The organism is Bacteroides rodentium JCM 16496 (assembly GCF_000614125.1).
Lineage (GTDB): Bacteria > Bacteroidota > Bacteroidia > Bacteroidales > Bacteroidaceae > Bacteroides > Bacteroides rodentium.
This window is the reverse complement of record NZ_BAKJ01000035.1, coordinates 1-51970: the sequence shown is the minus strand read 5'-3', so window position 1 is coordinate 51970 and position 51970 is coordinate 1. Positions and strand designations below refer to the sequence as shown.

Annotated in this window: 31 protein-coding genes, 2 tRNA genes and 6 pseudogenes; 5 read left to right on the top strand and 34 right to left on the bottom strand. The window is 48.3% G+C overall.

Annotation, left to right across the window (positions count from 1 at the left end; translation table 11 throughout):
• Nucleotides 1–123: 123 nt before the first annotated feature.
• The 12 genes and pseudogenes from JCM16496_RS14910 to JCM16496_RS14860 form a co-directional block, all read right to left on the bottom strand.
• Complete coding sequence (locus JCM16496_RS14910; protein ID WP_025835282.1) at nucleotides 124–2430, bottom strand: GH92 family glycosyl hydrolase; 2307 nt, start codon at nucleotides 2428–2430, stop codon at nucleotides 124–126.
• Nucleotides 2431–2447: 17 nt separating this feature from the next.
• A pseudogene (locus JCM16496_RS24995) lies at nucleotides 2448–4942 on the bottom strand (glutaminase domain-containing protein).
• Nucleotides 4943–5003: 61 nt separating this feature from the next.
• A pseudogene (locus JCM16496_RS14900) lies at nucleotides 5004–7182 on the bottom strand (hypothetical protein).
• A gap of 121 nt (nucleotides 7183–7303) precedes the next feature.
• A complete protein-coding gene (locus JCM16496_RS14895) occupies nucleotides 7304–8119 on the bottom strand; it encodes a DUF3823 domain-containing protein (protein WP_025835280.1) in 816 nt (271 codons plus the stop codon).
• 28 nt (nucleotides 8120–8147) lie between these two features.
• Nucleotides 8148–10230, bottom strand: a pseudogene (locus JCM16496_RS14890) (RagB/SusD family nutrient uptake outer membrane protein).
• A gap of 34 nt (nucleotides 10231–10264) precedes the next feature.
• The gene (locus tag JCM16496_RS14885) at nucleotides 10265–13435 is read right to left on the bottom strand and encodes a SusC/RagA family TonB-linked outer membrane protein (RefSeq protein WP_025835278.1); all 3171 of its coding nucleotides are present in this window, start codon (nucleotides 13433–13435) and stop codon (nucleotides 10265–10267) included.
• An 18-nt stretch (nucleotides 13436–13453) separates the two neighbouring features.
• Nucleotides 13454–14902 (bottom strand): glycoside hydrolase family 76 protein, encoded by a 1449-nt coding sequence (locus tag JCM16496_RS14880; protein ID WP_025835276.1) that lies wholly within the window; start codon nucleotides 14900–14902, stop codon nucleotides 13454–13456.
• Nucleotides 14903–14923: 21 nt separating this feature from the next.
• Nucleotides 14924–16764, bottom strand: a pseudogene (locus JCM16496_RS14875) (MSCRAMM family protein).
• 424 nt (nucleotides 16765–17188) lie between these two features.
• Nucleotides 17189–18907 (bottom strand): Kelch repeat-containing protein, encoded by a 1719-nt coding sequence (locus JCM16496_RS14870; protein ID WP_244440402.1) that lies wholly within the window; start codon nucleotides 18905–18907, stop codon nucleotides 17189–17191.
• Nucleotides 18904–19725: a hypothetical protein gene (locus JCM16496_RS24000; RefSeq protein ID WP_244440401.1), complete on the bottom strand. Its 822-nt coding sequence runs from the start codon at nucleotides 19723–19725 to the stop codon at nucleotides 18904–18906. Before JCM16496_RS24000 ends, JCM16496_RS14870 begins: the two co-directional genes overlap by 4 nt.
• 396 nt (nucleotides 19726–20121) lie before the next feature.
• Nucleotides 20122–20244, bottom strand: coding sequence for a hypothetical protein (locus JCM16496_RS24660; RefSeq protein ID WP_262482773.1), 123 nt, complete (start codon nucleotides 20242–20244; stop codon nucleotides 20122–20124).
• A gap of 355 nt (nucleotides 20245–20599) precedes the next feature.
• The gene (locus JCM16496_RS14860; RefSeq protein ID WP_244440400.1) at nucleotides 20600–22879 is read right to left on the bottom strand and encodes a beta propeller repeat protein; all 2280 of its coding nucleotides are present in this window, start codon (nucleotides 22877–22879) and stop codon (nucleotides 20600–20602) included.
• A 301-nt stretch (nucleotides 22880–23180) separates the two neighbouring features.
• Here JCM16496_RS14860 and JCM16496_RS14855 point away from each other — a divergent pair, with 301 nt between their 5' ends.
• Together JCM16496_RS14855 and JCM16496_RS14850 are read left to right on the top strand one after the other, a co-directional pair.
• Complete coding sequence (locus tag JCM16496_RS14855) at nucleotides 23181–24221, top strand: porin (protein ID WP_439644534.1); 1041 nt, start codon at nucleotides 23181–23183, stop codon at nucleotides 24219–24221.
• A 67-nt stretch (nucleotides 24222–24288) separates the two neighbouring features.
• The gene (locus tag JCM16496_RS14850) at nucleotides 24289–25149 is read left to right on the top strand and encodes an exodeoxyribonuclease X C-terminal domain-containing protein (protein ID WP_025835269.1); all 861 of its coding nucleotides are present in this window, start codon (nucleotides 24289–24291) and stop codon (nucleotides 25147–25149) included.
• Nucleotides 25150–25160: 11 nt separating this feature from the next.
• On the opposite strand, the gene JCM16496_RS14845 is transcribed toward JCM16496_RS14850, so the two are convergent.
• The 5 genes from JCM16496_RS14845 to JCM16496_RS14825 all read right to left on the bottom strand — a co-directional run bounded on the left by JCM16496_RS14845 (nucleotide 25161) and on the right by JCM16496_RS14825 (nucleotide 29121).
• Entirely contained in the window at nucleotides 25161–26216 is a 1056-nt protein-coding gene (locus JCM16496_RS14845) for a Gfo/Idh/MocA family oxidoreductase (RefSeq protein ID WP_025835267.1), read from the bottom strand.
• Between the two features lie 22 nt (nucleotides 26217–26238).
• Nucleotides 26239–27255 (bottom strand): metallophosphoesterase family protein, encoded by a 1017-nt coding sequence (locus JCM16496_RS14840; protein ID WP_025835266.1) that lies wholly within the window; start codon nucleotides 27253–27255, stop codon nucleotides 26239–26241.
• Nucleotides 27256–27293: 38 nt separating this feature from the next.
• Nucleotides 27294–27773, bottom strand: coding sequence for a 2-C-methyl-D-erythritol 2,4-cyclodiphosphate synthase (ispF, locus tag JCM16496_RS14835; RefSeq protein WP_025835264.1), 480 nt, complete (start codon nucleotides 27771–27773; stop codon nucleotides 27294–27296).
• 74 nt (nucleotides 27774–27847) lie between these two features.
• Nucleotides 27848–28465 carry a fumarylacetoacetate hydrolase family protein gene (locus tag JCM16496_RS14830; protein ID WP_025835262.1) on the bottom strand — a complete coding sequence of 206 codons (618 nt, stop codon included), beginning with the start codon at nucleotides 28463–28465 and terminating at the stop codon, nucleotides 27848–27850.
• Complete coding sequence (locus JCM16496_RS14825) at nucleotides 28465–29121, bottom strand: redox-sensing transcriptional repressor Rex (protein WP_005829607.1); 657 nt, start codon at nucleotides 29119–29121, stop codon at nucleotides 28465–28467. The genes JCM16496_RS14830 and JCM16496_RS14825 overlap by 1 nt, the downstream gene beginning before the upstream one ends.
• 213 nt (nucleotides 29122–29334) lie before the next feature.
• Here JCM16496_RS14825 and JCM16496_RS14820 point away from each other — a divergent pair, with 213 nt between their 5' ends.
• The 3 genes from JCM16496_RS14820 to JCM16496_RS14805 all read left to right on the top strand — a co-directional run bounded on the left by JCM16496_RS14820 (nucleotide 29335) and on the right by JCM16496_RS14805 (nucleotide 32743).
• Nucleotides 29335–29673, top strand: a complete 339-nt coding sequence (locus tag JCM16496_RS14820) for a translation initiation factor (RefSeq protein ID WP_025835259.1) — start codon at nucleotides 29335–29337, stop codon at nucleotides 29671–29673.
• Nucleotides 29674–29709: 36 nt separating this feature from the next.
• Nucleotides 29710–32136 carry an AsmA family protein gene (locus JCM16496_RS14815; protein WP_025835257.1) on the top strand — a complete coding sequence of 809 codons (2427 nt, stop codon included), beginning with the start codon at nucleotides 29710–29712 and terminating at the stop codon, nucleotides 32134–32136.
• 148 nt (nucleotides 32137–32284) lie between these two features.
• On the top strand, nucleotides 32285–32743 hold the full coding sequence (locus JCM16496_RS14805) for a hypothetical protein (protein WP_025835255.1): 459 nt from the start codon (nucleotides 32285–32287) through the stop codon (nucleotides 32741–32743).
• 245 nt (nucleotides 32744–32988) lie between these two features.
• Here the strand turns inward: JCM16496_RS14805 and JCM16496_RS14795 are convergent, their stop codons facing one another.
• From JCM16496_RS14795 to carB, 17 genes and pseudogenes are all read right to left on the bottom strand, one after another.
• Nucleotides 32989–34368 carry a tetratricopeptide repeat protein gene (locus tag JCM16496_RS14795; protein WP_128809635.1) on the bottom strand — a complete coding sequence of 460 codons (1380 nt, stop codon included), beginning with the start codon at nucleotides 34366–34368 and terminating at the stop codon, nucleotides 32989–32991.
• Nucleotides 34369–34379: 11 nt separating this feature from the next.
• Nucleotides 34380–35366 carry a hypothetical protein gene (locus JCM16496_RS14790; RefSeq protein WP_025835250.1) on the bottom strand — a complete coding sequence of 329 codons (987 nt, stop codon included), beginning with the start codon at nucleotides 35364–35366 and terminating at the stop codon, nucleotides 34380–34382.
• Nucleotides 35363–36493: a hypothetical protein gene (locus tag JCM16496_RS14785; protein ID WP_128809634.1), complete on the bottom strand. Its 1131-nt coding sequence runs from the start codon at nucleotides 36491–36493 to the stop codon at nucleotides 35363–35365. Before JCM16496_RS14785 ends, JCM16496_RS14790 begins: the two co-directional genes overlap by 4 nt.
• A gap of 8 nt (nucleotides 36494–36501) precedes the next feature.
• A complete protein-coding gene (locus tag JCM16496_RS14780) occupies nucleotides 36502–36738 on the bottom strand; it encodes a tetratricopeptide repeat protein (protein ID WP_025835246.1) in 237 nt (78 codons plus the stop codon).
• The gene (locus JCM16496_RS14775) at nucleotides 36699–38345 is read right to left on the bottom strand and encodes a tetratricopeptide repeat protein (protein WP_159102462.1); all 1647 of its coding nucleotides are present in this window, start codon (nucleotides 38343–38345) and stop codon (nucleotides 36699–36701) included. The genes JCM16496_RS14780 and JCM16496_RS14775 overlap by 40 nt, the downstream gene beginning before the upstream one ends.
• A gap of 305 nt (nucleotides 38346–38650) precedes the next feature.
• Nucleotides 38651–39642, bottom strand: a pseudogene (gene tsf, locus JCM16496_RS14770) (translation elongation factor Ts).
• A 154-nt stretch (nucleotides 39643–39796) separates the two neighbouring features.
• On the bottom strand, nucleotides 39797–40633 hold the full coding sequence (gene rpsB, locus JCM16496_RS14765; RefSeq protein WP_025835242.1) for a 30S ribosomal protein S2: 837 nt from the start codon (nucleotides 40631–40633) through the stop codon (nucleotides 39797–39799).
• A gap of 172 nt (nucleotides 40634–40805) precedes the next feature.
• Complete coding sequence (gene rpsI / locus JCM16496_RS14760) at nucleotides 40806–41192, bottom strand: 30S ribosomal protein S9 (protein ID WP_005829603.1); 387 nt, start codon at nucleotides 41190–41192, stop codon at nucleotides 40806–40808.
• Nucleotides 41193–41198: 6 nt separating this feature from the next.
• Complete coding sequence (gene rplM, locus JCM16496_RS14755) at nucleotides 41199–41660, bottom strand: 50S ribosomal protein L13 (protein ID WP_025835241.1); 462 nt, start codon at nucleotides 41658–41660, stop codon at nucleotides 41199–41201.
• Nucleotides 41661–41997: 337 nt separating this feature from the next.
• Nucleotides 41998–42489: a DUF4488 domain-containing protein gene (locus JCM16496_RS14750; protein ID WP_005829599.1), complete on the bottom strand. Its 492-nt coding sequence runs from the start codon at nucleotides 42487–42489 to the stop codon at nucleotides 41998–42000.
• A gap of 153 nt (nucleotides 42490–42642) precedes the next feature.
• A complete protein-coding gene (gene asnS / locus JCM16496_RS14745) occupies nucleotides 42643–44046 on the bottom strand; it encodes an asparagine--tRNA ligase (protein WP_005829597.1) in 1404 nt (467 codons plus the stop codon).
• A gap of 29 nt (nucleotides 44047–44075) precedes the next feature.
• Nucleotides 44076–45559: pseudogene (locus JCM16496_RS14740) on the bottom strand (pseudouridine synthase).
• Nucleotides 45560–45695: 136 nt separating this feature from the next.
• Nucleotides 45696–47042 (bottom strand): adenylosuccinate lyase, encoded by a 1347-nt coding sequence (purB, locus tag JCM16496_RS14735; protein WP_025835237.1) that lies wholly within the window; start codon nucleotides 47040–47042, stop codon nucleotides 45696–45698.
• A 158-nt stretch (nucleotides 47043–47200) separates the two neighbouring features.
• Nucleotides 47201–47275, bottom strand: a tRNA-Val gene (locus JCM16496_RS14730).
• A gap of 31 nt (nucleotides 47276–47306) precedes the next feature.
• Nucleotides 47307–47381, bottom strand: a tRNA-Val gene (locus tag JCM16496_RS14725).
• Between the two features lie 130 nt (nucleotides 47382–47511).
• Complete coding sequence (locus tag JCM16496_RS14720; protein WP_025835235.1) at nucleotides 47512–48072, bottom strand: sugar O-acetyltransferase; 561 nt, start codon at nucleotides 48070–48072, stop codon at nucleotides 47512–47514.
• A 358-nt stretch (nucleotides 48073–48430) separates the two neighbouring features.
• Nucleotides 48431–51658 carry a carbamoyl-phosphate synthase (glutamine-hydrolyzing) large subunit gene (gene carB / locus JCM16496_RS14715; protein WP_025835232.1) on the bottom strand — a complete coding sequence of 1076 codons (3228 nt, stop codon included), beginning with the start codon at nucleotides 51656–51658 and terminating at the stop codon, nucleotides 48431–48433.
• Between the last annotated feature and the right edge of the window lie 312 nt (nucleotides 51659–51970).

Below are 51970 nucleotides of genomic sequence, written 5' to 3'. Positions count from 1 at the left end.
TAGGGTTTTCAAACAGTGATTTATCTTAAGAGAGAAAGGGTGTGTCAAAACGTTTTTCAGCTATCACTCCGTCAGACATTCGGCACACCCTCATCATTAATTGCTATGGTTTTGGCTTTGGGTTCACTTTTTCTTTTTAAGTGTTTTCGAGAAGGAGTAAGGAGCATCCTCCTCTCCTGCCCCGCGCTGTTTGTTGGGCACATCGTCCATAGTGAAGCGCAGTGAGGAGCCGTTCATCAGTTGCCCATGTGTCAGATAGTTGCGTGTATAGTCAACGCCGTCCACTGTGAGTTTCTGCACGTAGCGGTTGGCACGACTATTCTCAGGAGCTTCAATCGTCACAGTCTTGCCATTTTCCAAATGCAGACGCACAGAACGGAAGAGAGGAGCACCCAGCACATACTGGTCTGTACCCGGACAGACGGGATAGAATCCCAGAGCTGAGAACACGTACCAGGCAGATGTCTGGCCGTTGTCCTCATCACCGCAATAACCGTCGGGATTGGCATTGTACATGCGCTCCATAACCTCACGCAGCCAGTACTGTGCCTTCCACGGCTGGGAGGAATAGTTATAGAGGTAAATCATGTGCTGTATGGGCTGGTTGCCGTGAGCGTAGTTGCCCATATTCATGATCTGCATCTCCCGGATTTCGTGGATGACACTGCCATAATAGCTTTCGTCGAACACTGGCGGCAACACAAACACGGAATCCATCATTTGGTTGAAGGAGTCCTTGCCCCCCATCAGGTCAATGAGTCCTTGCGGATCATGGAAAACCGACCACGAATAGTGCCAACTGTTTCCTTCGGTAAAGGCGTCACCCCACTTCAAGGGGTTGAAAGGCGATTGGAATGTTCCGTCCTCATTCTTGCCACGCATCAGCTTGTGGGCAGGGTCAAAAAGATTCCGGTAGTTCAGCGCACGTTTGGCAAAAGGAGCCAGTTCTTTCTTCGACTTGCCGAGCGAAAGTCCCAGCTGGTAGATACACCAATCGTCATAGGCATACTCCAGCGTACGGGCTGCATTCTCGTTGATGCCTACATTATAAGGTACATAACCCAGCTTGTTGTAATACTCATGTCCCAGGCGTCCGGTAGAGGAAACCTCGGGATGCACTTTCTCCGTACCACTCTTCACAGCTTCCCATAAAGTCTCGATGTCGTAGCCACGCAACCCTTTCAACCAAGCATCTGCCACCACAGAGGCGGAATTATTACCCACCATGCAACCACGGTGGCCCGGGCTGGCCCATTCGGGCAGGAAACCGCTCTCCTTGTATGTATTTGCCAGTCCTTCCTGCATCTTGGCATTCATGGACGGGTACATCAGATTGAGGAAGGGGAAAAGACAACGGAAAGTGTCCCAGAAACCGGTATCGGTAAACATATATCCGGGCAGCACCTCGCCATTGTAGGGACTATAGTGCATCACCTGACCCTGCGCATCTATCTCATAGAAACTGCGCGGGAACAAAACCGAACGGTATAAGCAAGAGTAGAAGGTACGCAGACGGTCGAGGTCGTTGTCCTGCACCTCGATGCGGCCCAGCACACGGTTCCATTCGTCACGCCCGGCTTTCGCCACCTCTTCAAGTGTCCGGTCACCCAGTTCCTTCAGGTTCAGTTCAGCCTGTTCTGGGCTGATGAATGAAGAAGCCACGCGCACATTCACCTGCTCACCGCGACGGGTGCTGAAACCGATGATACCACCGGCATGATTAGCACCAGCCTCTGTGACACGAGGGTCAATCTTTCCGTCCTTCACGGCAGCAGTATAAGTAAAAGGCTTATCGAACTGCAATACAAAGTAGTTCTTGAAATTTTCAGGCACACCACCACTGTTCTTGGTGGTGTAGCCTATGATTTTCTTTTCAGCCGGAATAATCTTCACAAAAGAGCCATTGTCCATGGCATCGACCACCACATAGGCCGCCTCCGTTTCAGGGTAAGTGAAACGGAAGGCAGCGGCACGCTCGGTAGGGGCAAACTCTGCCGTCACATCATGGTCGGCAAGATAGACCTTATAATAATAAGGAGTGGCAGTCTCGGCTTTGTGAGAAAACCAACTGGCACGCTCGTCCTGGTCGAAAGCCACCTTTCCGGTGACAGGCATAATGGCAAACTGTCCGTAGTCGTTAATCCACGGACTGGGCTGATGTGTCTGCTTGAAGCCGCGCATCTTGTCGGCATCATAGGTATAGGCCCATCCATCCCCCATGGTACCGGTCTGCGGTGTCCAGAAGTTCATACCCCAAGGCATTGCCACGGCAGGATAAGTGTTGCCCGTAGAAAGAGCATGCTTAGATTGCGTGCCAACCAAAGTGCTGACGTAATCCACCGGTGTAACCGACTCGTCAACCGGCAGCGAAGCCGCCTGCATACCGCCTGCAAAAAGGAGGGCGGTTCCCCATGCAAAGAGTCTTTTCATGCGTTTAATCGATTTTGTCATTGTTTATTCTGCATCAGCTTGCTTTCAAGCATTTTCATGTAATATCCGCCTATTACCGAGCGGGCCTTGAAACCACGCCAGTTGGGCTTGTCGGTAAATACCCAGTCGGACATCGGCACGCGGTCTATCGTTTCGTTCATGAACTTATGCACCGGGACGATGAATTCACGGAAAGTAGCCCGGTCAGGAGCCATTGTGGCAGTCCACATAATCCAGTCGGTCTTGGTATAAGTCTCACGATTGTCGAGTGGCAGACCATAGATATTCTGCTTGGTCAGGTAATAAGGTATCTCCATTTCCGCAATTTTGCTATCGAAGATGTTCAATCCGAGCAGTTTGTCCCAAACCAGGTTGTACTTCTGGCTCCATGTACCCGGCTTGTCGAATGTCAGGCGGTAATGGTCGCCGTCGTTGGCCATGCGCTCCCATTCTGCTGCCATCTTGCGGGCTTTCATGGTATAGGCTTCGGCCACATCCTTCTTGCCGAGCATTTCAGCCAACCGGCCATAAGAGGCTACTCCTAAAATTGCTTTGATGGAGAGATTGGTGTTATGGGCAAAGTGTCCGGCGAAGTCATCGGTACAGAGTTGGTTTTCAGGGTCAAGTCCTTTTTCCACCAGATAGTCTGTCCAAGTGGTGAGCACTTCCCAATGTTTGGCTGCATAGTCGGCATTGCCTTCTATGGCAGCAATGGCAGCTGTAAGAATCAACATATTTCCACTCTCTTCCACCGGCATATCGCTCCGTACACCTGTCCGTTGGCAAGAGGATAAGTACCCAAATCATGAGCAGCGAAGGGTTTGGTCCATTTACCGCTTTCACTATAATAGAAGATACCGTTCATCATGCCCTTCTCCAATTCCGGATTATAAATCAGATAGAGGGGGGCCGAGGGGTAGGTCAGGTCTACGGTATTGATACAACCGTTGCTGTTGTTTTCTTTCGACAGCCACAACAGGTCACCGTTGGGAGCTTCCACGAGTTTGTGGGCAGCAATGGATTGACGATAGGCCAACGCGCAGAGGTCGGCATATTCCTTACCTCCTGCTGCAGAGGCATCTTCCATCAACTTTTTATCGAAAGCATAGCAACGTGCCAGCAATTTGTCATACTCATTGTAGGCAGCCAGCATTTCCGCCTCAATGGTGCGGTCGCCTTTTGAGTTCCAGTAAGGACGCAAGTTGGTACCAAAGTACTGGATGGAATAGATGTCGTCATATCCCAGCATTATCTTGTCGGTAACATTCTTCACTTTGCCATAGCTACGCACCAAAGCCATGTTTCCATTGCTATCCTCTCCCTCGAGCGAAGCCGAGTTCATGGTTCCGTTCACGAAGTTTTTGCGCAGTTCGGTACTGTTGCCAACACTGTATACAGTATTTTTCTTATCGGCAACCATGTAGAAATACCCCCAGTCAATGCGAAGGTCATCGCCCTGCTTAGCCAGGATATTCTGCTCCTTACTTCCACTCTTCAGGTAAAGCAGTCCGTCGGCTTCATATCCCTTGCTTGCAGATTGCTGGTAAGGTTGGTCGAGCGCCCAGCGCGGCGAGGCCTCAAAATACACTTCCACCTCGTGTTCCTTGCCGTCGCGAGCGGCAACACTATAAGTAAGGTAATTCACAGGACGGCTCAGTAGCTTCAAGTCTTCCATGAAGAGAGGTGCCGTGAAGGTGACTTTCAAGTCGACATCACCACAAGTAAAAGCGTAGTGTGTCTGCATGGGCTGCACATCGGCTGAGATTTGTTCTGCCGTCTTGCCGAATACGGTTTCCAGATGTTTCGGAATCTGCAGGCCGAAGTCGAGCAGACCGTTACCCACGGGATTGATACACTCGGCAGCAATCATATTGTCTCCTTGTTTCAAAGCCGCCAAAGCCTCATCGGGAAGTTTCACTACCTTGTTCTTATTACATGTGGTTCCGGTACTGTGTATCTTCACTCCGTTGATGTAGAATACGGCATCATCATCATTGGAGAATTCCAGATAAACAGGTATGCCGGTCAAATCGCGGTCGATATTTACAGTACGGCGCACCCAGATATTACGGGTTCCCCATTGCGTCTTGGCTGTAGGCTCATTTTCTTTGGTACCAAAGGCACCACGGTCCGACTTCCATCCGGAATCATCGTAATCGGCAGATGTCCAGTCGCCAGCGGGCTTGTCTGTGATATAGCGCCCCGTCCAGTCGCCTTGCTGCGAGGTGGGCACAATGGCATTCATCTCCAGTTCTTCGGTTCCCATAAAACGATAAGAAACGCCGTCTACCTTTACCACGCCAATCAAGGGGAAATCTTTACCCGTCCAATGGCGCACGGGGCTGTCGTAAAGGTTATCACTCATGGACCATGCACTGGCATAAGGGTCGATGGTGACAAGCGGGTAGGCAGGTGCTCTCAAATCGTTCTTTACGACTTCGTAAGAAGTATCCTTGTCACTGCACGCAAAAAGGCATGAAGCCAACAAGGTGTATAAAAGTTGTTTTTTCATATTGTTTATATAATATAGTTGTTTATGTTGTTACATTCTAAAAAACTAGAAATACCCACGATTACCAGCAAAATTTCACCGACACTCCGTCAGGGTTATTCTCAAACTCTATCAAATAGGTATGACTTGCTGCATGCCAACGCTTGGCATCGCATACTTCTTTGCCGTCGACCGTCACACTCTTAGGACAACGGGGCAGCAGCACCCGCGATATGTTTGAAGTCTCGGCAGGACTTTTCGCCACATAGGAATACCAGCCTTTCCCGCGTTCTTCCTGTTCTTCACGACTTGCCGAAGCCAACACTTGAGGCTTCTTCTTACCGGCTACACGTTCTACATTCAGCAGCAAGGCTTGTTCGCCCGGATTTATCTGCTTGGAAGCACATATCGGTAATTTAGGGTCGAAAAGGTCAATCAAACATCCTTCTACAGTAAACGGCTCGTCGCTCACGCTCTCTTCAAGCACAGCAGCCAAGTCGTAGTCTCCCCTTTGCAGATAGAAGCTATTCTTGAACTCCAATTTCCCCGCTTTCGCATTCTGCTCGTACATTCGGGTCGCAAGATACAAAAAATCTTTGTCACCGCCTTCATTCAAAACGTAATCTTTGGGGTCGGTACGAACAATACATACAGTTCCCTTACCGTAGCTGTATTCTCCCTGTTCCGGTCTGGCAGGAAGTCCCATCTGCTCAAAAAGATGTGCGGAAGGGGTAGCATAGTTGTAACCGTCGGTGTTCCACCACTCTCTTACATGCTGGAAAGGGTCATTGTCCGTTCCACTGTAAATCAGCACTCCCCCTTCTTCACCCAACTGGCAATGTGACTGTGCGCTTCGGGCTCGAGCGGTTTCATGTTCGCATAAGTCATCAGCAACACTTTTGTGTCAGCCAGTGCTTCTTTATAGCCGAGGTTTTCAATGTGGACAGTTTTGACGGGTACACCTCTTTTAAGCAAAGGCAACGCCTGACCATAGAAATTGGCCAGTTGCGGGTCTTCATATCCATTGTGTGTAGGAAAACGCTGGAACATCAAGGAATTTGCCATCAATACGCTGAATCCTTTGCTTCCGGTCAGCTTCTTATCGGTCAGAGGCATACGGTTCAGAGCGTTTATCATCACTTGCATCTGTGTGGAATAGAAACGAGGGATGCGTTCTTTCCTATCACTATCGGCACTTGTGCGGTACAGCCCTTCGTAGATACGTTCCGGCCAAGGCATCACTTCGTAATCGGCTATATTGGGATAGAGCAATTGTGCCGTAAAAGTGGCCTGGTAGTTCTTCTTATAGTCTGCCCAGTCACGCGGCCAGTCTTCAATAGGGTCGGTCAGGAAGAACATCTTACGACCGGTGGGAGCAGTCATCGACTCCATGGAACCATACTCCAGATAGGCAGTCTCGAACACACGCTCACGTTTGCGGCCGTCAAAGAAATTCGGCTCGCGCGAGGTTCCGGTCCATACCTGAGCGATGTAACCATCCACACAAGGAAGTGAAGCAAGACTTGCTTCCGGGCTGACAATCTGCCATTGCGAATAGTTCACCAACGAATGGGTGGGAACGTAACACTTCACGTCCATCCCTTTGCTTTTACCATATTCTTTGGCAAAGGTGAAGACTTCATTCAGTGCACGATAGTACAAATAATACTTGAGTTTGCTCGACAAGTAAGTATTTTCCGGCGATTCATGTTGCGGTCTCCAGTCAAAGCCATAATATTTTTTCCATTCCTTCTTAAAGGACTCGCTGTAACCGGCTCTTGCCCAGAATTCCGGTTCCTCCATGAAAATGGCGTCCACACCGGCATCGATTACCCTCTTCACATGTCTCTCCTTCAGATAACTTAAAAAATTCTCCGACGGCACGATATAGGGCACCATGTGGCCGTGCCATATCGTGTCTCCGGCCTGAGTGACCTGCCCCTCATCCAAATGCCATTTCCCGTCCCATTGTCCGGTGAAATAGTCCTGATATTCACCCCAAGCAATGCCGGTCATAAAGTGTATGATATATCCGCGCTTCTTCCAGGACTTCACCCGCTCCTCGAAAGATAGTTTGCGCGACTTGTCCGAAGGATTCCCCCCTACTCCATACACCATCACCGCATCAGCCTATTGTCAATGGAAGGTTTCCACTCGCGTGAGGTTTGAAAAGTAGTCTTGACATTATCCCTGGTCTGGGCACCTACGGAGATGCCTGTTGCCAAGACAGCCAAACTTATCAAAAAATGTTTTTGCTTCATATTGGTTTCTTATGTTTATGGTATTAATCGTTGCTCTTGCCACTACAGTGGCAAAAGATTGCCCACATACAGGCAAGACTTTGCCACTATAGTGGCAAAGTCCCGGCTGCATACCATCAGGCTACGGAATAAGTACTTCCATCGGCTCGCTGTAGTTCCAGCGGCGTGTACCGCTACCTACGGGTGTGTCGTAGTTTATACGCGCAGCTGCACGTATAAATACCTTGCGACCCGAAGGAATATTTCCATTGGACTTGATGGTGATTTCCTCACCCAGCAAATCCTCAAAGCTCTTTCCGTCATAGTTGATGCTACTTGACCAGCGTTCGTCACGCGCCCGGTAACCGACCGTATTCGAATAGCTGACGAAGAGTTGGATATCGGTCACATTCAGATACTCATCCTTCCAGTTGCCCATCGGTTGAATTTTCTCACGGAAGATGTCGTCAGACACGCCGCGTGTCACGCGTACTTGCGCCTTGACAACGCCATTGCTCACCTGAGGATTACCAACAATCTCTACATTCAAGAAAGGTTGTACTTCAAACTTCACTTTCGTTGTGCCACTGATTTTGGTATTGACAGACCCATCGTGAAGCAGGGTTCCGTCTGTATTCTCACGTACCAAGGGAATGAACGGGCCATCAATACGGATGTTATATTCGCCCTTGAAGATTTTCGTGTTCTGGAATGTACCGTCCATCATGCAGTAAAAATCCGGGTTGTGTTGCACGTTGTCGCCCCAGCTCAATTCAGTCAGGCGGACACGGATGCCTTCACTTCCCTGATCGGTCAATACACGCTTGCCGGTTGCTTCATCTACCACCTCGCCCCAGATTGTTTCAGCAGGTTCCTCATAGTTGTCTATTTCGAACATGCTACACGAAGTTAACATAAACAAGGCGCTGAATAAGCTATAGAATGTTATCTTTTTCATACGTTTTAAGTTTTTAATTTATTGAGTTTTATCGATTAGGCTGCTGGTCAATCACAGGACTCTTTGAAACCTCACCACCCGGAATCGAGAAGTAATAGTCCAACGGAGTGTAACCAAAGTCTTTGTCACCGGCAGTCGTATAGTTGAAACAAACATCAAAGAACCACTTTCCGGTCTCCGTTGAGTAGAACGGATAAATACCGCGGAAACGATAGCGGGTCGTGTTGCTGAAGCGGTCCTTATCACGTTGTTCGCCCCAGAATCCGTCACGACCTTCATAGTGGTTCACACGCCAGCGGCGCAAGTCCCACTTGGTCTTATGCTCGAAGGCCAACTCTTTGCGGCGCTCCTTGCGGACGATGTCGCGGCTATCGGTCGTGCCGGCCAGCGCAGCTGTCAACAACCGGGCACCGGCACGTTCACGGATGTCATTGACAGCTTTCGTGGCTACGCTCAGCATATCCGTACCATCCGGCGAAGATACACCAGCCAACGAAAGTTCCACAGCAGCCTCGGCTGCATTCAGCAGCACCTCGGCATAACGCATCAGGATAAAGGGTTGCGCACTATTTCCTTCCCGGGGAACAAATGCAGGGTCAGGATTCAACCATTTGCGTGCCAACAGACCGGTCATAGCACTTCCACCATCTTCATAGAAAGGACCGTTCTCACCGGCAGCGTCATCGTAGAACCATCAGGCAAGGTCACAATTTCCTGCTGGTCTTTAGGTTTCGGGCTGAGATAAAGTGTCTTGGGTTTCTCTTTATAAGCACTCAGATGATTGTACTTAGTAGTGGCCGAACCATACGAATAGTCGCTAAGAAGTGGTTTGACAGGCGCAGAACCAGTATAAACACCGGCATAAATATCAATTTCTTTACCTTTGAATACATCACCGGGGAAGATGACATAAGCACGCAAACGAGGCTCAGCATTTTTATAATAATCCATCGGGCTATCATACATAACGTAGTTACCTTCGGCAGGAGAATTGCCAGTTGTCACCTTCAGGGTGCCGTCAGGATAACGGTCGAAACCGTCGAACAACTCTACAAAGTCGGCTGTCGGACAGACACCGCAATTCAACGGAGCTTGAAGGTTAGCGGCAGGTTGTAAGAATCGTAAGCGTGAGTGCTAGTAGGATAAGTATACTCTTTCACATAGATATTTTCAGGATTATTGCTGAGATCGGAAAACATATCTACCATATTCTGATATTGTGCTTCCGGATCATTGGCAGCCCATTTCTTCTTGTAAAGTGAATACACACCGCTTTTAATCACCTCGGAAGCAGCTTTGTAGGCTTCGGTGAAATACTTCTTGGAAGCCTCTTGCCAACGGTTTTCATCGAATCCAATCACGCGTACGCCCGTCTTGGCACCCAAGCCGGTCAGACGACCGGTAACCGTTTCATTATACTTGGCTACGCTACCTGCATAGAGCATGGCTTCCGACTTGAAGGCCAATGCTATATACTTGTTGCTGTAACCGCTCTTGGGACTATTGGGCATCATTAGTTCGATGGCCTTGTCATAGTCTGCCAAAACCTGATCCCAAGTTTCTTCCTCACTGGCACGGGGTACTTCCAAATTGCCGTCCCCGGGATACTGGATGACCTTTGTTACCAAAGGGATACCACCGAAACGACGAGCCATGGCGTAGAAGACCGTGGCACGCACATAATAAGCTTCACCCAAATAGTGATTATAGGTAATCTCAGCGTAGGAACCTTGATACTTCGGCAGGTTCTCAATCAGGTAGTTGGCATCACGCAATAACATGAACGGGTTTCCTTTACTTCCATCAGTGCTCCAATAAGCATAGTCTTCACCGGTAAACGCACGGCAGATACCATCGCGGTTCATTGCTTCGCCGGTACCGTCGATACCTATGGCATTCAGCCAGCCACTAAAGTTAAAACCCCATTGGGACAAGTACTTGAAATCTTCCCACGGCATATAACTATATAGACGTGCCATGTAGATGTCCATACCCGATTCGTTGGAAAGCAACGACTCGGAAGTCACGATATTTTTGGGAGCAATATCCATATCGACACATGAAGTGGCGAGAGTCATGCACAACATCGCGGATATCAGTTTATGTTTCATATTTACTATTTTTTAGGTTTATATCATTGATTACTTAGAAAGATAGGGAAACTCCCAGTGTATAGGTCTTGTTCAACGGATACATACGACCCAAATCGTCATCGGGATGCTCAGGGTCAACAAACTTCACGCCTGTGAAAGTCAGCAGGTTGTAAGCATTGGCATAGACACGCAGGCTGGCATTGGGAATCTGCTTCAATTTCGGGAAGGTATAGCCCAACTCGATGCTCTTCAGACGAAGGTAAGCAGTGCTTACGCGATTGAAAGCAGAATTGGTTCTTGCCCAACGGCCTGTGTAAGCATAGTGACCGGAAGTCCAGACGGTAGAAGGATCATAGGGATCGGCTTTCGGGTCTACAGGATGCCAGCGGTCGAGGAACTGTGTCAATGCACCACCGCCATTCTTACCCCAAATTTCATGCAGAGGCTCTTTGTATTCCATAGACCCCAGTGCAGAACCTTGCAACAGCATATTAAAGTCGAAGTTTTTCCATTGCAGGCCGGCATTCAAGCTGAATTGCAACCACGGCGTCTGGTCAAAGGCAAACGGATGTTCGTCCTGACCGTTAATCTCACCGTCACCGTTCCAGTCTTCATATTTATAATCGCCCGGCAGGATGTCGCGTTCCTTGAAACCGTAGTAATTCCAAATGTCGTTCCAACTGGTGTAACGACCGGCAGAAGTATAACCAAACTGTACACCTTGGTAACGGTTCGTCAGATTGTCGTTGCGCCAGCGATCATACGAGTTGGCCCAAGGTCCTTTCTCCGAAGCAGTCATGTATTTCTGACGGGTAACGGTAGCAATACCCTTCAGGTTGTAGCTCACTTCACCAATCTTGTTGCGATGTGTCAGCTCCAGTTCCATACCGAATTGGCGGTCGCTGTCCAGATTTTCACGCGGAGCAGTAGCACCTACCACGGTAGGCAAAGCACCGGTACGGCGAGCGAAACGACCGGTGCGTAGACGGTTGAAATAGTCGAACGAAACACCCAGCAGACCGTCCCATCCTTCAAAGTCGAAACCGATGTCGAATGTCTTCGACTTAAACCAAGTGATGTTTTCGTTAGGCAATGCCATCGGGCTGGCCGCGCTGACAAATTTGCCACCGAAGATGTAGCCCGGCGAATAACCGTTGTAGTCGCCGTTGGCCATGTTGCCGCTGGCCGAAGGATAAGTATACCCCATAGCCCAGTCATAATTCAAGTCGCCGTCATCACCAAGTACACCGTAGCTGGCACGCAGCTTCAACTGATTGACAAACTTCAGGACATCGATACTCTTAAAGAAAGGCTCTTCGGAGATTCTCCATCCAGCCGATACAGAGGGGAAGAAGCCCCATTGGTGTCCCTTGGCAAACTTGCTGGAACCGTCGTAACGGAACTGTGCCTCCAACAGGTAACGGTCGGCAAACGAGTAATTGATACGGCCTATCAAGGCTTCGTTGGCCTGTTCATAGAGGTCGTTATTACCTGTCTGCATGGCACCAATCTGGCCTTCGGTCACACCTGCCAGCAGGTAAGGCATGGAGAATGCCAGGTCGCGGACAGCGTAGAAGTTGTCACCGTTGCGCTTCTGCACCTCCCAGCCGACAACACCGCCCACGTGGTGAACATCATTAAAGGTTCGGTCGTAGTTCACTGTGAATTGTCCCAACATCTGCGACTTGTCATAAAACTCACGACGCATGTTACTGGGCGAACTTTCGTTATAGACTTTTTGGTTATAGGTACCGGTCTGCTCGTCATAAGCATACTGGTAGTACTCTTTACGGAAAGCCTCATTGTTGTCGGCACGGTAGTCGTAACTGAACATAGCTTTGGCAGTCAACCCCTTCAACACCGGAGTGTATTCGCCGAAGTCTGCCGTCAGAGTAGCCGAGGACTGGAAATATTTCTGCTTGTACTTCTTGTAACCGGAAATGTCGGCCGTCATCATAGCCACAGTGTTCTGTTCCATATCCAAACCGTTGTAGTTCAACATCGTTCCCTCGGGATCGGCGTATGCAGGATAGAGAACACCTTGACGCCAATAGTTACGGATGATGTCTTGTGAGCTGGTGTAAGGCGTGTTGCGTTCGTCGGAGATACCGCTCACACCGAGTTCGAATTTTATACCTTTAGCAATTTCAGTCGAAATGTTAGAGCGCAGGTTGAACTTGTTGTAGTTCAAGTCTCCTGAACGGAAGATACCTTCTTGATAGAAGTAGCCCATGCTGATGTAGAACTTCGTCTTCTCGGTACCACCGGAAATACTGATATCGTGTTGCGTTTGCGGAGCCACGTTAGAGATAATCAGGTCGTTCCAATCCGTTGTACGGCGCGTGCCGTTGCGGAATGCTTCGAAACTCTCTTCGCTGAAGACCCATGAACCGCCGTTGATGTTATTCATCGACATTTCGTTGAACAGTGTCATGGATTCATAGGGGTCACACAGCTCAGGCATACGTGAAGGTTGCTGGAAAGTGTATGAACCGTTGTAAGAAAATTCCGTTTTTCCTGCTCCTCCTTTTTTAGTAGTCACCAACACTACACCGTTGGCGGCACGTACACCGTAAATAGCGGCTGAAGCGTCTTTCAATACGGAAATGTCATCAATATCCATTGCATTCAAACGCTGGAATTCTTCCGTGCTCCGAGGAATTCCATCAATGATAATCAATGGAGCTCCCATACCGCGAACATCGAAGCTGTTATTGAAAGTTCCGGGTTCAGAGCTCTTCTGCCATACACGCAAACCGGGAATACGTCCCGTCAGCATGTTCTGCGGATTTTCATTCTTGGTCTTTATCATATCCTGACCTTTTACGGCAGAAACGGCACCCGTCACCGATCCTCGACGCTGTGTTCCGTAACCTATCACCACCACTTCGTCTATCATCTTGGAATCGGTCGCCATGATGATGTTGATAGTGGTACGCCCGTTCACTTTCTCTTCCTTGTTTTTCAGTCCTACATAAGAGAAACTGAGAATACCGTTTGCAGGAGCACTGATGGTATAGTGTCCGTCAATGTCGGTAATGACACCAATATTGGTACCTTTCACCATGACTGCAGCACCAATGACAGGCTCGTTGGTATCGTCCATAACTATTCCCGAAACGGAAACAGAGTTTTGCGCGGAAACACCTGTTGGAATCAGCATCAGAAGTAACGCCATAACCATGCAGGATAATCCTTGTCGCATCTTGCTAAAATTCTTCATAGTCTATTATTTTAAAAATTATTTTTTGCTCCATTCATAGTTTGCCAACACTGCATACTCGGCAGCAAAAGCAAAAGTGAACATTCCTTCCACGCTGTTCTTGCTCTTTTCAGCTTTATTCCAGCCCACCAACAAGTTAGTAGGAAGCATGTGCTTGTATTGATAATTCTCATAGGCATAATCCAGATTGTTCTGGAAGGCCTCAATGCAGCTTACAGCAGCAGTATGGGCTGAGCAAACATCCACATATCCGCGCATCAGCACACCATTGAACCAGTTGCGGAATCCACTGATATCGAATGTATAGCAACCCGGTTTTGTGGCATCGGGCTTGGCAAAGTAAGCAAAGCTATTATCAGTCAATTCTGCCAAATCCGTCCGATAGGCAGCATCGCCCGTAACCCGGAAAAGGTCGGCAGCACCGGAAAGCATCGTACCGCTGTTGTAAGTGATGGCCGGACCTACACGGTCGCGCAGTTTGGAACCAGTCCGATAACGTTCACCGTCAATGGTGACGTATTTTATGTCGGGGGAATCAGAACCGCCCATCATGTCGTCGTACACTCCATCGGGTCTCAATAAATACTTCTTTTGCCAATCATAAACGGCTTTGGCAAAACTCAAATAATAGTCGGACTTTTTCTCCGTGCGCAGCTTGCGACTGTTATCGGCAGCCACATAGCCGTAGGTCACTTCATCGGACTTTCCTTTGTAAATTTCGTGGAGCCACACCAAAGGACTGACAATGGGACCGTTACTGCAAGAATGCTTGGTGAGGTATCCGGGTCCCCACGTGATGCCTCCCAACGGATTGCCCTGTTCATCAAGAGTGCAGTCCCAACCGTCGAGCACGTATTCCATCAGGTATTCCGCCTTTTCCAGGTAACGTTTCTCACCGGTGATATGATAGGATTCCAACAATTCACGTACCAGCCACATCTGGTCATCGTAAACATTGAGGATGCCTTCCACCTGGGCAGCTCCCTTGTCGTTTCCACGGTTTACACCGTACACCGTCCACTGCTTAGTCTGTGTATAAGAGGTCAGTGTAAAAGTGCCTGCGTAATACTCCAGATTATCATAAAGCTGGGCCAGAAGCTCCTTGTAACGGTTAAAGTGAGAGTCATAAAGAGCCGTTTCTCCCCTTGCCTGCCCGGTCTTCATGGCTTTCATTGCAGCGTTCACAGCCTCAATGGAGCTGGTGTACATCCACACGCTGCCCAACTCGCTGGAACGGCTTCCGGTATAAGGATTGTAATAACGTGACATAGCCATGCCCGTTCCGCTAAAGTAGCACTCCACAGCATTGTCAATCAGTTCTATGGCACGCGCCGTGTTCTGCACCGGCAGATTGCCTGCCGGTACATCTATTCCTCCGTTACCCGGCTCATCATCAACGGCAGAGTCGTTGCTGCAAGCCACTAACGTCCATAAAAGTAAAATCAGTAAAGTAAATAAATTTTTCATTCTGTTCCTACAATTAGTTTATCATTCCATTGTTATGCCACGCAGCACCAGTTTGTTCTCATCGCCATTTTCTTCTCCCTTGAATACACCGATGGTGAGCATCACGTCTTCTCCGTTGAACTGAGACAAATCGTAGACAAAGTCGGCATACGCGTCCGGATCACCCTTTCCTCCAGCCTCATGGATAAACTTCCAGCAACCGTCGGCGGCAGCTTCGGCAAACTGAGCCGTATTGGATGCAGGTGCCAAGTGCATGACAGTTCCATCCATGCGGATGGCCGTCACCTTAAAGAAGGTAGCATTCGTTCCGCTGAAGTTGCGAGTCTTCAATGTCATCTTATTTCGTCCGGAAGCAATGGAGAACTTGGCATAGAAATAAGATTCGGGCACGGTGGTGCTCACATTGCTTCCACCACGTGTCTTTATCAGATAGCCTTCGGAAGGGAATACCTCAGGATCTTTGCTAAGTGCATATACGACCACTCGGCACAAACGTGGTCTACCTCGCGCCATGCGCGATAAGCGTCTACATAGTTGTCGCGATTTCCTTCAATAGGATTCAGACCTGTGAACTGTGACTTCACTTGCGGCATGGTAGAGCGTACCATTTCCCGGGTCATCTTCCAGCCGTCCAGTTCTTCGACTGCTGTTCCCGGCAACCATCCCCATCCTTCAACAACTTCCTTAGCAAAAGCGATGCGGCGCAATACCAACTGTTTCCAATAGTCGCCTGTCTGGGCACGGAATGTACCGATGGCAATGATTACTTCCTTACCGATGTATTTGCTCAAATCCACCGGAACAGAACCGTAGTCTCCTGAAGCATAAGTTCTGACATCACCCACCATTTCAGCCTTCGGTTCAGCTGCAGTCAGGTCTACCACCTGCACGCCATAGTATGCCGGAGCAGCTTCGTCGGCATTGTGCGTACGAATCTGCAGAGTCATCATGTAATTGTCTTCTGTAATCAGTTTGCTTCCGAATACAAAGGAATCGAACATTTCCAAGTCTGCAGGATTCTTGCGGTCGTCTTCATTGTTGCGGATGCGGAGAGTGGTTCCCTCGTTCTGCTCTTCCCAATCACCGCGGAAGTCCATCGTACACATGTAGTTGCAAGCCCAATCCCAATGGGGATAACTTTCTGCGTTTCGTCCGCCGCGGTATTCGTTATAATACCATTTTTCGGCAGCTTTCAAGTCATCGAGGGTCAGTCCGCGCAGGATTTCCGTTCCACCCATGCGCACGTCTGTAGTAGCAATACCATCCACAAAGTCGGCCATAGCCACTTTCTTCACAATAGAAGCATAACCATCTTTCGTAAAGGTTACGGTATAGTCTGCCAACGGCAAATTGCCAATTTCAAACGTGCCGTCGCTTCCAGTGGTGGCAGTCTGTGTGGAGCTGATGCTGACCGTCACTCCTTCCAACGGAGCATTTCCCTTTCCTGCATCGGTCACTTTTCCTTTAATCTTCGCAGCAGCATACTCCATCTTAGGACTGACTTCGGCTACTCGTTCTTCGTTGAATTTTCCTGCTACGACAGTAACGCTGACCGTCTGGTAGTCAGCTTTTGTAAATGTAATTATATGTGTACCTATTGAAATATTTTCGAGTGTATATACACCCTGCGAATTTGTCGTAGCCTGAGGACCGTCCGGTGTAGCCGTTATACCGGAACCATCGACCTGAACCGTTACCCCTTCAAGGGGAGAAGATAAATCGTCAGTGACGACACCCGTCACTTTTCCGTAGGATAAAGCCCCTCCATCCGTGTCGTCATCCGAGCAGGAGCTTACCATGAATACCATACTTATAAGCATGGTCATCAGTCCGAAGACTCTTAGTTTTTTTGCCTGTTTCATAGTTTAATTATTATTTAGAAGTTAATATAACAAAGGAGCCGATGCCAATCACCCACATCAGCCTCAGGGCATTGCAAACCGCCCCCTCGACCACAAATTTGATTTCGCATGGGTTAATTTTAGGGTTAATTTGCGTATAACAGGATAAAAAAAAACATTAATCCGAACTATTTTAACCCACAAAAGGAAGAGCAGACTTCACTTAACTCTTTAAGTTTCGAAAGTGAGGATATGAGTCAAACAATTATTGCATAAGTTCTACTAAGAACCTATCCAGAAAACGAACCGCCGCTTACACCATACAACAACTGTAAGTACGAATCACAAAAATCGCACAGAAAGTATAAAAAACATAATAAGAGAGTTATCAGACAAGCTGAAGGAAGCAAAAAAAAGAAAACACCGGATGCAACGTGCCAAGGTACTAACTCCAGTAAAGACTGAAAGGATTAGGATAATCTTCCCCCGTGTGTTTTTTGTATTCCGCTACAAATCTCTGGTAAGTAGCAATGGCAGCATTTTCATGCTTGAGTATGAAAAGAGACTTGAGGCAACAAGACAAGGCCGTCTCGTTCACCGGATCGATATTGAATTCCGCTTCGGCCAAGCTCACAGCTTCCGAATAATCCTGCGCCTCGAAAGCCTCCTTCATCAGCTGCAAGACAAGCACCTCCAAACGGCACTCCACATCTTGCTTAAAACCATCGAATAACGGGTCGTCCATAAAGCCTACAAACTTGCCGCGCCCTACAATACGCAAAAACTCTTGCCGACATTCCTCTGTCCGGTTTTCAGCAACTATTGCCACAAAACGCAAGTAGTCGCAATAAAAAACAGGGGACAGCGTAAAACGAAAGCATCCTTTTTCGTAAACCAGTTCTATGCCATCCAATTCTTTTAGAATTTTGCGCAAGTGATTGATAGCTACTCCACGCGAGTTTTTCACTTTGTCTTTTGGTTTATCGGGCCATATCAAGTCGCTCAGCTGTTTAGAAGAAATTCCGTCGGCATCGCTATAACGCAAAATGAGACAGAATATCTGCTTGATACGCAAAGAAAACATATAGGAGATATTGCGCCCGTTTCGGTCGAAAACGGAGAAGTCACCGAATAAATACATCGAATTGGCAGTTCCCATATCTACCGCCATCTTCTCCGCCTTTGCATCAGAGACTGCAGGAAGCTGTTCCTTGTCCTGTTCCACAGCTTTGCCATCCTCACCCTTGCCGGAGTTTCGGCGCCACTTGCACACTATCCACGCACCCCCGCCAACTACAGCCATAACCACGCCCCCCAGTACCAGCCACACATATGAAGCATTCCCTCCACTGTTATTTGCAGTATATTTTTCAAGAGAAACTGGTGGGAATAGTAGCGAATAGACAGAAAATTTGGAAGACACGTCATCGCTTGTTTCCTGCACAGTCACAAAAAGCCTGCTTTGACGCTCGTTGTAATAAAGACGAGCGTTCGTCATGATTTTGTCGGAGTAAATGGGAATGGAATCACCCAATATATGACAACTGCCATCTTTTACAGAAAAGCGATAGAGATGCAAAAATGAGTTGGACACACTCTCTGGATAACGCAAGACATAGAAACAAGAGTCATTCAGTATAACCATATCCTGTGCAGGAACCATATTAGGCTGTCCTTCTGAAATGTCCCAAAGCTTCTGTACACGCATTTCTTGCAAATCCACCTTATAAAGGTCGTGAAAATAACGACGGCCTATCACCTGGTCGCCCGACTCGTTGCCCATACCTCCGAAAATGTAGACGGAGTGATTGCTGTCCAAATAACCGGTCGAAGAGAAATAGCGCGGACAAAGGAAATCGCCGGATAGGGAACCCAGTGTGTCCCAACACACATCCTCCGCATTGAACTGATAGAACTTATTGCTGTAATGCATATTGCCGAAGCCACCGAAGATGGTGTAACGCTTACGAATTGCATCATAATAGGAACAGTGATGATGCAGTTGCATACTAAGCCTGCTGTAGCTCTCCACTTTCCAACTCAACGTATTCAAGTCCAAGCTTGCTATCATAGGCTCTACCTCCCCATTCTCCGTATACACCTCGTAAACATAGAGCCTCTCACTGCCACTATCGAAAAAACTGCCGACAAGAAACAGTTTCACAGGACACCGTTCGGCAAAAGCTTGGCAGAAGTACTTCCCGTCTCCATATTGTAGACGAACAACGAATCACGATTGAAATAATAAATCTCATTTCTGTCGGCATTGTAACAAGAGCCGGCTTCCGAAGCCGACGCAAAGCCACCCTCTTTCTTCCAGTGATAGGCCTCGTTAATCAACCATATCGGATTCTCTACTTTGCCATAAAGAGTACCCTCTTGGTTACAGACCGATTCTCCGTCCGCCTCATCCAAAGGGAACGTGTAAGTATAATCGGCATTCACAACCAACTTATCAACAGCTATCTCCGGAACATCAATAATGTGATCGCTCTTACCGAACACGATTTTCGGACTGAATTCATCAGAGAGCAACACCCCCTTGCATACCTTTTCTTGATCGTGAATTTTAAGAGTAATCTCATCCTGCTTCAGATTGAAAGCTATCTTCACCTTAAACCAATGGGATTTCATAGCCCCGGCCTTACTGACTGGCAAGGCTATCAACACACACTTCCCCTCCTGGTTCAGACGGAACAAGATGTCATCGCCACGAAAATCAAAGAAAAGATTGAAAATCTGTCCTTCGTCATCCCCCTTCACCCGCAACACATAGCCGACACTTTCTGTAGAATACAGAGCCATATTAAATTCCAAGTCAAAATAGTCTCTGAAAGAGGGGCAGCTGTGAGCGAATACATCATAGGATGTTCTTTCGTCGATAGGACTGGTTGCACCACGAAATCTTAGTCCATATGCGGAAACCAATTGGGTAGTGCAAAGGCCGATTATAAAAACGATATATCTATATAAGTGTACCATTAGGTTTTCATTTAAGGTTATGCAATACCATCATAAAACATTAACCAACATTTATTAAAAAATGATGGGAAAATTGAAATGCAAATATATAAAATATTAATGAACGAATTATATTTTGCTTAAAAAAGTAAGTTTCTATACCACGAGGGTGTCAAAAATGCGTGAAAGCACACAGATGACACAGAACAGACATATAACCACAGATATATTTGCCTGTCAATCAGAAGTATATAATCTGTAGTCATCTGTTAAATCAGCTCATCTGTGTGCCATCGACCGTTTTGACACACATTCTTTCACTTGTTCCATCTTTTCGCGTATCGCTCTATTCATCGGGGTTCCCGGCGAAACTGTTACCGGACTGCTTGTCGCATCTATATATTCGGCGTGCTGCATCTATATATCCAGCACATGGAATATATACAATTTCAACATGACCAAGTTGAGGTTTGCAGCCGTCAAGTTGAGGTTTGCAGCCGCCAAGTTGAGGTCTGCAGTTTCCAACCTCAACTTCAGCATCAGTCATCCTGTCTATTTCCCACTCAAACATACTCCACCATAAACCGTTGTCAGCCAGACGTTTTTTTTATAAAGGTGAAGGATGTGAAGCTTAGTTTGCTCAATTCATACTCAAGAATAAATAAAGGAGCAAGGAATAAAGCAAACACACTTGCGGATGCAACCACACAAATATAGACTTTAACTGTCAAGCCGAGTTGTAGACAGATAAATCCTTTAAATGAAAGAGCCGTGTTTCTATACAGCTATTATAAAAGACTAAAAGTCCGTATCATCCCCGCTCCTATAGAAGCGGAAGATGTACGGACTGGATGAGAAGTAGATACGGAAAGATTAGGAAGGCAGCATGGAAAAGTTATGACGCAGGTACTCCCGTCACAATTCCCCGGCCATGTGTCCCTATATAAACCCGCCCATATTCCTGCATGTCACCGCAGATATGCAATACCAGGCCATATTGATGGGCATCATCGTTGATACGTACCCAAGAGTTCGCCGCATCGTCAGAACGGAAAAAACCATATTGCCCGTTGACTACGCCTATCAGATAGATGGCAGGATAATCATTACCCGGCTTTGCCTTGCCGAAACCAAAAGCATAGATGGTACGTACCTTATCCAAAACACGGAAATCAAATTTTTCTGAAGCGGCAGAGTGGTACAAACCATCATAAGCTGCAATCCACAAATCTTTTTCATGACCGGGAGTAGCGTAGATACGGTCTTGCCCTCCACGCGGATCTCCCCTTCGTACGGCGGCACCAGTATTACCCCGTTGGAACCGTTTAACAGTTAAACTCAATGTATCGGCATGAAAAGTCGCCCCACCATCCTCGCTGCTATACAATATTTCGGCCACAGCATCTACAGCATAAAAACGTTGGGGGTTCACCTTGTCTGCAATGACGCGGATATTCTTTGGCAAACCACGGCAAGATTGCCAGGAAGTCCCCTTATCACGGGTCAGATAAGCCTCCGAGCGGTCGGGTGTCCAAATCCAAGAAGAGCCGTCTGCTGCCACGGCGATATGCCCATTACGAGACTTTTCCGTTGGAACGGTGGCACACATAGTCCAGTGCCTGCCCCCATCTTCCGAATATGAAATAGTCTTTGCACCCGGCTGATGGCCGAACAGTGTACCAACTCTGACTATCAAATCCTGCTTCAGCCAGGCGCCCGTCACTCCATTCGTATTTCCGAAATGAGGATTGGCATGGCTGCCCAACGGGGCGGGCCGATTGAGGTCGAAATGCGTAAAGCCACCATAATCACCGATACCGGAAATCAGGCGCGCCCCTTTTTCGGGAGCATAGAGTTCGAGGGGCACGGTCTCTTCGATACCGGCAGACATGATACTCCATTTCACCGGTTCCCCACGTTCCACGGCCGATAGGTTGAAAGTTTCCCAACCGCCGAAACCGGTGGTAAATATGGCATGTTCAGCGTCGGCAGGGTCTATCTCAATGTCGAACATCCAATGCAGGGGGGCTACTTTTGTATAGGGAGCTTTAGAATAATCATACTCATATCCCGTCTTGAAAATCGGTTTCCAGCTTTTGCCACCGTCGGTCGTACGGAACATCTCATCACTCTTATAACCGTGTTTGCCTCCCAAGCTGTGTGTACTGGCAATCAGATGTTTCGGATTACGGGCATCCACTGATACGGCTGCATAGCCAAATCCCGCCTTCCTGCCACCGGACAGTCTGACGGGCGAAATGTCCGTCCATTTGTCTTTACGTATATCGTACTTCCAAACTCCACCGTCCCCCATCTGACTCGGACCGGGAGTATCTCCGTACGTCAATACTAATTGTCCGTCACCGGTCAAGACCATATGTGTGGGGCGATACTGCACCGGCTGTCCCCCGACCGGCTGCCAGCTTTCACCATAGTCGTGGCTCACGAACAGATTTTCCCTGCCCATCAATGAAACTGCCACATAAATGTCACGGGTGCCACGCCCATCGCGAGTACCTTGTACATCGTAGACTATACAGACAATGCCACTGCCGCGGTTCCCCCATGCAGCACGGTCGGCAGGGTTGAACTTCTCGGAGACATCCGGGAAAGACACCACCCGTGTCCAGCTCCGCCCCTTATCCGTACTACGCCACAAACCATGCAAACGGGTTCCCATATAAATGATATTCCCATTCTGCGGGTCCACCATCATCCGTTCCCCATTACCACGCCCGTTCTCGTTGCCGCCCATCGTAAAGGGCACATCGACACGGGTAAAGGTTCTGCCGCCATCATAAGAACAAAGTATGGCGCCATTGGAGCTGCCGGTATACGTACCGCAGGCAATATACACGTTCTGCGGATTCTGCGGGTCGATGGCAATGCTCTCCACTCCTTGCAGATTGCTTTCATCCAGACTTATCCAGTCCAGCAAGGGCGTCCACCGGTTGGAAGCAGCGTCCCACCGGTAGGCTCCTCCCATATCGGTGCGGCAATAACGGACACCAGGAGCTTCTGGGTGAAAAACGATACCGTCCACAAAGCCTCCTCCCACTATCGGTACGCTCTTCCATTCGTAAGAAACAGAATTCACCGGAGATATATCTTGAGCAAGCATCGGCATGCCGCCCAGCATCAAACTTATTCCTGCTAAAAACAACTGTCTTTTCATAAGCATCAGGGTTCTAAAACAAACGTTCTTGATATTTCTTTCAAAGATAAGAATATTTCATTGATATTTCAGTCTGAAACATTTGTGGTAGTGTACATACATTCCTAACAACCAACGTTTTAATAAAAACAAGAAACTAAATCAAGCCATAAAAAGATTAAAACGGCACCCATCGCAGTTCTTCCCTTCAACAGTTTTTTGTAACAACAATGCAACATATATGACACAAAAACACAACACGCATGTCCGAACTTTGTCGCCGACAAATCATTCGACAACAACAGATTATGAAAAAAGTGCATTGACAGTACTGATTGCCCTGCTGCCGCTGGCCGCAATTGCCCAAACGCCCTCCATCAACGAGGACGGAAAAAAGATTGAAAAGGAGAAGATGGAAACCAAAGACTACCTGCCGGAAGTCCACGGAACCATCCGCGCCAAATACGAATATCAGACCACCATGGGTGCAGGACGTTTCGAAGTACGCAATGCCCGCGTCAGCGTGACGGGCAACGTATTGCCCAGCGTAGCCTACAAAGCCGAGATAGACCTCTCCGACGAAGGTCAAATCAAGATGCTAGATGCCTACACCCGGCTTTTCCCGACAAAAGGACTGACAGTCACCGCCGGACAAATGCGCGTCCCCTTCACCATCGACGCCCACCGCTCGCCGCACCAGCAATACTTCCCCAACCGCTCGTTCATCGCCAAGCAAGTGGGCAATGTACGGGACGTGGGATTCACAGTAGGATATGCCCTGCCTACCGATGTACCTATCACCGTGGAAGGAGGACTTTTCAACGGTTCCGGACTGACCAACCAGAAAGAATGGCACAAGGAAGTGAACTACTCCGCCAAAGCCCGGTTTCTCTTCACCAAAGGACTGAACCTGACACTGAGCGTGCAGAGCATCCAACCGGAAGAAGTGCGCATGCAGTCCTATGACATCGGCGCTTACTACGAAGCCGGCCGTTTCCATATCGAAGGCGAATACTTGTACAAGCAATATTCCGACAACGCTTTCAAAGATGTACACGCCGTCAACACCTTCATCAACTACGACCTGCCGCTACAGAAAGTATTCAACAAAATGTCTTTCCTGCTGCGCTACGACATGATGACCGACCAGAGCGACGCCAAAACCGCCGACGAGGAAACCGGCAGACTGACGGTGACCGACTACAAACGCCAACGCCTGACGGGCGGCATCACCTTCAGCCTCAGCAAGGCATTCCGCACAGACCTCCGGCTGAACTACGAGAAATACTTCTATGCCAAAAACAGCATAGCGAAAGAGTCGGAACAAGACAAGGTGGTATTGGAATTGATGGTACGCTTCTGATATTTCCTGGCTTCCCCTTGCTTTTTTCATTCCAAAAAGGTATATTTGGAATAAATTATTCCGAGCTATGGCAAATCCAATCATACCCGGCATACCGCAGACTGAACAAGACTTATTGTATAGTAAGCTGAATGCATACAATCAAGGGAGAGCCTCTTATAAGGAAGTGGGCGCCTATCTTGTCGTACTGCCCCGACCGGAGCATCTCCAATATACTTTATGGATTTACTCTCCACTGCCCGGAAGACAGTCCATCTTCTACATTTGCGACCTTTCCACCGACATTCACGAAACGCTACGGATGGCAAGCACACTATGCTTCTACTCGCCGCGCAGTCTGCTGCTTGTGGAGTATAATGCCAAAAGAATGCAGAGCAAAGGGGACGACATCATCTCCGTAGGCAAATACCACGGGCACTTCCTACACGAAATCCTCCGTATAAACCCTGCCTATCTTACGTGGATAGCTTTCAAATTCCAACCACGCATTCCCAAGCAGGAACGTTTTGTACAGATTGCCAGGATTTACCATTCGGTCCATCTCGACATACAACGGAGAAAAACGTACCAGACCACCGGCGGACATTTTCTGGGGAAGGAAGGCGAAAAAGTGGAGAACCTGACACTGACCGTACTCAGCGTGCAACTGGAGGACAACCCCTACAAGACACAGCTCAAAGGGACCACTCCTTATTTCTATGTGCGCCAGGTGCTGAAGCTGAAAGACTCCATCGGCAACTTCGTCAGCATCCGGCTGAATGCACGCACGGCAAGCCGGAAATCATGCCGGCTGCCCGCCGTGGAACATGCCTACCAGGTGGGAGAAGTAATAGAGATAGCATCGGCTCGCATCGCGCGTACCTATATAATAGGAAGTACGAAATACACCCGGTTGACACATGTGAAGCTGCACGTCCCTACCGGGTAAAGGATTTTCTATCAGATACGAACCACACGCTGCATACGGCTGCTTTCCCAGGCTGCCTCTATCAAGCGGATGACTCCGACCACCTCGCGGGCATCGCTCTGCAAAGGTTCGCCGTGGCGGATATGCCGATAGATATTCTCGTAAAAAGCTGCATAATCACCGGGAAGGCTTGGATAAGGTTCATGCACGGTTCTACCGTCCTTTTCCTTATGAAGCAGTCCCCAAGAGGATTTGTCCTCCTCGCCCCAGTGTGGAGTGCCGGGCAATACGCCCTCGGTCAAGGCGGCTTCCTGCGGGTCGAAACCATATTTCACGTAAGAACCTTCCCTGCCGTGGAGGACGAAACGGGGTTCGCTCGCACACATCAGATAGCTGGATTTCAGCGTTATCTTTACTTCGGGTGCCTTTGAGGGGCGTAGCAAATGGATGATGAAGTAGTCGTCTACCTTGCTGTCCTTGCGCAACGTGGCAATATCTGCAAAGACGGCTTCGGGCATACCGAATAGCTGCACAGCCTGATCTATGACGTGGGCGCCCAGGTTATAGGTCAAGCCACCGCCATCTTGTCCGGTTTCCTTCCAAGTATTCGGCTTGATAAAATTACGATAACGGGGGAAGGTGGATTCAAACTCCACCAGATGTCCCAGCAGGCCTTTGGACAGTATTTCCTTGACTGTCAGAAAATCGCCGTCCCACCGGCGATTCTGGTAAACGCTCAAGGTCAGTCCCCGGCTTGCGGCAAGTGCCACAAGCTCCTCAGCTTCTGCCACGGTGGTAGTGAAAGGCTTCTCCACAACCACATGTTTGCCAGCTTCGAGGGCGCGGCGGGCATACTCATAATGAGTGCTGTCCGGTGTGTTGATGACAACCAAATCCAACCCCTCCAGTCCGATAAGTTCCTCAAAACTCCGCACAATACAAGCGTCGGGATACTTCTCCCGGGAGAGTTCCTTACTGCGCTCCGTAACGGCAGTCAATTCAAAATGAGGGTTGGTGGAGATGAAGGGAGCATGGAAAACACGTCCCGACATTCCGTAAGCGGCTAATCCGGTTCTTATCTTGTCCATATCGTTCTTTTTAAGTTCACCCTCATTCCGTCACCAACGGGCGTTTGCGCCAGTCGTCCTTCACATAGCTGTCGGGGTAGACCGTCTTATCAATGATTTCGCCACCTTTCAGACGAATCCAAGTGGTGAAAGTACGGGCACCTTCCTTCATCACAATGACACGTGCACCGTTGGACAAATGGTTGTACTCAGTATTGCCACCTGTGAAGCGGCCGTAGGCCAGAAGGATTCCTTTCCACATCACGGCATAGTCGTTGTCATGGTCGTGCCCGACAAACATACCCATCACATCACCGGCCTCTTTCATGGCAGTGAACATGCCCGTATTCAGTTCCGGAGCGCAAGCCTTTTCCATGCGGGTACCTATCAGTATGGCGTTCTCGTCAGAAGCGGCTTCGTTATATTCCGGCAGAGGGATATGGAAGAATGCCAGTGCAGGCAAAGGTTGCCCACCATTCTTTGCTTTATAAGCGGCACTCTGCTGGCGGTACCAGTTCACCTGGTCGAAAGTGAGCCAGTCGTACCCTTTTACGTCGGGTAGTTTGGAGTAGGAATGGGAATCCAGACAGTAAAGCAGGGCTGCATCCTTCTTGCCGTCCGAGGATTTCAGTGTGAGGACATAGTCGGGAGATTCTACTCCGCCACGGTCGGGTTGGATATTGAAAGGCATGGAACGGATAACATCATAAAGTTCGGCACGTGTTTTTCCCTGCTCGTTATCGTGGTTACCAAAGGTTACGACAAAAGGAATCTTACGGTCCGTAGCATAGGAAAGCACCTTGCGCATGGCCGTATCGGCAGGTGCGGCATAGACCACATCGCCGGTAAAGACTACTAAATCGGGGCGCTCGGCATCAAGCACCTCGCCAATACGCTTCAAAGCAATGTCTGAAGCCGGATTACCATACTTGAAGTGGATGTCTGTAAACTGGACGATTTTAAACTCTCCGTTCTTGTTGAACTGCAAAGGCGATACTTGTGCCGGGCAGAACAAGGAGGATAAAAGTGCCAGACAAAAGGTCAAGGAGATTTTCTTCATATAAGTGGATGATTAAATTGAGTTGATATTATTTCATGTCATTCCTTCACTATCAATACAGTGGCATAGGCGGATATACCTTCCTCCCTGCCCGTAAAGCCGAGTTTCTCCGTGGTGGTGGCCTTGATGGAGATGTCATCCTCGTCTATTCCCATCACCGCGGCAAGCGTACGTTGCATTTCGGGAATATGGGACTTCAACTTAGGCCGCTCAGCGCAGATGGTAGCATCAATATTACCCACCGAATAGCCTTTGGTAGCTATCAGTTCTATTGTTTTCTTTAACAAAATCTTGCTGTCTATATTCTTGAACTCACCGACAGTATCGGGAAAATGATAGCCGATGTCGCGCATATTCGCCGCTCCCAGCAATGCGTCACAGATGGCATGGATGAGCACGTCTGCATCCGAATGTCCCAACAATCCCTTTTCATGTTCCAGGCGGATGCCGCCCAGCCAAAGTTCGCGCCCTGCCACCAGTTGGTGGACATCAAAGCCGAAACCTACACGTATCTTCATATCGTTACTTCTTTAAGTTGACACGAAAGTACGGAAAAAAAGCGAGGTAACAAGAAAAAACAAGACGAAGATAATTACCGGATATTGAAGTCGAGCACTTTCTCTTCCCCAAGATAGCCCTGCAAGTGCTGTCCGATGCTGACGGGACCTACTCCCGCGGGTGTACCTGTGAACAGCAAGTCACCGATTTTCAAGGTCATGAAGCGGCTGACGTAGGCAATGATATCATCTACCCGGAACAACATGTCCGCTGTATGGCCGCGTTGCACCTCCTTATCATCAATCGTCAAGCGGAAGTCCAGATTCTGCACGTCTCCACCCACCTGCTCCAACGGGATGAAGGTACCGATGGCTGCCGAATTGTCGAAACCTTTGCAGAGTTCCCAGGGATTGCCTGCCTCGCGGAACTTGCGTTGCAAGTCGCGTGCCGTGAAGTCGATGCCTACCGTCACCGCATCGTAATAGCGATGGGCAAAGCGCGGAGCAATATTCTTGCCCAAACGGCAGATGCGTACCACCACTTCCGTCTCATAATGCACCTCGTTGGAAAAATCGGGGATAAAGAAAGGCTTGCCATCTTTCAGAATGGCCGAATCGGGTTTCAAGAAAATAACCGGTTCCTTATTCTCGTGTGTATGCCCCAGCTCTTTGTTGTGCAGAGCATAGTTCATTCCTACAGCAATAATCTTCATTACTTGATTTCGTTAAAGTTCAGTCTGTTAAACATCACGGCCAGATGGGCATACAGGGAAGTGTTCTGCACCACAATGTTCTCGGGAACACGGATACGGAACGGGGTGAAGTTCCATACGGCTTTGATGCCGCCCTCTACCATGGAATCCGTTATCTGCTGGGCTATTTCGATAGGGACCGTCAGCACGCCTATATTGACATCGTACTCCTGCATCTTCTGCTTGAACTCGTCCGAGTGATAGATGGGGATGCCGCTCAGTGTCGTACCCACCAGTTCGGGTTTCACATCGAAGGCAGCCACTATCTCCAGGCCGAAATGGCTCAGACCCGAATCGCGCAGCAAGGCACCTCCCAAGCTTCCTACACCGAACAGAAAGGCTTTGTGTATATTGGTAAATCCCAGGAAATCCTCCAGTACAGCTATCAGCGTGTCCACTTCATAGCCCACACGCGTACGCCCCGAGATATTGACATACGAAAGGTCTTTGGCAATTTGTGAAGCATCAATATTGATTTCCTTGGAAATCTGGGTGGATGACACGAATCGTTCCCCCTTTTGTTTCAGCAACTTTACATTGGAAAGGTACCACGGAAGCCGGCGCAAGGTAGGTTCCGGCACCTTCATGGTTTCTTTTTTCTGTAACGGACTGCTCATAGTTTCTTATTTAAGTTCTCAATATTGCGATTGGCAAAAGTAGTGCTTTTTTTCTAATCAGTAACACGGATGCAACAAAAGCTTAACATAATTTCTACAAAAGAACCGGACTAAAGTACAGACTAATAGATTCCGAGGCCTCACCAATCTGCTTAAAAGATTGCATAATTCCACACAATATCGTACTTTTGGGAAATCTAAAAGAAAGAAACAATGAAGAATAATGATTGGAAAGAACGGTTGAACGTAGTCTATTCTACCAACCCCGACTACAACTATGAGATGGACAATGACGAAGAGCAGGCTACCCTCCCCCCTGCACAACAACACCTGCGCGTGCAGTTGGACCGCAAGAACCGGGGCGGCAAAGTCGTCACCCTTGTCACCGGCTTCGTGGGCACCGACAATGACCTGAAAGAACTGGGCAAACTGCTGAAAAGCAAATGCGGAGTAGGCGGAAGCGCCAAAGACGGGGAAATCATCGTGCAAGGCGACTTCAGGCAGAGAGTGGTCGAACTGCTGAAAGCAGAAGGATATACGCAGACCAAATAGCGGCAACAACATTCCAAACTGAATAAGTCCAATTCTATGAAACGGTTAAAAACAGTTATCATCACCATTACAACCATTCTTCTGGTATGTATGTCGATTCCTTTTATCGCATTTATTGTTTTACACTATTTCATCCTCACCCCGGAGAAACTGACTTCACTGTTGATGCGGGAGGTTAATGAACGTACCCATATTCAGTTTGAATGCCAAAAGATAGAACTGGACTATCTGGACTCATGGCCTTCCATCAGTTTGAGTATCCGTGAAGGAAAGGTGCGCATTCCCGTGAAGACGCCCACCGATTCCGTCACGGACGTTATCAGCGTGGAATTCGGAAAAGTCTTCGGAAACATCCAGCTCCTTAAATTGCTGAAAGAACAAACGTTGTGCATCGAAAACATCTTCATCGACGAGCCGGACATGATTATGGAACTCGGTCAACAGCTATCGCCCATCCTGAAAACCACAAAGAAGGAGAAAAAGGAAAAGCAAATCTCGTTCGACATCAGACAAATAAATATATCGGACGCACATCTGCACCTCAGGCACCGGAAGAAAGGACTTGAAACCGAGGCCGACCGACTGTCGGCGGTCATCAAAGGAGACCTGGCTACCGCACAACCGTCTTTCGACATCGAAGCCACCTGCGCTTCACTGTGCAGCAGGGGAAAGGCCAACTTCCTGGAACAAGAGATTGCATTCTCCCTCCAAGGGCATTGCGACGCTACCGAGCACTTCAACGACATAACCTTGAGCGACACCCGCTTCTTCATCAACCACTTCCCGTTTGAAGCAGAAGGTTCCCTGCACAACCTCGGCAAAGGAGAGAATCCATTCCTGGATATGCGCTTCAGCCTTTTAGCCTCCAGCCTGCAAGAGCTTCTGGAGTTCATGCCGGAGAAATATCTGCCGGAGAAGAAATCATATTCCGTCACAGGAAGCACCGCTCTGAAGGGAGAAATCAAGGGAAACCTGAAAGATGCCCTGCCCGACATCAAAGTGGAAGGATTCATCAGCCAAGGAAGTTTCCGTAAAAACGGCATCGAGCAGGGCATAGACACCATCAGCCTCAACCTGGAGATGAGTTACCAAGAGACCCGGCCCGACTCTTGCTTCATCGTGCTCCACAACGTCAAGGTGAAGGGGCTGGGCAGTTCCATCCAAATGGAAAACCGGATAACCAATCTGCAAAGCACCCCCTTCATCACGGGAGACCTGAAAGGGCATATCGACTTCGACCGCATCGGGCGCGAATTCATCTCTCCCCGGTTAGCAGCCCTGCGGGGACAAATGACTTCGGACCTCTCCTTCGCTTTCAACCTGAAAGACCTCCGGGAAGGGAACTTGAACCGGATATGGGCAGACGGCAGGCTGCAGGCGAAACACATCGAAGCCCGAAGCCCCGAATACCATTTAGACGCGTTCATCTCGGGCATGAGCATGGACATCGGCTACAAGAAAAACAAAAGCGACTTCATCGCCCAGTCGGAAGTGCTGAGCGGGACAGCCGACATTGACTCACTGAAAATAGCATACGCCCAGTCCGTTTACCTCAACTTGTCGCGGTTGCACCTGCGCTCCAACACAGCCTTGTCCAAAGACACCTCTGCCTTAGTCCCCGTTACGGCCCACCTGAACTGCGCAGTTCTGCAGGCAAAGCTGGACAAAGACAACTGGGCTTCTGCCGAAGGACTGGAACTGCATGCCGGCACAAAGCCCTCGCCCACCGGCAAAAAACGGTACGAAGGAGCCTTAATGCTGAAAGCCGATAAGCTGAAATACCTCGACTCACACCGGCAGAACGCCATCGTGCTGGAAGGCGGCGAGTTCATCACCGAGCTGCGTCCCAAAGCAAGGACCGCCGGAAGCGCCTCTAAATGGGACCTCAAAGGCATGTTGAGTTTCAACGGGTCGCAAGTGTACAGCGCCTACTTCCCGCTGATGGTAAACCTGAAGCAAGCCCGGCTCGGCTTCCAGAACCACCAACTGGTACTGAACCGGCTACAGATGCAAGCCGGGAAGTCGGACTGCATCATATCCGGTATGCTGCACACCAACCCCGCCCCCAAGGGAGAAGAGCCGAAACTGGAAGGGACGCTCCAAATATTGTCGAACACCATCAACTACGATGAACTGAAACAAGCCTTCCTGTACGGAGAGGCCCTGGCGAGAGAACCGAAGACAACCACCGTCTCGTCCCTCACGCTGGACAACCTGGAACAGAAATTAACGCCCAAGGCACACGCCAAAGTGCCGGAACGCCTCGTATACCTCCCGAAAGATATACAGCTCGACGTGCAACTGGACATCGAGAACATGAACTACCACGAGATAGAGCTGCAACAAGTACGCGGTAACATGCTTATCAAGGACCGGCAGGCCTATTCGCAACTGTCCACACGCACCAACCTCGGCAAAGCGACCTCAGCCTGCTATACGACAGCCGGAAGCAGGAAAAGGTGACAGCCAGCTTCGACCTCGACCTGAAAGATGTGCTGGTGGGCCAGATGCACATAGTGGTTCCTGCCGTGGCAACCCTGATGCCCCTCACCAAGGACATGGATGGCTGATAGATTGCCGTCTGACCGCCGAAGGGACATTAGACAACCAAATGATGCCCATATTGTCCACAACCAAAGCCGCCTGCTCGCTCGGCGGCCAGAAACTGGTCTTGATGGACAACGCCACTTTCGATGAAATAGCCCGCAAGTTCAGATTCAAGAACAAGAAGCGCAACCTGATAGACAACCTGTCCGCCAACCTCATTCTGCAGGATGGGCAAATAGAAGTAATCCCTTTCCTCATGCAATGGGACAGATACCAGGCTGTCATCGGCGGCACACACAGCACGGACTTCACTTACAACTACCACTTGACGATGCTTAAATCGCCCTTCCCCATCGACTTCGGCGTCAACCTGTCCGGAAAAGCCGGAGAACTCAAATACAAAATAGGCAAATGCAAGTACAAAGAACTGTATAAAGACGGGGGGACAAAACACCTGCAACAGACGGAAAAGCGCATGGAAAGCATCAGACAAGGGATAATCAGCCACATAAAGCTTCAATAAGCGACACTGCAACAGAAGTGCAGCACTCCTGCAATGACACTGCACAAATACTGCATCCCTTTTGCAGTGCCGCTGCAAAGGCATTGCAGTGCTACTGCAAAGGTGTTGCAGTGCCGCTGCAAAAGGGTTGCAGTGACACTGCAAAAGGGATGCAGGGCTTTGCAGCAACTTCTCAAAAGAACGGGGATGCGCCCAAGTCCCGGCACACCCCCACAGATATATTTCAAACAAACAGTGACGCCTCCTTAGAAGCAGAAACCCACACCGATAGAATGGCGTGTCTTGCTGATGCGGTCCTCATACTTCTTGCCCAACGGGAACCTATACTGGAAGGTATAGCGGACGGCAAAACGCCAAACCTTCGCCACCACACCGATTTCGGGAGAAATAGCACTATAAACCTTCAACTCGGGCTCGTCCATCTGCTTTTCCCCATTGTTTCCATCAAGTTCTTCATCATCCTCAACATAGCTGCCCGGCACATAGATTTCACCTTCGGATGTTTCGTAACGGAGCACACCGGTATATCCAAGGCCGATAAATATCCAACCATAAGGATGCTTGGGGACCGGATTGAACGTCCATCCCAATGGAACAATGGAAGCCTCGGCCTTCTCGCACTTGTCATAGTCATTACGCATGGTGTAGAATATATCCGGGTGCAGGCTTAAAGTGAAATAATGCCCCACTTTACGGTTCTTGTAAGAACCGTAACTGATTCCCAAAGGCGAATTACCCCCACCATATTCAAACGTAAACACATGCGAGCGCTGCTTGCGGTTCTGCAACAAGATACGGATGCGCTTGGCCTGCTCGCTGGCAAGCAACGCATTGGTACAGTTGGCGTCTATCACCTTCTGATATAATTCCAAAGCTTTCTGGTATTCACCGTCTTCCTTGTAGACTTCGGCCATGTCGAAGTACTTCTTACAATCCGTCCCGTACATCTGTTCACACTCCATACGCTTGTTGGAGGCATTGATGTCCGAAGGGTTCAAGACAAGAATCTTGCTGTACAAATCGAATGCGGAACGATAGTCGAGTACGGCAGCGGCATCCTCGGCCTGCTTCTGGAACAGCGAGATGGAATCTATGTTCGCTATCAGTTCGTCCAGATTGGCATCTGCCGGACAATCGGAACACTCCTTAGCAATGCTGTATTGCTCTTTTGCCTCGCTATACATACCCTTCTGGAAAAAGTCCGTTCCACGTTTGCGGTACTCGTAGTAACATCCATATACGAACTCCACATCAGGGTCCAACAGCTGGTATTGCTTCAGCTCCTTCGGCTCCAATTCTGCCGTAATGGTCAGCGGAGCATAGTCCTTGGTACGGATTGTGAGTTTACGTCCCCGGTATTTCTTGCCGGTATTGAAGCGCAAGTAATAGTATATCTCCTCTCCCTTCACTTCCTTGTTGTAAACATCCACCACCTTGTCATGCGATGACTCAAAGGAGAGTTCAATATTGCCCGGGCACGAAATCACAATACCCGCTTCCGTATCTTTACCGGAAAACACATTCATGCCTGCACCGACATCCTTTATTTCCAGACTGCGCTGGGCAAAAGCCGCCGCCGTTGCCATTAATAGCAAAGCGGTCAGAAAAAACATTCTCTTTCTCATATTCTCTTTATTTAATCGTTTACCAATGAACGGACAATGTCAAAATCGCCCAAATTAAACACTTCATCCCGCGCCAGCACCTTGTTATTCAACTTCTCCGGTTGCCAGGTACGTACCTGAATCAGCGGATGAAGCTCGTCCTGGAAGTCAATCATCAGAAAGACAAAACCCACATCACGATAACGGCTTGAATTCCATTCCTGCTTCAGTGTGACCCCGTAGATGTCGGTCAACTTAGGATGCTGAATCACCTCTACCTCATCGAACACAACATTAAGGTAACTGTTTGAAGCAAACACCTTTTTGAGGCTGGCAATGTATTCGCCCTTCGTCTTCTTCTGATAGACAATCTTTTCCGGACTGAGGGAACGCATCGCAAAGTCAGACTTCGGCTTCTCGCGAACCACCTTACCGGTAATAATCAAAGCATTGTCACTAAAGACTGATTCGATGTATTTCAAATCTTTCCGGTTGTAGGACGTACGGTAGTTTTCCACAAAATCCACGATGACCTGCCTGCGGAACAAATCTTCCACAGACTCATGCTCGGCCATAATCTCCTTATACTTATTGGCTTCAATGGCAATGGAGATGTTGTCAATCTCCCCATTCCGCGTCAGGCTGAATACCAGTTCCTGGCTCCTTATGCTGTCTTCGGCCGCCATCATGGACACCGGAATGTTACGCACTTGATATCCGTCGGGAGTTTCAAGGCAGATTTCTTCAATCTTCGACACGGGGCAAGACATCGGACTCATCTTCCACATTGCATTCAATGCCTTACGGGCATCATCGGTCAATGCCTTCGTTTTCGGTTTGTCACCATTCATCACGGCTTCATTACACGCTATCAGGAAATGAGAAATATTCTTCTCAATGGTTCCTTTCAGCAACGCGTTGTTCACGCCATCCGTTATCACGACTTGCGTTTCTTCCAGCTGTGCATAGGCCAGCAATGGAAACAACAGGGAAAACAACAAAAGTTTCGTTCTCATCATTTCAATAAACTGTTTATATAATGTTGTGGTATATTCGAATAGAAGTCGGCCTTTAATACCGGATGGCTTGAGAACAACCGCTCCTTCGTGGTATGCACCCGCAAGAGATGAATATAGTTCAATGTCTTATGATTGAACACAACCATCGTTTCCAATTCTCCATTCTTGTTATAACCCGTGTGACATGCAGTCAAGAAATCATCTTTGAAACAAGCCAGGAAGTTGGGCAGAGGAATCGAGATTTCCGGCGTGAAATGCCCATACTTGCGATGAGTTATCTGTAGAGTCTTACCATCCCCGTTTCTATAAGTCAAGAAAAGGTTGTTCATGGAGTATTCCGGATACTGTTTCCGGAACAACGGCACAAAGCTGCCGCCCTCTTCCACATAATACCGGTCGGATGACATGGGCTTAATCAAAAAGGTCTCCCCCTTGCGGATATAGACATCGCCCGTTTCCGGCTGCAGATTCTCACGGGCCACTTGTTCATCCATCAAGTCCACCGGACTGAGCACAGCCACCTGCAGCAGGTTATACAGTTCCTCGTCGGATTCTTTCTTGTCGGTTCCGTCAATCAATTCGCGATACAAAGGGAACTGCATACACAAATGATAATCATTAAATATCCAGACGGCCTCTGCCTGCCTGTCCATGCGGCGCAATGCAAAATTCACCGGCATACACATTAGTTGCAACACCTCTGCCACAGAACGGAAACGCCCCTTGGTGAAATCCTTTCCATTTACCAGTAAAGACACATGATATTCTTCCAGCTTGCGTTTCACTCCTACTTGGTCTTTCTGCAACAGCAATTCCAGGAAGTAACGTTCCAGGAAATTACAAATGCCTTTATCCAGCATCTGCTTGGTTTCATTGCTGAACAAGGAAACTCCAATGTGGCAAACCACCTTCTTGTCATTCAACTCAAAGACCAGAGATTTCCCTTTCACAACTTGGGGGACTTCCATAATGGTATCCTTTTCCGGAAAAACAGATATGGGCAGTTGTCCCGCCAATTGTTTCAACTTGCGGTTGGCAAACTCCACCTGCTCTTCCGGACAAGCACCGCACAAGCGCAAAGAGAAGAGGAAACAAAACGTAAACAATATGATTAATATTCTATGCATCTTCTGTTTTATTGCTTAGAATGAAGCACTGCGTTTATTTTTGACTTGACAGTATTGAAGCCTTCTATTATACGGTCGTCGGCCTCCATGGATTTATAAAGCCACTCTTTGGAAAGTTTGAAATCGGGTTCCACGCCTTGCCCTCGCAGATACATTTGAGACAGTTCATACATGGCGCGGGCATTGCCTTTGGCTATCGCTTTGTTCAAGCATTCCAAAGCCTTGGCATAGTCCTTCGCCACCATAATGCCATCCCGGTAGAAAACTCCCACATCGGCCATTGCGTCCGGATATTGCATGGCAAAGGCCTGTTGATAATAGTTCCATGCCTTAGCCGAATCCGGTTCCACCCCCAAGCCTCATGATACAGCCAGCCCAAACGGTAAGAAGCGTATGGGCAACGCCTGAACACCGCCTTCTGGTAGCAAACCAATGCATTCTTATAATCGGGCTCTGTGTCAGCAGTTCCCTCCAGATAGGTGTCTCCGCACAAAACCATTGCATCCGTATAACCGGCATCGTAGGCACGATGATAAAGTTCACGTGCTTTCTCCACATCCTTGTCCACTCCCAGGCCCTCTCTATAGAGTTGAGCCATGTTCAACATCCCAAAAAGATTGTTTTTCATGGATGCTTCCATCAGATAGGCAACCGCCATCTTCATATTCCGGCGGGTACCTATTCCGGCAGCATACATACAACCCAAATCGTTCAAGGCAGAAGTATTTCCCGCAGATTCCTGAATTTTCAAGTTCAACAACTCACGAAACTCCTTTCGCGAAGCTTTCAGTTCATCCGAAACCGGGGTATAGCTAAAACCTGTATATTCGGTAGGAGCCGAGAAAAATTCACAAACCTTCTTCTCATCAGCCAATACCTTCTCATGGAAAGTTTTTTCCACCACTTTATTTCGCAAGGTTCCGCACAACATGCTACCCATGCGCTTTAAACGGAACTCATAGATATGCAATATCAACGGTTCACGCAAAACTCGCAACGAATCGGGAATACTGTCAACGGGCAGGTTATCGTCTCCGGGCAAAACTTTTGCTACCGTATCGGTTACCGCAGCCTCACTTTTCCCGGTCAGATTCTTCCAATTCACATCGAACATTTCACTTACTACCGTTCCAAACTCACTCAATAGTCCACGTTTCTTCTCCTTTTTCTCTTTTTTCTTCTCTATCTTAAATGTAAAGACCAATGTGTCCCCATCCATCAAGCCACGCGCCTCCCAGTCGTGCATGGCTGCCAACAAAGGATTATTTTTTGCATAAGAGTGGGCATTGAAACGCATCCACATTTCATTGCCCTGCCGTTTCATCACATCCATAATCCACATTTCGCGCCCGTTATCGCCCATCTCAGCCGATGCCCAACGCCCCAACATACCTTCATCCACGGGAGAAACAGATAAAGCAGGAGACACCAACGGCACAAACGGTACAGTATCAACCGCCACTTGCAGCACCGAATCATTTTTTTCCTCTTTCAGCCGTACCGCAACGGCCACACTGTCTGCCAGTATAGGGACGGGCTTTACTTCTTGCTGCACCTCTACCGTAGCATGTTCCTTTTCCAATTCAGCAACTTTCCGAGTCAGTTCCCCCATCTTATCCTTCAAGGCAGAAGCATTTGCCGTTTCCGGCTTCAAGTCCAAATAGGTAGAATAGCAGATACATGCCTTCTTCAATGCATCCGCATCTTCCACCATAGTAGCATAAAGATTTCCTAATTGCAGATAAGGATCCGGTAATCCCGGAGAGAGCTTCAGTATCTCCTTATAAGTGGCAATAGCCGCTTGCTGGTCATTTCCTTTTTGGGCCGTATGCGCTTTATAAAATAATTTCAACAATCTTTCCCGCGTCGGTTGCTGCCCATACCCCATACCTACAGGGATGAATAGAAAAGAAAACAAAATTACAAAGTGTTTAATATATGCGTACATTTGCCTTTTTTTTATAGGATTACATAGGCAAATATATAAAATATGAAAATAGAAGCAAATAAAAAGTAGAAGTTTCTTAGACGAAAAACAAAGAAAGTCAATTCAACAATAAGTCTTATCTAAAGTAAATAACACAAAAAAAGCCACACAAGATAATATTAAAATCATCCTATGTGGCTATATTTTGGATTATCCTGACGGATAACAGATTATTCAGCACGCAAAGTAAAGCGTTTGAAGTCAACAACCTTCAATTCAGGATCAGCCTCCTTCAATACTTCTCTAACTGTCTTCTTGCCGTCCATGATGTCTTCCTGGTTCAACAAGCAAACTTCCTTCAAGAACTTGCCAAGACGCCCCTTAGCAATATTCTGAATCATCTGCTCGGGCAGATTTGCAGCTTTCTCTGCAGAAACAGTAGCAATGATTTCCTTTGCCTTTGCTACATCTTCAGCAGTAATCCAGCCTTTGGTCATGTTGCTTTCCATGTGGTCTTCGCTGTCCACGTGAGCCGGGTTGATGCCTGCCTTCTTCAAAGCAGCCTCAACAGCCTTCTGTACTTGTTCAGCTTTTGTCTTTTCAATAGCAACATCTATTTCCTTCTGCTTGATTTCTTCGGATACGCCGTCTTCGTCTACTGCAATCGGGTTCATGGCAGCAATCTGCATGGCAACCTGCTTAGCCAGTCCTTCTTCAACAGCCTTGTTGAAAGCAACGATAGTGCAGAGGCCGTTCCTGTTCATGTGGTTATAAACTACAGTGCTTGCGCCTTCTACAGTCATGTAACCATCCAACTCCATCTTCTCGCCAGTAATACCGCTACGGTCTGTTACAGCATCCTGTACAGTACCGTTGCCCATCGGCAGAGCTTTTACTTCGTCCAGGGTCTTGCACTTGTTAGCTACAGCAAGCTCCAGAATATCCTGAGTCAGTTTCACGAAATCAGCATTCTGAGCCACGAAGTCAGTTTCGCACTTCAGAGCATGATAACGGCAAAGTCACCCGTAGTCTTAGCCAGCACACAGCCTTCAGAAGCCTCGCGGTCTGAACGCTTAGCTGCAACAGCTTGTCCCTTCTTACGGATAATTTCCATTGCCTTGTCGAAATCGCCTTCAGCTTCAGTCAAAGCATTCTTGCAATCCATCATACCAGCACCGGTCATCTTGCGGAGCTTGGTTATATCAGCCATACTTACAGCCATAATATCTTTTTATTTTAATTGTTAATAATGAAAAAAGTAGTTAGTAATCAGTAGTCAAGTAGTAAGTAGAAGAAACTCCATTTGCCAACTTACGTAAGCAGAGCATTCCTCTACTTACTACTCAACTACTTGCTACTAACTACTTCTTATATAATTAAGCCTCTTCGTCTTCCTTGATGAAAGCAGCAGCCTTAGCGGCATTGATTGCTTCCTCGTCGGACTTATCGAGTCTTGCTTTTGTAGCTTTCTTCTTGCCTTTGTTGGCAGGAGCTTCGCCAGCGGCTTCCATGTCTACCTTTTCAGCCTTACGTTCTTCCAGACCTTCCTGCATAGCAGCGCAGCAAGCATCAAGAATCACTTCTACTGACTTAGTAGCGTCATCATTTGCCGGGATTACGAAATCGATGTTCGTAGGATCGGAGTTTGTATCAACGATACCGAATACGGGAATACCCAGACGGTTAGCTTCACGAACTGCGATGTTTTCCTTCATTACGTCGATAACGAACAGAGCAGACGGCAGACGAGTCAGGTCAGCGATAGAGCCCAAAGTCTTGTCCAACTTTGCACGTTGACGTGAAATCTGAAGGATTTCTCTCTTGGAGAGGTTTGAATAGGTACCGTCGCTTGTCAGCTTGTCGATGGTAGCCATCTTCTTGACAGCCTTACGGATAGTCGGGAAGTTAGTCAACATACCACCCGGCCAACGCTCGATTACATAAGGCATATTTACAGATGCAGCCTTGTCGGCAACCACCTGCTTAGCTTGTTTTTTAGTAGCAACAAACAGGACTTTCTTTCCTGATTTAGCGATTTGCTTCAAAGCTTCAGCAGCTTCGTCAATTTTAGCAACCGTCTTGTTGAGGTCAATGATATGAATACCATTGCGCTCCATGAAGATGTAAGGAGCCATTGCAGGGTTCCACTTTCTTTTCAAGTGACCGAAGTGGCAACCGGCTTCCAATAATGTATCAAAATTTGTTCTAGACATTTTCTTTTAAATTAATCGTTTACTTTCTTTTTTGTTTCTTCTAAACCAACCGCCGGGTAGTCTGAATCTGAAGAGTCCCGGTAGTTTAGATACTAAACGCCTTTTCAGTTGAGAGTTGAGAGGTGAAAGTCGAGAATTAAGCAACTTGTCCGCCCCAACCGTTCTCCAACTCTTAACGTTTACTGAACTGGAATCTACGACGTGCTTTCGGTTGTCCCGGTTTCTTACGTTCAACAGAACGAGGATCACGAGTCATGAAGCCTTCAGAACGGAGAGCAGCCTTGTCCTCAGCATTGATTTTCACCAGTGCGCGGGCAATTGCCAAACGCAAAGCCTGAGACTGGCCGGTGAAACCGCCACCGCAGAGGTTCACTTTGATGTCGTACTTTTCAGCAACACCCAGCTTGTTCAACGGCTGTTTAACTACATACTGAAGAATGCTTGATGGAAAGTACTCTGCGAGGTCTCTCTTATTAATAGTAATCTTTCCGGTACCTTCGCTTACGAAAATACGTGCAATTGCACTTTTACGTCTGCCTAATGCATTTACTACTTCCATTATCTCTTATTTAAGTACGTTAATATCAATCATTTTCGGGTTCTGAGCATCGTGTTTGTGCTCGCTGCCGGCATATACATACATATTGCCCAGCAATTGTGCGCCCAACTTGTTCTTAGGCAACATACCCTTTACTACTTTTCTCAGTAACTTGTCATCACCGTTCGGTTTTGCCTGCAAGCGGGCAGGAGTGATTTCTCTTTGACCGCCGGGATAACCTGTATATGACAGATATACCTTGTCATTCCACTTGTTACCGGTTAATTTTACTTTGTCAGCGTTGATAATGATTACATTATCGCCACAATCTACGTGAGGGGTAAAGTTAGGTTTATACTTTCCTCTCAACAGTTTCGCAACTTTTGCGCCCAGACGACCTAAAACCTGGTCTGTAGCGTCAACAATGACCCATTCTTTAGTCACTGTAGCTTTGTTTGCAGAAATGGTCTTGTAACTTAAAGTATCCACTCTTAATTGTTTTTTAAAATGTTACTACTAAAATGTTTTTCTTCACCGCAAGCCAGTCATCCCGGACAATGGAAGATTAACTCGCTATGAATTAAATGCTTATCCTTTTGAGATAATAATCGGCTTGCAAAGGTACGGTTTTTCTTAGAACTGGCAAAAGTTTTCCACTTTTTTTTAGAGAGCCACTTGGCTGATATACAACAAACAAAGTTATCCTGCGGAGAAACGGAAGAATCTCCGCAGAACAACTCTTTATGATGCGGCCTTCATCGGCCAATGCCGTCATAGAAGACCTTCAAAGCTGCATTGAGAAAGAAACGGGAAAGAGAAAGAAATATCAACGGACAAGGTCCTCGGGGAATTTCGCGGGCATGCCCACCCGCTTCCATGTTTCATGGAACCATGTATTCAGTTCATTCCCATTCAAGTCCTTAGCTATAAAATACTTCAGGTACATTACCCCGTCGTCCCCTATTTCAAACTCCAATATATTGTCTTTGTGGTCCAACATGGGCAGATGGATGTTTTTCTCAATACTTTCCTTATAGGAATTATCCGTCAGCTGCTGATAAGTCCCATACCCCGTGATGATGGCATCCTTGCCAGGAATCATTGTAAAGTTGACAATGCGACCGTCATCACTCAGCACTTTAAAGGTATTACTCGGTTTCAATATCCCGGGAACATCCGGGATTTCGGACACATAATGACATAACTGCCAAATTCCTGCCAGTTCCGCAGGCCTAAACTCTGCGCTCTCCTGCGCATTGGCTCCCGCTACCGCAAGCAGCACCGCTGCCAGCATGGTAAAGAAATAGTTCCGTTTCATATTCGTATGATGTTGGTTAACGTTATGTCGTTCCGTTAGACACAAATATAAAGATTTATTTTGAGATTATAACATTTTTGGGTATAAAAAAACCGCACAAACAACAGAATGTTTGTGCGGATGATTTTTATCCGGTTTATACGCCTCCGGGAATTAGAACTCGGCGTTGCGCGGCGTACGCGGGAACGGTATCACATCACGGATATTCGTCATGCCCGTCACGAACAGCAACAGACGCTCAAAGCCCAAACCGAATCCGGAGTGGGGACACGTACCGAACTTGCGGGTATCGAGATACCACCACATATCCTTCATCGGGATGTGAAGTTCATCAATGCGCGTCATCAGCTTGTTGTAATCCGATTCACGTTCGGAACCGCCAATGATTTCTCCAATCTTCGGGAAGAGCACATCCATGGCACGCACGGTCTTGCCGTCTTCGTTCTGCTTCATATAGAACGCTTTGATTTCCTTCGGATAGTCAGTCAGGATAACCGGACGCTTGAAGTGGTCTTCCACCAGATAACGCTCGTGTTCGGAAGCCAAGTCAACTCCCCAGTACACCGGGAATTCAAACTTATGCCCTTTGGCAACAGCCTCTTCCAGTATCTTGATACCTTCCGTATAAGGCAGGCGCACGAAGCTTTCTTTCAAGACACCTTGCAGACGTTCAATCAAGCCCTTATCAAACATGTCATTGAGGAACTTCACATCGTCGGCACAGTTGTCCAAAGCCCACTGCACACAATACTTGATGAAGTCTTCCGCCAGGTCCATATTGTCCGTAATATCATTGAACGCCACTTCCGGCTCAATCATCCAGAACTCTGCCAAGTGGCGGGGAGTATTGGAATTCTCGGCACGGAACGTAGGACCGAATGTATAGATGGCCCCCAATGCAGTAGCGGCAAGTTCGCCTTCCAACTGTCCGGAAACAGTCAGACTGGCCTGCTTTCCGAAGAAGTCATCATCGTAAATAATGGAACCGTTCTCGTCTTTCTTCAGGTCGTAGAGGTTCTTCGTAGTCACCTGGAACATCTGGCCTGCGCCTTCGCAGTCGGAAGCCGTGATAATCGGAGTATGAAAATAGAAGAATCCTCTGTCATGGAAGAACTTGTGGATGGCAATCGCCATATTGTGACGAATACGGAACACAGCCCCGAACGTATTGGTACGGGGACGCAGATGGGCTATCTCACGGAGGAACTCCATGGAATGGCCTTTCTTCTGCAACGGATACGTGTTATCGCATGTTCCCAGCACTTCGATTTCGCGGGCCTGCACTTCGGCTTTCTGACCGGAACCGACAGATTCCGTCAGCACACCGTTTACACTCAAACAAGCACCGGTAGTAATCTCTTTCAGCATCTCCTCATCGAAGTTACCCAAGTCTACTACAATCTGCACATTATTTATTGTAGAACCGTCATTCAGCGCGATAAAGTTTACTTGCTTACTACCTCTGCGGGTACGAACCCAGCCCTTCACGTTGACCATAGCGCCAAAATCTTCACGCTTCAGCAGGTCAACAATCTTTGTTCTACTAATCTTTTCCATAAAACAGTTATTATACCTTATTATATATATTACTCAAAAGAACCCATGCGCAGGAAGTTCACCTCTTGTTCCGTGAGGTAACGCCATTCGCCGCGGCGCAAGCCTTTCTTGGTTAAACCGGCAAAATACACACGGTCCAGTTTCATCACCTTGTATCCCAGCGATTCGAAGATACGACGCACGATACGGTTCTTGCCGGAGTGGATTTCAATACCGACATCATCCTTCTTGAAGTCATCCGTATAGCTGATGGCATCTGCATGGATTTCCCCGTCATCCAGTTGAATGCCGGCTGCAATCTGCTCCATATCGGCTTTTGTCAGGTTCTTGTCCAAATGCACATGATATATCTTCTTCTTCAGATACTTGGGATGCGTCAGCTTGGAGGCCAGGTCACCATCGTTTGTCAGCAGCAATACACCTGTAGTATTGCGGTCCAGACGACCTACCGGATAGATACGTTCGTCACATGCGCCCTTCACCAAATCCATCACCGTGCGACGTGCCTGGGGATCATCCGAAGTAGTCACTGTATCTTTCGGCTTGTTCAGCAGGACGTAAATCTTACGTTCGATGCTGACCGTCTGGTCGTGGAACTTCACTTCATCGCCACGCTTAATCTTGGTTCCCAATTCCGTCACCACCTCTCCGTTTACTGAAACAACTCCGGCAGTGATGAATTCATCAGCCTCGCGACGGGAGCAAACACCGGCATTGGCGAGGAATTTATTCAGACGGATAGGCTCGTTCGGGTCCACAAACTGCTCCTTATATTCTATCTGTTTCTTCTTGCTGTACTTAGCATTGGGGTCATAATCGGCCGAACGACGGACTGGACGGCTATAGCTGTCTCTGTTGCCGTATCCGCCAGGTCTTCCACCACCCGAATTGAAGCGTGGACGATAAGGACGGTCACCACCCTCATTATTGTAGCGAGGACGCTGCGGACGGTCGCCATCTTCGCTGTTGTAGCGCGGACGATAGGGACGGTCCGTATTATAAGAACGGTCGCTGCTGTAGGAGCGGTCACTGTTATAAGGACGTTGCGGACGGTCACCACCCTCATTATTGTAGCGAGGGCGCTGCGGACGGTCACTATTATAAGGGCGTTGCGGACGGTCGCCACCTTCGCTGTTGTAGCGCGGACGGTAAGGACGGTCACCCGAATTGTTTCCATAAGGACGTTGCGGACGGTCGCCGCCTTCGCTGTTATAGCGCGGACGATAGGGACGGTCGCCATTATCGTTATTGTAACGAGGACGCTGCGGACGGTCACCATTGTCCGCACCAGGATTAAAGCGCGGGCGATAAGGGCGGTCACTGTTATAAGGACGCTGCGGGCGGTCGCCGTTTTCACTATTAAATCTGGGACGATAAGGACGGTCGCCATTATCACGGTTGTAAGACGGACGCTGTAGCCACCTTCCTTGTTAAATTGGTTACCATCGCGGCCGGCACCTGAGTTCTCCTCTGCGGAAGAAGCATCACGCCAAGTTTCGTTTTCTGTACTCATTGTTTTTTATTCGAATAAAATTAAACCTTGGCCTCACGGCCATTCATTGTCTCTATTATACCTTGAATTTTATATGTTTCTATAACAATTGCCGGACTAAAAAGTTGAAATTCCTCCGGCACACTTCTGAGGTTGCTTAAATTCCCGTATAAGTATGGGGAGTAATCACCCGCAATTCTTTCTTTATCTCTTCACTCACATTCAGTCCTTCTATAAATTCCTTGATGGACGCTTCCGTAATGGCCTGATTGGTACGGGTCAACGCTTTCAACGCTTCATAGGGATGCGGATAGGCCTCGCGGCGCAGAATGGTCTGGATAGCCTCGGCCACCACACTCCAGCAATTGTCCAGGTCACGGTAAATGGCCGGTTCGTTTAACAGCAACTTACGCAAACCCTTCAAAGAACTTTGTATGGCAATAATGATATGCCCGAACGGCATACCCACATTGCGGAGCACGGTAGAGTCAGTCAAGTCACGCTGCAAACGGGAAACCGGCAGTTTTACCGCCAAGTGCTCAAGAATAGCATTCGCCATGCCCAGGTTTCCTTCCGCATTTTCAAAGTCAATCGGGTTCACCTTGTGCGGCATCGCGCTGGAGCCCACCTCACCGGCTTTAATCTTCTGCTTGAAGTATTCCATAGAGATATATTGCCAGAAGTCACGGTTCATATCAATCATCACCGTATTGATGCGCTTCATGGCATCAAAGATGGCAGACAGATTATCGTAATTGGATATCTGGGTAGTATACTCCTCGCGTTCCAAGCCAAGCTTTTCGGAAACGAACTTATTGCCGAATGCCTTCCAGTCATATTCCGGATAAGCCACATGATGGGCATTGTAATTACCCGTAGCGCCACCGAACTTTGCTGTCACCGGGCAAGCCTTCAGCGTTGCCAGCTGGCGTTCCAGACGGTAGACAAACACCATTACCTCCTTGCCCAAACGGGTAGGCGAAGCCGGTTGTCCGTGTGTCTTGGCAAGCATGGGGATAGCGGCCCACTCTTCCGCATAAGCACGGAGCTGCGCTATCAGTTCCTCTATTTGAGGATAGTACACCTGCTCCAACGCCTCCTTTATAGACAAAGGAACAGACGTATTATTGATATCTTGTGAAGTCAGGCCGAAATGGATGAACTCCTTATAGTCGTCCATACCACCCAACTTGTCAAACTCTTCTTTCAAGAAATACTCCACAGCCTTCACATCATGGTTCGTCACGCTCTCAATGTCCTTAATGCGTTGCGCGTCGGCTTCGGAAAAGTTACGGTAAATGTTTCTCAAGGTTTCGAAAACACCCTTATCCACCCCTTTCAGCTGCGGCAAAGGCAACTCACACAGCGTGATAAAGTATTCTACTTCAACTTGTACACGGTATTTAATCAGTGCAAATTCTGAAAAATAGACAGCCAAAACATCTGTTTTGCCTCTGTATCGACCGTCAATCGGAGAGATTGCGGTAAGTAAATCAAGTTTCATACGTCGTATTTATGATGATAATTATCGGACTGCAAAATTACTGCTTTTTTCTGAGTAACAAGACATAAAGGATAAAGATTTTAAGAAAAGGAAGTTAATGGATAAAAAAAGTGGTCTTGCAATCACTTGCAAGACCACTTTCGAATGAAAATTTCCAGTGGGCGTTGACGGATTCGAACCGCCGACCCTCTGCTTGTAAGGCAGATGCTCTGAACCAGCTGAGCTAAACGCCCTTTTGATGAACGAAAGTGCTTGGATTTTGTGTGGGCGTTGACGGATTCGAACCGCCGACCCTCTGCTTGTAAGGCAGATGCTCTGAACCAGCTGAGCTAAACGCCCGTACACTTCCGTTTCAAAAGCGATGCAAAGGTACAGCTTATTTTGACATTACCAAAACTTTTGCATAATATTTTTCGATATTTTTTTAGTCATTTAGCGACACACTCTGTTTTTCAAGCATTTAGCACGTTCACTTTTTTGCCTCATTTTTCCGGATAACCTTTGCCGGATTGCCAACGGCTATGCTATCGGATGGAATATCTTTCGTCACCACACTACCCGCCCCGATGATACAACGGTCGCCGATGGTGACGCCCGGACACAATATGGCACCGCCGCCAATCCAGCAATCCTCTCCTATCGTCACCGGATAGGCATATTCCTTTTCCGTACGACGCTCGATATAATCCATCGGATGATGGGGAGTGTATATCTGTACGCATGGACCGACCAACGTATGGGCACCAATCGTGATATATCCCCCGTCCAGGAAAGTACAATTGGCATTGACAAAGACATGCTCACCCAGCCGGATACCATCCCCGTGGTCGCAATGGAAGGGCGGGCAGATGATGGAAGTAGCGGGAATACCCGGCACCAGTTCCTCCAACAAGCTCCGGTAATCCTCATCGTAAGTACTCATCACACGCATCTTTGCCAGCAAGCGCTTGGCATGCTCGAACTTCATTTGTATCTCCGGAACGGACATATCTGCCAACTGGGAGCTACGCATTTTTTCTACTTCATTCATATTATTTCTTCTTTTGATTCATAATAGGGATTTATAGTAGAACAGAAATGGTTTGCGAAAAGAAAAGCGAATAGAGAGAGTATCTTAATTCCCCTCCTCCGGGAGGAGGGGTGCCCAACGGGCGGGGTGGTAGGGAGCATAAAGCTATGAAAAACAGTACAGTGTGTATCGCTACCACCTCCCCCTACGGGTACTCCTCCTCCCCGGAGGAGGAGAAGTAAGTTACCCCGTATTTTTTCGCAAACCAATTCTGTTCGACTATAACTCCGAACAAAGATAGGGGAATAAACCCAGTATACCAAAAGAGCGGAAAACCTTTCGGCCTTCCGCTCCTGCAATCGTTTACAGAGCAAACAAATTATTTGTACTCCTGCCAGCTCTTAATCTGGATACCTTCCAGATTCATTTCGCAGAATGCCTCGATAAAGGCACTTGCCAGGCGGGCATTGGTAATCAACGGGATATTGTGGTCGATGGCGCCGCGACGAATCTTGTAGCCATTGGTCAACTCACGTTTCGTATGGTTCTTCGGAATGTTGACAATCAGGTCGAAAGCATGGTCGGCAATCATCGTCATCACATTATTTTCCGCATCCGGACGTTCATCCGGCCAGTAAACGGCTTCCGTCGTCACGCCGTGAGCGTTGAGGAAAGCGGCTGTACCTGCCGTAGCATAAATCTTATAGCCTTTGGCAAAGAGCATGCGGCTGGCATCCAGCAAATCTACCTTGGACTTCATGGCTCCGGAGGAGAACATCACGCCCTTTTCGGCACGGGGGATTCTGAATCCGGTAGCAATCATGGCATTCAGCAAAGCTTCGGAGAAGTCGTCGCCAATGCAGCCCACCTCACCGGTAGACGACATGTCTACACCCAACACCGGGTCTGCCTTGTGCAGACGGGAGAAGGAGAACTGGCTTGCCTTTACACCGATGCGGTCGATGTCGAATGCCGACTTGTCCGGTTGTGTATAAGGAGCGTCGAGCATGATGCGGGTAGCAGTCTCGATGAAGTTGCGCTTCAGCACCTTCGATACGAACGGGAAGCTGCGCGATGCACGGAGGTTACACTCGATAACCTTCACCTCGTTGTTGCGAGCCAGGAACTGGATGTTGAAAGGACCGGAGATATTGAGTTCCTTTGCAATCTGGCGGCTGATTTTCTTAATGCGGCGTGCCGTTGCAAAGTAAATCTTCTGTGCCGGGAATACCAGCGTAGCGTCACCGGAGTGTACACCGGCAAACTCTACGTGCTCGGAGATGGCGTATTCCACCACTTCACCGTTTTGGGCAACAGCGTCGAACTCGATTTCCTTGGTGTTCTGCAAGAACTGGGATACAACAACCGGATATTCCTTGGATACTTCGGCAGCCATCTTCAAGAAGTTCTCCAACTCCTCTTCGTCGTAGCATACGTTCATCGCAGCACCGGAGAGCACGTAAGACGGACGCACCAGTACCGGATAGCCCACCTTCTCTACAAAGCCTTTCACATCTTCCAAGCTGGTGAGTTCCTGCCAAGCCGGCTGGTCGATGCCCAGCTGGTCAAGCATAGCGGAGAACTTGTTACGGTTTTCTGCACGGTCGATGGAGATGGGAGAAGTACCCAGTACGGGAACTGACTGGCGGTGAAGCTTCATAGCCAGGTTGTTCGGAATCTGTCCACCCACTGAAACGATGACACCGCGCGGCTGTTCCAAGTCGATAACATCGAGCACGCGTTCGAAGGAGAGTTCATCGAAGTACAGACGGTCGCACATGTCGTAGTCCGTAGAAACGGTTTCGGGGTTATAGTTAATCATGATGGACTTGTAGCCCAACTTGCGGGCAGTCTGGATGGCGTTCACCGAACACCAGTCAAACTCTACGGACGAACCGATGCGGTAAGCGCCCGAGCCAAGTACAACCACTGATTTTTCATTCTTGTAATAGTTCACATCGTAACCCTGAACGGCGTACGTCATGTAGAGGTAGTTCGTCAGTTCCGGATGTTCGGAAGCCACCGTATTGATGCGCTTCACGGCAGGCAGGATGCCCAATTCCTTACGACGGGCACGTACGGCAAGGTTTTCCTTCTCCATATTGCCTTGCGGATTCAGTACGAAACGGGCAATCTGGAAGTCGGAGAAGCCAAGCACTTTTGCTTCGCGCAGCACGTCGGCGGGGATGTCTTCTACCTTATTATATTGAGAAAGTTTCTGCTTGTAGTCTACGATGTTCTTCAGCTTGCCCAAGAACCAGGGATCAATCTTGGTTAGCTCGAAGATACGGTCGATGGTATATCCCTTCTCCAAAGCCTCGGCAATGGCAAAGACACGCAAGTCGGTGGGGTGAGACAGTTCATAATCCAGGTCCTCGAATTCCACGCCCTCATTACCCACAAAGCCGTGCATTCCCTGACCAATCATGCGCAGACCTTTCTGGATGATTTCTTCGAAAGAGCGACCGATGGACATGATTTCGCCCACGGACTTCATGCTCGAACCGATTTCGCGGCTGACGCCTACGAACTTCGTCAAGTCCCAACGCGGAATCTTGCAAATCAGGTAGTCAAGCTGCGGAGCGGCGTATGCAGAGTTGGGAGTTCCCATCTCGCCAATCTGGTCGAGCGTATAGCCCAGCGCAATCTTGGCAGCCACGAATGCCAGCGGATAACCGGTAGCCTTGGAAGCCAAAGCGGAGGAACGGGACAAACGTGCGTTCACCTCGATGACGCGATAGTCGTTTGTCTCGGCGTTGAACGCATACTGGATGTTACACTCGCCCACGATGCCCAGGTGGCGGATACATTTGGTGGAGAGTTCCTGCAGCATCTTCACCTGCTCGTCGGTCAGCGAGCAAGTGGGAGCCACTACGATGGACTCACCCGTATGGATGCCCAGCGGGTCGAAGTTCTCCATGCTTGCCACGGTGAAGCAGTGGTCGTTGGCATCGCGGATTACCTCGAATTCAATTTCTTTCCAGCCTTTCAGCGACTCTTCTACCAGAATCTGCTTGGAAAAAGTGAAAGAGCTTTCGGCCAATTTAATGAAGGCTTCTTCGTCCGGACAAATACCGCTTCCCAGTCCACCCAGGGCGTAAGCCGAGCGCACCATCACCGGGTAGCCGATTTCGCGGGCTGCCTTCAGTGCGTCTTCCATGCTCTCCACAGCGTGGCTCTTCGGAGTCTTCATCGGAATTTCGTCCAGTTTCTTTACAAAGAGGTCGCGGTCTTCGGTGTACATAATCGCCTCAACGGAGGTACCCAATACGCGCACGCCATATTTCTGAAGAATTCCATTCTGGTAGAGTTCCGTACCGCAGTTCAGTGCCGTCTGTCCGCCGAATGCCAGCAAAATGCCGTCGGGACGTTCTTTCTTGATGATTTCTTCCACAAAATAGGGAGTCACCGGCAGGAAATAGACTTGATCGGCGATACCTTCCGATGTCTGGATAGTAGCAATGTTCGGGTTTACCAAAACAGAACCGATACCTTCTTCGCGCAACGCCTTCAGCGCCTGCGAACCGGAATAGTCAAACTCTCCGGCCTGACCAATCTTGAGCGCACCAGAGCCCAAGACAAGCACTTTCTTTAAATTCTTTTCCATATTCTCTTGTTGTCTATTAAGTTACGAGTTACAAGCTACGAACTACGAGTTGTAGCTATTTCACAAAAAAAATGCGTCACCCAACAAAGGATTAACGCATTACCAAAGAACTAAAAATATCTTTCTCGAAAAAAGAGAAACCGACGGCTCCCGAATGAAATTCATTCGAACGGAGGTTATATTTGCTTCTCATTTCCTGCGATTGCATAGTCTCTTTAAAATTTGTGCAAAGTAACGACTTATTTACGAAAAGAGCAAATTGTGGCATGTTTTTTTGGAAAAATATTCAGCCTGTTCTTCGGTATGAAGAGT

Bases quoted from the DNA above. Each gene is read 5' to 3' on its own strand.
- JCM16496_RS14910 (WP_025835282.1), bottom strand. From the start codon at position 2,430: ATGAAAAGACTCTTTGCATGGGGAACCGCCCTCCTTTTTGCAGGCGGT.
- JCM16496_RS14895 (WP_025835280.1), bottom strand. From the start codon at position 8,119: ATGAAAAAGATAACATTCTATAGCTTATTCAGCGCCTTGTTTATGTTA.
- JCM16496_RS14885 (WP_025835278.1), bottom strand. From the start codon at position 13,435: ATGAAGAATTTTAGCAAGATGCGACAAGGATTATCCTGCATGGTTATG.
- JCM16496_RS14880 (WP_025835276.1), bottom strand. From the start codon at position 14,902: ATGAAAAATTTATTTACTTTACTGATTTTACTTTTATGGACGTTAGTG.
- JCM16496_RS24000 (WP_244440401.1), bottom strand. From the start codon at position 19,725: ATGGTACACTTATATAGATATATCGTTTTTATAATCGGCCTTTGCACT.
- JCM16496_RS24660 (WP_262482773.1), bottom strand. From the start codon at position 20,244: ATGCTGAAGTTGAGGTTGGAAACTGCAGACCTCAACTTGGCGGCTGCA.
- JCM16496_RS14860 (WP_244440400.1), bottom strand. From the start codon at position 22,879: ATGAAAAGACAGTTGTTTTTAGCAGGAATAAGTTTGATGCTGGGCGGC.
- JCM16496_RS14850 (WP_025835269.1), top strand. From the start codon at position 24,289: ATGGCAAATCCAATCATACCCGGCATACCGCAGACTGAACAAGACTTA.
- JCM16496_RS14845 (WP_025835267.1), bottom strand. From the start codon at position 26,216: ATGGACAAGATAAGAACCGGATTAGCCGCTTACGGAATGTCGGGACGT.
- JCM16496_RS14840 (WP_025835266.1), bottom strand. From the start codon at position 27,255: ATGAAGAAAATCTCCTTGACCTTTTGTCTGGCACTTTTATCCTCCTTG.
- ispF (WP_025835264.1), bottom strand. From the start codon at position 27,773: ATGAAGATACGTGTAGGTTTCGGCTTTGATGTCCACCAACTGGTGGCA.
- JCM16496_RS14830 (WP_025835262.1), bottom strand. From the start codon at position 28,465: ATGAAGATTATTGCTGTAGGAATGAACTATGCTCTGCACAACAAAGAG.
- JCM16496_RS14825 (WP_005829607.1), bottom strand. From the start codon at position 29,121: ATGAGCAGTCCGTTACAGAAAAAAGAAACCATGAAGGTGCCGGAACCT.
- JCM16496_RS14820 (WP_025835259.1), top strand. From the start codon at position 29,335: ATGAAGAATAATGATTGGAAAGAACGGTTGAACGTAGTCTATTCTACC.
- JCM16496_RS14815 (WP_025835257.1), top strand. From the start codon at position 29,710: ATGAAACGGTTAAAAACAGTTATCATCACCATTACAACCATTCTTCTG.
- JCM16496_RS14805 (WP_025835255.1), top strand. From the start codon at position 32,285: ATGATGCCCATATTGTCCACAACCAAAGCCGCCTGCTCGCTCGGCGGC.
- JCM16496_RS14795 (WP_128809635.1), bottom strand. From the start codon at position 34,368: ATGAGAAAGAGAATGTTTTTTCTGACCGCTTTGCTATTAATGGCAACG.
- JCM16496_RS14790 (WP_025835250.1), bottom strand. From the start codon at position 35,366: ATGATGAGAACGAAACTTTTGTTGTTTTCCCTGTTGTTTCCATTGCTG.
- JCM16496_RS14785 (WP_128809634.1), bottom strand. From the start codon at position 36,493: ATGCATAGAATATTAATCATATTGTTTACGTTTTGTTTCCTCTTCTCT.
- JCM16496_RS14780 (WP_025835246.1), bottom strand. From the start codon at position 36,738: ATGGTGGCGAAGGACTATGCCAAGGCTTTGGAATGCTTGAACAAAGCG.
- rpsB (WP_025835242.1), bottom strand. From the start codon at position 40,633: ATGTCTAGAACAAATTTTGATACATTATTGGAAGCCGGTTGCCACTTC.
- rpsI (WP_005829603.1), bottom strand. From the start codon at position 41,192: ATGGAAGTAGTAAATGCATTAGGCAGACGTAAAAGTGCAATTGCACGT.
- JCM16496_RS14750 (WP_005829599.1), bottom strand. From the start codon at position 42,489: ATGAAACGGAACTATTTCTTTACCATGCTGGCAGCGGTGCTGCTTGCG.
- asnS (WP_005829597.1), bottom strand. From the start codon at position 44,046: ATGGAAAAGATTAGTAGAACAAAGATTGTTGACCTGCTGAAGCGTGAA.
- purB (WP_025835237.1), bottom strand. From the start codon at position 47,042: ATGAAACTTGATTTACTTACCGCAATCTCTCCGATTGACGGTCGATAC.
- JCM16496_RS14720 (WP_025835235.1), bottom strand. From the start codon at position 48,072: ATGAATGAAGTAGAAAAAATGCGTAGCTCCCAGTTGGCAGATATGTCC.
- carB (WP_025835232.1), bottom strand. From the start codon at position 51,658: ATGGAAAAGAATTTAAAGAAAGTGCTTGTCTTGGGCTCTGGTGCGCTC.